Origin of the sequence: Neobacillus kokaensis (genome assembly GCF_014656545.1) — a bacterium.
GTDB classification, from domain to species: Bacteria; Bacillota; Bacilli; order Bacillales; family Cytobacillaceae; genus Neobacillus; species Neobacillus kokaensis.
Genome location: NZ_BNDS01000003.1, coordinates 328,611 through 386,281, shown reverse-complemented (window position 1 = coordinate 386,281; position 57,671 = coordinate 328,611). Strand labels below are relative to the sequence as shown.

54 protein-coding genes and 1 riboswitch (2 of these 55 cut by a window edge) are annotated in these 57,671 nt (G+C 39.0%); of the genes, 12 read left to right on the top strand and 42 right to left on the bottom strand.

Annotated elements, in window-relative coordinates:
- The 13 genes from IE222_RS06400 to IE222_RS06340 all read right to left on the bottom strand — a co-directional run.
- Positions 1-936 carry the 5' portion of an HAD family hydrolase gene (locus IE222_RS06400; RefSeq protein WP_191270844.1) on the bottom strand. The gene continues 189 nt to the left of window position 1, outside the view, so 936 of the gene's 1,125 nt are visible here — the first part of the coding sequence; its start codon is at positions 934-936; its stop codon lies off the left edge, out of view.
- Positions 937-973: 37 nt separating this feature from the next.
- Positions 974-1,216, bottom strand: a complete 243-nt coding sequence (locus tag IE222_RS06395) for a hypothetical protein (RefSeq protein ID WP_191270842.1) — start codon at positions 1,214-1,216, stop codon at positions 974-976.
- A gap of 55 nt (positions 1,217-1,271) precedes the next feature.
- Positions 1,272-2,690, bottom strand: a complete 1,419-nt coding sequence (locus IE222_RS06390; RefSeq protein WP_191270900.1) for an NAD-dependent succinate-semialdehyde dehydrogenase — start codon at positions 2,688-2,690, stop codon at positions 1,272-1,274.
- 40 nt (positions 2,691-2,730) lie between these two features.
- Complete coding sequence (gene gabT, locus IE222_RS06385; RefSeq protein WP_191270840.1) at positions 2,731-4,101, bottom strand: 4-aminobutyrate--2-oxoglutarate transaminase; 1,371 nt, start codon at positions 4,099-4,101, stop codon at positions 2,731-2,733.
- 100 nt (positions 4,102-4,201) lie between these two features.
- Positions 4,202-5,578, bottom strand: coding sequence for a putrescine aminotransferase (locus tag IE222_RS06380; protein ID WP_191270838.1), 1,377 nt, complete (start codon positions 5,576-5,578; stop codon positions 4,202-4,204).
- Positions 5,579-5,794: 216 nt separating this feature from the next.
- A complete protein-coding gene (locus IE222_RS06375) occupies positions 5,795-7,267 on the bottom strand; it encodes an aldehyde dehydrogenase family protein (RefSeq protein ID WP_191270899.1) in 1,473 nt (490 codons plus the stop codon).
- 272 nt (positions 7,268-7,539) lie between these two features.
- Positions 7,540-9,666 carry a sigma 54-interacting transcriptional regulator gene (locus IE222_RS06370; protein ID WP_191270836.1) on the bottom strand — a complete coding sequence of 709 codons (2,127 nt, stop codon included), beginning with the start codon at positions 9,664-9,666 and terminating at the stop codon, positions 7,540-7,542.
- Positions 9,667-9,788: 122 nt separating this feature from the next.
- Entirely contained in the window at positions 9,789-10,037 is a 249-nt protein-coding gene (locus IE222_RS06365; RefSeq protein ID WP_191270897.1) for a biotin/lipoyl attachment domain-containing protein, read from the bottom strand.
- Positions 10,038-10,059: 22 nt separating this feature from the next.
- The gene (locus IE222_RS06360; RefSeq protein WP_191270834.1) at positions 10,060-10,350 is read right to left on the bottom strand and encodes an SAV0927 family protein; all 291 of its coding nucleotides are present in this window, start codon (positions 10,348-10,350) and stop codon (positions 10,060-10,062) included.
- Positions 10,351-10,373: 23 nt separating this feature from the next.
- Positions 10,374-11,663 carry a Glu/Leu/Phe/Val family dehydrogenase gene (locus IE222_RS06355; RefSeq protein ID WP_191270833.1) on the bottom strand — a complete coding sequence of 430 codons (1,290 nt, stop codon included), beginning with the start codon at positions 11,661-11,663 and terminating at the stop codon, positions 10,374-10,376.
- A gap of 223 nt (positions 11,664-11,886) precedes the next feature.
- A complete protein-coding gene (locus IE222_RS06350; RefSeq protein ID WP_191270831.1) occupies positions 11,887-13,224 on the bottom strand; it encodes an APC family permease in 1,338 nt (445 codons plus the stop codon).
- Positions 13,225-13,350: 126 nt separating this feature from the next.
- Positions 13,351-14,703 carry an APC family permease gene (locus IE222_RS06345; RefSeq protein ID WP_191270829.1) on the bottom strand — a complete coding sequence of 451 codons (1,353 nt, stop codon included), beginning with the start codon at positions 14,701-14,703 and terminating at the stop codon, positions 13,351-13,353.
- Between the two features lie 335 nt (positions 14,704-15,038).
- Positions 15,039-15,641, bottom strand: coding sequence for a cell wall hydrolase (locus IE222_RS06340; RefSeq protein ID WP_191270895.1), 603 nt, complete (start codon positions 15,639-15,641; stop codon positions 15,039-15,041).
- Between the two features lie 354 nt (positions 15,642-15,995).
- Here IE222_RS06340 and IE222_RS06335 point away from each other — a divergent pair, with 354 nt between their 5' ends.
- Together IE222_RS06335 and IE222_RS06330 are read left to right on the top strand one after the other, a co-directional pair.
- Positions 15,996-16,442, top strand: a complete 447-nt coding sequence (locus IE222_RS06335; protein ID WP_191270827.1) for a Dps family protein — start codon at positions 15,996-15,998, stop codon at positions 16,440-16,442.
- 145 nt (positions 16,443-16,587) lie between these two features.
- Positions 16,588-17,853, top strand: a complete 1,266-nt coding sequence (locus tag IE222_RS06330; RefSeq protein ID WP_191270825.1) for an FAD-dependent oxidoreductase — start codon at positions 16,588-16,590, stop codon at positions 17,851-17,853.
- 120 nt (positions 17,854-17,973) lie between these two features.
- Here the strand turns inward: IE222_RS06330 and IE222_RS06325 are convergent, their stop codons facing one another.
- From IE222_RS06325 to IE222_RS06315, 3 genes are all read right to left on the bottom strand, one after another.
- Positions 17,974-19,299 (bottom strand): uracil/xanthine transporter, encoded by a 1,326-nt coding sequence (locus tag IE222_RS06325; RefSeq protein ID WP_191270823.1) that lies wholly within the window; start codon positions 19,297-19,299, stop codon positions 17,974-17,976.
- A gap of 147 nt (positions 19,300-19,446) precedes the next feature.
- On the bottom strand, positions 19,447-19,854 hold the full coding sequence (locus IE222_RS06320) for a disulfide oxidoreductase (RefSeq protein ID WP_191270821.1): 408 nt from the start codon (positions 19,852-19,854) through the stop codon (positions 19,447-19,449).
- Between the two features lies 1 nt (position 19,855).
- Positions 19,856-20,566, bottom strand: a complete 711-nt coding sequence (locus IE222_RS06315; RefSeq protein ID WP_191270819.1) for a DsbA family protein — start codon at positions 20,564-20,566, stop codon at positions 19,856-19,858.
- A gap of 194 nt (positions 20,567-20,760) precedes the next feature.
- Here IE222_RS06315 and IE222_RS06310 point away from each other — a divergent pair, with 194 nt between their 5' ends.
- Positions 20,761-21,819 carry a lactonase family protein gene (locus IE222_RS06310; protein ID WP_191270817.1) on the top strand — a complete coding sequence of 353 codons (1,059 nt, stop codon included), beginning with the start codon at positions 20,761-20,763 and terminating at the stop codon, positions 21,817-21,819.
- A gap of 112 nt (positions 21,820-21,931) precedes the next feature.
- Here IE222_RS06310 and IE222_RS06305 read toward each other — a convergent pair whose 3' ends face one another.
- From IE222_RS06305 to IE222_RS06245, 13 genes are all read right to left on the bottom strand, one after another.
- Positions 21,932-22,900, bottom strand: coding sequence for an ATP-grasp domain-containing protein (locus tag IE222_RS06305; RefSeq protein WP_191270816.1), 969 nt, complete (start codon positions 22,898-22,900; stop codon positions 21,932-21,934).
- 64 nt (positions 22,901-22,964) lie between these two features.
- Positions 22,965-23,570: a sugar transferase gene (locus IE222_RS06300; protein WP_275671441.1), complete on the bottom strand. Its 606-nt coding sequence runs from the start codon at positions 23,568-23,570 to the stop codon at positions 22,965-22,967.
- A 145-nt stretch (positions 23,571-23,715) separates the two neighbouring features.
- Positions 23,716-25,227, bottom strand: a complete 1,512-nt coding sequence (locus tag IE222_RS06295) for a lipopolysaccharide biosynthesis protein (RefSeq protein WP_223282592.1) — start codon at positions 25,225-25,227, stop codon at positions 23,716-23,718.
- A 1-nt stretch (position 25,228) separates the two neighbouring features.
- Positions 25,229-26,434: a glycosyltransferase family 4 protein gene (locus IE222_RS06290; protein ID WP_191270814.1), complete on the bottom strand. Its 1,206-nt coding sequence runs from the start codon at positions 26,432-26,434 to the stop codon at positions 25,229-25,231.
- Positions 26,431-27,768: an O-antigen ligase family protein gene (locus IE222_RS06285; RefSeq protein ID WP_191270812.1), complete on the bottom strand. Its 1,338-nt coding sequence runs from the start codon at positions 27,766-27,768 to the stop codon at positions 26,431-26,433. Before IE222_RS06285 ends, IE222_RS06290 begins: the two co-directional genes overlap by 4 nt.
- Complete coding sequence (locus IE222_RS06280; protein WP_223282591.1) at positions 27,755-28,957, bottom strand: glycosyltransferase; 1,203 nt, start codon at positions 28,955-28,957, stop codon at positions 27,755-27,757. Before IE222_RS06280 ends, IE222_RS06285 begins: the two co-directional genes overlap by 14 nt.
- Before the next feature lie 19 nt (positions 28,958-28,976).
- Positions 28,977-29,762, bottom strand: a complete 786-nt coding sequence (locus IE222_RS06275; RefSeq protein ID WP_191270808.1) for a glycosyltransferase family 2 protein — start codon at positions 29,760-29,762, stop codon at positions 28,977-28,979.
- Between the two features lie 78 nt (positions 29,763-29,840).
- On the bottom strand, positions 29,841-30,611 hold the full coding sequence (locus tag IE222_RS06270; protein WP_191270806.1) for a tyrosine-protein phosphatase: 771 nt from the start codon (positions 30,609-30,611) through the stop codon (positions 29,841-29,843).
- 27 nt (positions 30,612-30,638) lie between these two features.
- Positions 30,639-31,328, bottom strand: a complete 690-nt coding sequence (locus tag IE222_RS06265; protein ID WP_191270804.1) for a CpsD/CapB family tyrosine-protein kinase — start codon at positions 31,326-31,328, stop codon at positions 30,639-30,641.
- The gene (locus tag IE222_RS06260) at positions 31,306-32,055 is read right to left on the bottom strand and encodes a YveK family protein (RefSeq protein ID WP_191270803.1); all 750 of its coding nucleotides are present in this window, start codon (positions 32,053-32,055) and stop codon (positions 31,306-31,308) included. The genes IE222_RS06265 and IE222_RS06260 overlap by 23 nt, the downstream gene beginning before the upstream one ends.
- Positions 32,056-32,094: 39 nt before the next feature.
- Positions 32,095-32,445 carry a helix-turn-helix domain-containing protein gene (locus IE222_RS06255; protein WP_191270801.1) on the bottom strand — a complete coding sequence of 117 codons (351 nt, stop codon included), beginning with the start codon at positions 32,443-32,445 and terminating at the stop codon, positions 32,095-32,097.
- A gap of 35 nt (positions 32,446-32,480) precedes the next feature.
- Positions 32,481-33,644 (bottom strand): aminotransferase class I/II-fold pyridoxal phosphate-dependent enzyme, encoded by a 1,164-nt coding sequence (locus IE222_RS06250; protein WP_275671440.1) that lies wholly within the window; start codon positions 33,642-33,644, stop codon positions 32,481-32,483.
- Positions 33,645-33,681: 37 nt separating this feature from the next.
- Positions 33,682-35,508 (bottom strand): polysaccharide biosynthesis protein, encoded by a 1,827-nt coding sequence (locus IE222_RS06245; protein ID WP_191270799.1) that lies wholly within the window; start codon positions 35,506-35,508, stop codon positions 33,682-33,684.
- A gap of 527 nt (positions 35,509-36,035) precedes the next feature.
- Positions 36,036-36,146, top strand: a riboswitch (SAM riboswitch).
- A gap of 79 nt (positions 36,147-36,225) precedes the next feature.
- On the opposite strand from IE222_RS06245, the gene IE222_RS06240 reads away from it, so the two are divergent.
- The 4 genes from IE222_RS06240 to metH are packed head-to-tail and all read left to right on the top strand — an operon-like array spanning position 36,226 to position 43,817.
- Positions 36,226-37,338, top strand: a complete 1,113-nt coding sequence (locus IE222_RS06240) for a methionine biosynthesis PLP-dependent protein (RefSeq protein ID WP_191270797.1) — start codon at positions 36,226-36,228, stop codon at positions 37,336-37,338.
- Positions 37,338-38,525, top strand: coding sequence for a cystathionine beta-lyase (gene metC, locus IE222_RS06235; RefSeq protein ID WP_191270795.1), 1,188 nt, complete (start codon positions 37,338-37,340; stop codon positions 38,523-38,525). The genes IE222_RS06240 and metC overlap by 1 nt, the downstream gene beginning before the upstream one ends.
- A gap of 2 nt (positions 38,526-38,527) precedes the next feature.
- Positions 38,528-40,390: a bifunctional homocysteine S-methyltransferase/methylenetetrahydrofolate reductase gene (locus IE222_RS06230; protein ID WP_191270793.1), complete on the top strand. Its 1,863-nt coding sequence runs from the start codon at positions 38,528-38,530 to the stop codon at positions 40,388-40,390.
- Complete coding sequence (metH, locus tag IE222_RS06225) at positions 40,368-43,817, top strand: methionine synthase (RefSeq protein WP_191270792.1); 3,450 nt, start codon at positions 40,368-40,370, stop codon at positions 43,815-43,817. The genes IE222_RS06230 and metH overlap by 23 nt, the downstream gene beginning before the upstream one ends.
- A gap of 22 nt (positions 43,818-43,839) precedes the next feature.
- On the opposite strand, the gene IE222_RS06220 is transcribed toward metH, so the two are convergent.
- Both IE222_RS06220 and IE222_RS06215 read right to left on the bottom strand, forming a co-directional pair.
- On the bottom strand, positions 43,840-44,157 hold the full coding sequence (locus IE222_RS06220) for a hypothetical protein (protein WP_191270790.1): 318 nt from the start codon (positions 44,155-44,157) through the stop codon (positions 43,840-43,842).
- Positions 44,158-44,168: 11 nt separating this feature from the next.
- Positions 44,169-44,456 (bottom strand): hypothetical protein, encoded by a 288-nt coding sequence (locus tag IE222_RS06215; RefSeq protein ID WP_191270788.1) that lies wholly within the window; start codon positions 44,454-44,456, stop codon positions 44,169-44,171.
- Between IE222_RS06215 and IE222_RS06210 the strand changes: the two genes are divergently transcribed.
- The gene (locus tag IE222_RS06210; protein WP_191270786.1) at positions 44,455-44,880 is read left to right on the top strand and encodes a MarR family winged helix-turn-helix transcriptional regulator; all 426 of its coding nucleotides are present in this window, start codon (positions 44,455-44,457) and stop codon (positions 44,878-44,880) included. The genes IE222_RS06215 and IE222_RS06210 overlap by 2 nt on opposite strands.
- Positions 44,881-46,104 carry an MFS transporter gene (locus IE222_RS06205; RefSeq protein ID WP_191270784.1) on the top strand — a complete coding sequence of 408 codons (1,224 nt, stop codon included), beginning with the start codon at positions 44,881-44,883 and terminating at the stop codon, positions 46,102-46,104.
- A 33-nt stretch (positions 46,105-46,137) separates the two neighbouring features.
- Here the strand turns inward: IE222_RS06205 and IE222_RS06200 are convergent, their stop codons facing one another.
- From IE222_RS06200 to pxpB, 3 genes are read right to left on the bottom strand one after another with little or no spacing between them, the layout of a single operon-like run.
- A complete protein-coding gene (locus tag IE222_RS06200) occupies positions 46,138-47,106 on the bottom strand; it encodes a 5-oxoprolinase subunit C family protein (RefSeq protein ID WP_191270782.1) in 969 nt (322 codons plus the stop codon).
- Positions 47,103-47,864, bottom strand: coding sequence for a LamB/YcsF family protein (locus IE222_RS06195; protein ID WP_191270780.1), 762 nt, complete (start codon positions 47,862-47,864; stop codon positions 47,103-47,105). The genes IE222_RS06200 and IE222_RS06195 overlap by 4 nt, the downstream gene beginning before the upstream one ends.
- Positions 47,861-48,589, bottom strand: a complete 729-nt coding sequence (pxpB, locus tag IE222_RS06190) for a 5-oxoprolinase subunit PxpB (RefSeq protein WP_191270778.1) — start codon at positions 48,587-48,589, stop codon at positions 47,861-47,863. The genes IE222_RS06195 and pxpB overlap by 4 nt, the downstream gene beginning before the upstream one ends.
- Before the next feature lie 165 nt (positions 48,590-48,754).
- On the opposite strand from pxpB, the gene IE222_RS06185 reads away from it, so the two are divergent.
- Entirely contained in the window at positions 48,755-49,318 is a 564-nt protein-coding gene (locus IE222_RS06185; protein WP_191270771.1) for an FAD-dependent oxidoreductase, read from the top strand.
- 121 nt (positions 49,319-49,439) lie between these two features.
- Positions 49,440-50,957 (top strand): MDR family MFS transporter, encoded by a 1,518-nt coding sequence (locus tag IE222_RS06180; protein ID WP_191270769.1) that lies wholly within the window; start codon positions 49,440-49,442, stop codon positions 50,955-50,957.
- 44 nt (positions 50,958-51,001) lie between these two features.
- On the opposite strand, the gene IE222_RS06175 is transcribed toward IE222_RS06180, so the two are convergent.
- The 7 genes from IE222_RS06175 to IE222_RS06145 form a co-directional block, all read right to left on the bottom strand.
- Complete coding sequence (locus IE222_RS06175) at positions 51,002-51,400, bottom strand: cytosolic protein (RefSeq protein WP_191270768.1); 399 nt, start codon at positions 51,398-51,400, stop codon at positions 51,002-51,004.
- 119 nt (positions 51,401-51,519) lie between these two features.
- Complete coding sequence (locus IE222_RS06170) at positions 51,520-51,663, bottom strand: hypothetical protein (RefSeq protein WP_191270766.1); 144 nt, start codon at positions 51,661-51,663, stop codon at positions 51,520-51,522.
- Between the two features lie 18 nt (positions 51,664-51,681).
- Positions 51,682-52,905, bottom strand: a complete 1,224-nt coding sequence (locus IE222_RS06165) for a tetratricopeptide repeat protein (protein ID WP_191270764.1) — start codon at positions 52,903-52,905, stop codon at positions 51,682-51,684.
- Positions 52,906-53,037: 132 nt separating this feature from the next.
- Positions 53,038-54,294: a S8 family peptidase gene (locus IE222_RS06160; RefSeq protein WP_191270762.1), complete on the bottom strand. Its 1,257-nt coding sequence runs from the start codon at positions 54,292-54,294 to the stop codon at positions 53,038-53,040.
- A 183-nt stretch (positions 54,295-54,477) separates the two neighbouring features.
- A complete protein-coding gene (locus IE222_RS06155; protein ID WP_191270760.1) occupies positions 54,478-55,416 on the bottom strand; it encodes a magnesium transporter CorA family protein in 939 nt (312 codons plus the stop codon).
- A gap of 392 nt (positions 55,417-55,808) precedes the next feature.
- Complete coding sequence (locus IE222_RS06150; protein WP_191270758.1) at positions 55,809-56,705, bottom strand: cation diffusion facilitator family transporter; 897 nt, start codon at positions 56,703-56,705, stop codon at positions 55,809-55,811.
- 174 nt (positions 56,706-56,879) lie between these two features.
- A complete protein-coding gene (locus IE222_RS06145; protein WP_191270756.1) occupies positions 56,880-57,026 on the bottom strand; it encodes a hypothetical protein in 147 nt (48 codons plus the stop codon).
- 88 nt (positions 57,027-57,114) lie between these two features.
- Between IE222_RS06145 and IE222_RS06140 the strand changes: the two genes are divergently transcribed.
- On the top strand, positions 57,115-57,327 hold the full coding sequence (locus tag IE222_RS06140; protein ID WP_191270754.1) for a YozQ family protein: 213 nt from the start codon (positions 57,115-57,117) through the stop codon (positions 57,325-57,327).
- A gap of 46 nt (positions 57,328-57,373) precedes the next feature.
- On the opposite strand, the gene IE222_RS06135 is transcribed toward IE222_RS06140, so the two are convergent.
- Positions 57,374-57,671: the end of a TraR/DksA C4-type zinc finger protein gene (locus IE222_RS06135; protein ID WP_191270752.1), read on the bottom strand. The gene runs 458 nt beyond the window's last position; only the last 298 of its 756 coding nucleotides appear in the window; its start codon lies beyond the right edge, outside the window; it ends in the stop codon at positions 57,374-57,376.

Below are 57,671 nucleotides of genomic sequence, written 5' to 3'. Positions count from 1 at the left end.
CGGCAAAGCTGTTTCCAAACATTCCTTTACAGAGGTGCCCTTTCCTTTAAGTCCCATGATATATGTAAATGGATGCGGTTTAGACAACGAAGACTGATCAGTGTTTTCTTTTTCCGCCTTCAAAACATCATCAGCCGTAACAATTCGTTTGGCATCGAAATACTGCAGCCAATGTAAATGTTGAAATGGCTGGATTGTTTCTAGTTCAGGCCGGCCTGTTCCGATTCCGATTGTAAATCCCGAAGAAGCTAGAAACTGAAACAGCTCGGCAATTTTCTCTTTTGGAGCTAAGGTCGTTTCGTTTGCCAAAAAGCCCTGTTTACCGGTTTGTACCGATGGCCGTCCGGTTGAGGCTAGAACGTGCTCGTCGCCAACATACCATTCCTGGGAAACATGCTCGCAGACGAACCAAAGCTCACCCTTTTCAAAAATCGAAGTCTCCACCCCAAGCTTTTCCTTCGCAAGAACATTGAGATGCTGAAGCAGTTCATCCTTCATCGCTGTCGAATTTTCAAAATCTGCCACAAATGAGCAAAAATCAAGCTCAAATTCATATTGGGACAGCACCTTTCCGATTTCTACTAATACACTTCGGTCAATTGGTGCCTGACACCATGTGAAGATTTTCTCAAACTCCTTATCCTTAATTTGAGCCAACAGGTGGATTAATTGATGGCTGAAGGATAGATAGATCATGTCCCAGTTGGCGTTTAGGCCACGGGATTTTTGAAATTTAAGAATTTTATCGTGCTGGAATACTGTTTCCCTGATTTTCTTTACTTCCTCTTCACTAGGGTTCGTATTAAATTTCTCAGGGGAAATTCCCAAGTAGTTGGGACTCATCAGCATTTCCCAAACAGTTAATGCGGAAGCATCAAAATACCGCTCTTCACTCAATAAAACCCCGTCAACATCAAACAAAAGCGTTTTAATCAAAGCCCTGCCCCCATTTCAAAAGCATTTCTTTTTCACTTTATCGTAACACAGTAATTGGTGTGGTATAAAGTATAATCTTATGAATAGCATCAACCTTAATTTGTATACTCCTCCCTGAACTGAGCCCCTGCAGGATTCCGCCGATTTGCTTCGGAATTCCGCGGGTTTCCAAAATAATTCTGCCGAACTTTTGATTTATTCCGCCAGCTTTCTCCAGGATTCCGCGGAATTTCTCATTTATTCCGCCAAACAACTTTAAAGTTACCCCTTTTTTGTACAACAAAAGCCGCTGCTGTACCTCTTTACCAGCCGCGGCTTTGTTATTAATGAATAGATTAATCTAAACCAATCGAAATATATTTCACTTCTAAAAATTCCTCAATTCCAAAGTGTCCGCCTTCTCGGCCAAGTCCACTCTCCTTGTAGCCGCCAAATGGCGCCTGCACGACTGATGGCAATGCATCATTCAGACCGACAATGCCATATTCCAGCTGCTCGGTAATTCTAAAGGAGCGGCTTAGATTTTCGGTATAGACATAGGCTGCTAAACCAAAGCGAGAATTATTTGCTCGTCCAATAACCTCCTCTTCTGATTTAAAGGTTGAAATTGGGGCAAGCGGTCCAAAGATTTCATCCTTCATACATTCCATTTCATCATTTATTTCGGTTAAAATCGTTGGTGCATAGAAAAAGCCATTTGCTTCCTCAGGCTTCGAGCCTGTATAGGCAACCTTTCCGCCATGTTTAACCGCATCATTGACTAGCGCTTCAACTTTTTTGTAAGCTGATTTATCAATTAAAGGACCGATATCTACTCCTTCATCAAGCCCGTTGCCAACCTTCAGCTTTTCTAATTCCGCTTTGAAAAGTTTAATAAATTCATCTGCCACGCTCTCTTGGACATAGACTCGATTTGTACAAATACAGGTTTGCCCTGCGTTACGGAATTTAGATTGCACTAGTCCGGCTGCAGCTTTTGCTAAATTGGCATCATCCATGACAATAAATGGAGCATTGCCGCCAAGCTCGAGCGATACCTTTTTAACATTTTCAGCAGCCCCGCGCATTAACGTTTTACCAACCTCGGTTGAGCCTGTGAAGGTAATTTTCGTCACGCGTGGATCGTTCAGCCAAACATCCCCGATTTCAGATGACTTACCAGTAATAATATTTATAACTCCACTAGGAATCCCAGCTTCATGAGCAAGCTCGGCCATTTTCAAGGCAGTGAGCGGCGTTTGGTTCGCCGGTTTGACTACACAAGTACATCCTGCAGCAAGCGCAGGTCCTACCTTTCTAGTAATCATAGCTGCAGGAAAGTTCCACGGCGTAATCGCAGCTACTACTCCCACAGGTTCCTTGCGGACAAGGATCCGCTTATTCGGATGGGATGCTGGAATAGTTTCTCCATATACGCGTTTTGCCTCTTCCGCATACCAAGAAATGAAGCCATTGGCATAAAGAACCTCGCCAAGTGCCTCCTTCAACGGCTTGCCTTGCTCAATCGTCATTATTCTAGCAATCTCATGTTTATTTTCATCTATCAATTGATGCCATTTCATAAGAAGACGGCTGCGTTCTTCAGCGGTTTTTTTCGACCATGTTTTAAAAGCGCGATGCGCCGCGTCAACAGCCTGTTCTGCTTCCAAAGCCCCTCCAGTTGGAATGGCCCCTACTACTTCTTTCGTTGCTGGATTGATCACTTCGGTGAAAATTTCATAATCATTGCCGACCCATTTTCCATCAATATACATTGGATAAATTTGATACCCTTGGTTCACGACACCCATTTCCTTACCTCCCAGCCAAAAAAATAGTTTCACTTTTATGATAAACGACAGCAAAGGCTTCTTCAAGTATTTGGAATCCTTCTTCAAATTGTTTTTCTGAGATGGTAATCGGCATCAAAAGACGGACCACATTACCATATAGCCCGGCACTTAATAATAACAGCCCGCGTTCACCGGCTGCTTTTACTATTTTTGCTACCCCTTCTTTGTCAGGAGTTTTCGTCTGTTTATCTTTAACGATTTCCATCGCACACATGGCTCCAAGACCGCGAATATCCCCAATGCAGTCAAAGCGCATGCTCAGCTGTTTCATTTTTTCTATGACTCTACTACCCAGCATTTGTGCCCGTTCATTAAGTTTTTCGCTTTCGATAATATCCAACACCGCCAGTGCAGCCTGACAGCCAAGCGGACTGCCTGAATAGGTTCCGCCGATTTCACCTGTCTCCGCCGCATCCATTATGTCGGTTCGGCCAATAACACCGCTGATTGGCACCCCTGCTCCCATTGATTTAGAAATTGTAATTAAGTCAGGGACAACGCCAAAATGATCAATGGCAAAATACTTTCCTGTTCGTGCGAACCCTGTTTGAATTTCATCTGCAACAAAGAGAATTCCGTATTTTGTACAGATTTCTTTTACCTTTCTTACAAAAGCGATATCAGGTACGATAAAACCGCCTTCCCCTTGAACAGGCTCCATTACCACTGCAGCAATTGTTTCCGGAGCAGCTTCAGCTAGAAGAAATTGCTCAAATTGCTCAATGATCATTTGACTATATTGCTCTTCACTCATCCCATCAAGACGGCGGTAAACATACGGATACGGTGCCTTGTACACTTCAGGCGCGAAAGGACCAAAGCCGAATTTATAAGGCTTAACCTTGCTTGTCATCGTCATTGTCATCAACGTTCTGCCATGAAATCCCCGTGTAAAAGATATAATCCCTTGTCGTTTCGTATATTTTCGGGCAATTTTCACGGCATTTTCAACCGCTTCTGCTCCACTGTTAAAAAAGGCTGCTTTTTTTGCAAAATTACCGGGTGCAAGCTCACATAATTTTTCTGCAAGATCAATATAGGATTCATACATCATGACATTAAATCCCGTATGTATGAACTGACTTGCCTGTTCTTGAACAGCATCGACCACTTTGGGGTGAGAATGACCGACATTTATCGTTCCAATAGCACCAGCAAAATCAATATAGAAATTACCGTCAACATCCTCAACTACCGCCCCCTGTGCTTTTTTTACAAAGGAATGGCAATTATTGCTGATTCCCCTTGGGACATACTTATTTCTCCGCTCTAATATCGCTAAAGACCTCGGCCCTGGAATTGCCGTTTCCTGTTTAACAAATCGATCGTCCATTTTTGAACTCCCCCTGTAAATATATATATTTTCCATTTTTGATTTTAGTAGGAAGGAAAGCAATCGGCAGAGTCCCGATTGCTTCCAAAAAATTGTTAAATTATGCTTCCTTTACAAGTTCTAATACTTGTTTGAAGGTGCCTACCACTTTGTCTACCTCGTCATAGCTGATCGTTAGTGCCGGCTCAATCCGAATGGTTTTGGAATTGATTAGAGTCCCTGCAACAAGGATACCTCGGTCAAACATTCCTTTGGACACTTCATAGCCGATTTCATCCTTATGGAATTCGACCCCTATCATTAAGCCTTGGCCGCGGATTTCCTGCACCTTGTCCTCATGCCCTTTGGATGCTTTTTTCAATTCTTCAAGGAAGTATTCCCCGACAACAGCCGCTCTTTCTGGCAGGTTTTCTTCAATTAAGACACCAATTGTGGCAATTGCTGCGGCACATGCTAATGGATTACCACCAAAGGTTGTCGTATGCATGAATGGATTTGGGAACCAGCTTTTGAACACTTTCTCCCTTGCCACAATAGCCCCCGCTGGCATCACACCGCCGCCAAACGCTTTGGCAAGACAGATAATGTCCGGCACCACATCATATAATTCTGCAGCAAACATTTTTCCGGTCCGTCCCATCCCTGTTTGCACTTCGTCAAATATCAAAAGCGCTCCGTATTGGTCACAAAGCTCACGTACCTGTTTTAAATATCCCTCCGGCGGCAGAATAATTCCACCTTCGCCTTGAATGGGCTCTAATATAACGGCAGCTACATCTTCACCGACAAGCGAGCACGTTTCAAATGTCTTTCGCATCATATCCATATCGCCAAACGGAACATGACGAAAGCCTGGAATTAGTGGCAGGAATGGCTTACGGAACATTCCCTTTGCTGTACCCGATAAGGACCCTAGGCTCTTTCCGTGGAAGGCTCGGGTTGTCGAAATAAACGTCGTCCTCTCGCTGTACATTTTGGCAAGCTTCAATGCTGCTTCAACGCTCTCCGTACCACTATTAGTGAAAAAAGCATATTTCAGATCACCTGGGGTAATGTCTGCTAAAATTTTCGCCAGCATCGCCCTTAACGGGTCGAGCAGATCTTGGCTGTGGAGCGCCTGACGCTTCAATTGATCCGTTACGGCCTTCACGACCTTTGGATTGCGGTGGCCAACATTGTAAATCCCAAATCCACCAAGACAGTCGATGTATTCTTTTCCGTTTACATCTTTAAAGCAGGCTCCATTATCAGACCATTCAACGGCTGCAAATTGGCCTCCTTCGGTAACGGTTTTTCGGTATTCAAGGAAGCCTGGATTGACATGCTCACGGAAGCCGTCAACCGTTTCCTTTGTAATCCATGCTGCATCTTCCTTCGTGATTTGCTCTTTTTCTACTAAACTTAAAACCTTGTTAATATATTCGGTCACATTTTGCATTTGTTCACTTTTTGTCTCTCGTGATAAATCGATACTCATATTATCGCTCCTCTTTTTAAATTAGTTTTAATCGTGTTTTAGGGTTTGCGTTTGGTTTTTCTACACAAATTCTGGGGATATCCCCACTTTTTCTGCTAATATCTACACAAATTGTGAAAATATCTACAGTTTTTAAAATATATCTACACGATTTAAAACGATATCTACAATTCAGTTAAAACCGGGAAAGGTCCGCTTAAAACAGCACAACAATGGTTAGTTTTCAAACCAGCCAACTGGTTCAACCTGTAAATTAATATTAATCTGCTTAATTTCTTGAAATTCCTCGAGACCGAATGTGCCAAGACTGCGGCCGATACCGCTTTGTTTGTATCCTCCCCATGGTGCTTCATTATAAGTAGGATGGTAGGAATTGACCCAAGTAATTCCAGCTCGCAGCTTTTTAATCACCCGCAGCGCCTTGGCGCCATCATTAGAAAAAACTGCTCCCGCCAAGCCGTAAACAGTGCCATTGGCAAGCTTCACTGCCTCCGATTCATCCTTAAATTTTTGGATGATTACAACTGGACCAAAAATTTCTTCCTGCACGATTCGCATATCTTGCTTAACATCTACAAATACGGTCGGTTCAACAAAATATCCATTTTCCAAACCATTATGAATAATGCGACTGCCGCCGCAGGCAACTTTAGCTCCTTCCTGTTTTCCAAGCTCGATATAATCAAGTACTTTTTCTAAATGCTGTGCACTTACAAGCGGTCCCATTTCTGTAGCCGCATCATTGCCAGGACCAACCTTAATTTGTTTCGCTCTTTCTACAAAGCGGGCAACAAATTGGTCATAAATGCTTTCTTCAACAAGAATTCTTGACCCAGCTGAGCATACCTGGCCTGCACCTGCATAGATGCCAAATAAGGCATAATCGACAGCCGTTTCAAAATCAGCATCAGCAAAAATGATATTTGGCGATTTGCCGCCCAATTCCAATGAAACCTTCTTCATTGTGTCAGCCGCAGTCTTCATGATATGCTTTCCTGTTTTTGTCCCGCCGGTGAAGGAAACCATATCTACTTCTGGGTGGGAAGCGATTTCATTTCCAACTACTGGTCCGGCACCCATTACCATATTGGCAGCACCTTTTGGCAGGCCGACCTCTTCAAAGATTTCAAACAGCTTTTTCGGTGTTATTGGAGTCACTTCTGATGGCTTAAAGACGATGGTATTACCGGCAGCAAGTGCAGGAGCAATTTTCCAAACACTCATCAATAGCGGATAGTTCCAGGGAACAATAAGACCGCATACACCAACTGGCTCACGGACAACCATGGCCTGCATTGGATCGCCTACATGATAAGTCTGACCATCCGGCGCTTTAATCAATCCTGCATAATAACGGAAACATGCGGCTGCATCAGCGACGTCAAAGCCGGCTTCCCTTAATGGCTTTCCATTATCCATCGTTTCAAGTTCTGTCAGCTCGTCAGCATATTCATCAATTTTGTCAGCAATTTTTAATAAATAGGAGGCTCTTTCTTGTGCTGATAATCCTGACCATACACCGTCTTCAAAGGCTTTTCGTGCTGCATAGATGGCTGCACGGGCATCTTCGACTGTTCCTTCAGGAGCATAGGCAATCACTTCTCCAGTTGCCGGATTAATGACAGGCCGGGTTTCCTGTTTTGCAGCATCCTTCCATTCACCATCAATATACATCTTAAGATTGATCACTTTTGCTTTTACTTCGACCATTATCGATTCCCCCTTTTAAATACCTCACTACTAAACAATGCAAGAACTGTGCCAACTTAGAAAAGCGGAAGTGCCTGGTCAGCGGCGTATGGCCTGGAGTGCTCCAACTGAGATAAAGGAAACACGAAGAGCTATTAAATCTATTCATTTTTGCATAACGTTATTTCTTTCTGCATAACAATAGAAGGTGTCAGGCACCATGTAAAATTACATGGTGCCTGACACCTTCTCATGAAATAGCTTTCATTTTTTTATATTTCAATAGTCATATTTTTATCGTTTAAGATTTTTTGATATTTACGACTTACTGAAGATTGGCTGATCCCCAATGCTTTAGCAGCTTTTGTCGTCGTTTTGTATTGTTTCATTGCCAGCATAATCAGCTGTTCCTCGACGTGATCTATGGCCTCCTGGAGAGGAATCACTCTGGTAATTACAGGCTTCATTTTCTTATTTTCATAGCCTAATGATAAAAATTGACTGACAAACTCAGCATCGATCGCAGCATGGTCAGCGGTTACTACTAATCTTTCAATAATATTTTGCAGCTCCCGTACATTCCCAGGCCATGAATAGAATTCAAGGACATTAACAGCGTCTGGTGTTAAATGATAATTGCGGTTATACTTTTCATTCAGCTGCTGCAAAAAGTGAAATGCCAATAAGGAAATGTCCTCTGTCCGTTCTCGAAGCGGCGGAATTTGTATGGGAATGACATTTAAGCGATAGAATAAGTCCTCCCGAAAGGTGCCTTCCTCGACCATTTTGGATAACTTTTTATTGGTTGCGGCAACGATTTGCACATTCACTTTAATCGGTGTTGTACTTCCGACAGGAATGACTTCTTGCTCCTGCAGCACACGCAGTAATTTTACCTGCAAATGCATAGGCATCTCTCCGATTTCATCGAGGAACAAAATCCCTCCATCTGCCTGTTTGAAATAGCCGTCTTTGCCGTTTTTATCGGCACCTGTAAAAGCCCCCTTGGCATAGCCAAACAATTCGCTCTCTAATAAATTTTCCGGAATCGCGCCACAATTTAATTTAAGAAACGGCTTATGCGAGCGGCTGCCCAAATGGTGAATCGCTTGGGCTATGACCTCCTTCCCAACTCCTGATTCCCCATTTAGCAGCACCGTAGAGGAAAACTCCGCAATCTTTTGAACCTGATTCATGATTTTTTCCATTTTCGGGCTGCAATAAATCAGCTTCTTTAAAAATCGATCCTTACTTTTAAAATTATCTAATTCCTTCTTATATTGCTCGGAAATCTTTTTCATTTCCTGCAATTCGCTTTTTAACCTAGTAGTTTCAGTAATGTCCCGTGATGCCACAATAATCCGGTCCAATTCATTTTTCTCATTAAAAACCGGATTACCTACAGCAAGAATTTTCCTGCCGCTTTTTGTTTCCTGAACAACAGACACCTTTTTCTTCTTTTCAATCACTAATCTCGTAACGGATGGTGTAAACAGCCCCTGATCCTCGAGTTCAAGTACATTTTTTCCAATTAGCTCCTGTAAATCCACCTGCCAAAAGTCTTGGATAATGTTTTCACTATAGCGGATCAGCTCTCCTTTAGCATTCACCACCAGAATTTCATCATAAATACTAGAAAGAATGGCATTTAAATCTTTATTCAAATCCTTAATATATTCAATTTCCATAGCCATTTCTTCGACCATCGGCAAGTCCTGAACAACAATTACTGCCCCTTCCACTCTAAGGTCATAACCTACAATCGGGCTATAATCAACAAGCACACCAACACCGTTCGTAAATTCAAGGTGATTCAGCAGTGTTTTCCCTGTAGAAAAAACATTGTTCAAGTGTTCTCCGCTAAAAATTTTTTCCGCCGGAGAGTTTAAAACCTTGTCAGCAGTCGATTTAATCATTTTTAAACCGGATTCATTACAATTAATAATATGCCTTTCTTTGTCTAAGACAAAAATCCCCATTGGAATAGATGTAAGGAGAATTTTGAGCAGGTCAACGCTTTTATTTTCTTGTTTAAAAAGTTCTGCCAGAACATCTTCGCGGCTTATGTAACCTTGTGGGCTGCCATCCTCCGATCTTATAATGGCAAAAGGTTCTCCAATAATTTGGAATAAATCTGTAAATGAGATGTGCTCGCTAAGACAGCAAATGCTATCGATTGGTTTTGTGTATTCATTCAGCAGTTCTTGCGAAAAGTCTTCCTTTTCAAGCTTCATCTGCAATTGTTTATTCAATGCGGCATAAGCAAATAATTGATCTTGTTTTTTTAAGAAAATAAACGGTTCTCTAAGGTTCCTTAAGGTCGAGCGAAAAACTTCTTTACTTTCATCGACAGCAACTGAAATAATCGGCTTTATCTTTTCCTTTTCGACGGAAAACATGTTTTACTTCCCCCCTGTAACCTTATCATTCTTATACTACCATTTAATTCTAAATCTTTAAAATAGTATTCTAAAAAAAAGAAGATATGGTCCCATATGCACCACATCTTCCCTTGTGCCAATTAGTCACTGCCTGTAACAAATAAATCCTCTTTTACGTAAGCGAGGACCATTCCTGGAATGACATAATCACCTTCCTGCACCTCAATCGATTCAATTTTTCCGCTCAACGATGTTTGAACCATTTCGAACATGCCATCCTCTTTTCTAATCGTGAACAATGGTTCCCATTCATAAATTCTAGCAGAATGTTTGATTGGAATCTTTTCTACTCTTCCAAAGCAAGGGCTAAGCAGGACTCCAAAATACATGTAATCACCTTCTATCCTCATTTTAATATTGCTCCTGAAAAGGACGTGATTGTAATACCAGTCTAAAGAATTCTTGAAATTCAGGAATATCCTCTTCCTGTATTCCCAGCCTGTCTGCCCAATGGTGAACTTCATAGGTATCGTCTTGACAGAGCAAGACCATTTTCCCTGTCTGAATCGAGGTCACCATTGCTTTTCCAAAAAAGTTTTCTGAATAACCAATCGCTAAATCATAGCGGTGATTATTTGAAATAAGGCAAAAGTAATGTAACAGCTGACGCTCTTTTTGCTCAGATAAAATTTCCAGTTTCATTCATTAATTCCCCCTTGAATGGATTAATATTTCAGCCATCCTCTCAATCTAGAAGCTTCGGCTAATTTTTGAATTCCTTCAATATAGGCGGCAATTTTCATATTGACGTTGTATTTTTTCGCCGTGTTATAGACATTTCCAAAGCTCATATTCATTTTTTCTTTCAGACGGGCATCCACTTCCTGCTCCGTCCAATAAAAGCCTTGATTATTCTGGCACCACTCGAAATAAGAAACAACAACTCCGCCTGAATTTGCTAATATATCAGGGACAACAAGAATATTGCGTTTATCCAATATCTTTAAAGCATCCTTTGTCGTTGGACCATTGGCTGCTTCTATAATGATCTGACATTTTATTTTCTCGGCATTATGCTTATGAATTACCCCGCAAATCGCTGCAGGAATTAAAACATCACATTCTCTTTCTAATAACTCTTGATTCGTAATGGAGTTGTCAAAACGGTTGGATACGATGCCAAAGGAGTCTCTATTTTCCAACAGGTATGGAATATCCAGACCATTTTCATCATATAAACCACCCAATACATCGCCAATGCCAATGACCTTAGCCCCTAAATCATATAAATATTTAGCAAGATAGCTGCCGACATTACCAAAGCCTTGGATGATAATCCGGGTATCTTTTAAAGACATTTTTCGTAAATCACAAACTCGCTGTAATGTATACAATACGCCTTTAGAGGTGGCTGTCTCCCTGCCTTTAGAGCCGCCAAGGGCTATCGGCTTGCCAGTAATGAACCCAGGTGAATCAAATTCACGAATGTGATCATATTCGTCAAGCATCCAAGCCATAATTTGCGAATTCGTATACATATCTGGAGCAGGAATATCCTTAGTAGGTCCGACAATTTGACTGACCGCCCGGACATATCCACGGCTCAACCTTTCAAGCTCATCCTGACTCATTTTCCGGGGATCGCAGATAATCCCGCCTTTGGCACCACCATAAGGAAGATCGGTAATACCACATTTTAGGCTCATCCAGCCAGCCAAAGCCTTTACCTCATTCGCTGTCACATCGGGATGAAAGCGAATTCCTCCTTTTGTTGGCCCGGCAGCATCATTATGTTGGGCACGGTATCCTTGAAAAACCTCGGTTTGTCCGTTATCCATTCGGACCGGAATGCTTACCTCCAAAAATCTCATCGGCTTCTTAAGAACTTCAAATACCTGCTTCGGATAATTCATAATTTCAACCGCTTCCTTGAGCGTTTCCTGAAATTCAAGAAGCGCATTATCCTTTTCTGTTAAAATCTTATCCTTTTTGACATCAAGTGATTTGATAGCCATGATTAACACCTCATTTTTTATTGTTATTAACATAATTAGCAATTTCCGTGCCAACATAAAAAGGTGTTAATTAACTACAATTTTTAGGACCTTCCAATCAAATATTGCAAAAATGACTAGAAACCTTATGAAAAAATGATTATATTATGCAATTTTGAATAAATAATCTGATACTAAAAAAACGCATTCCTTTGAATGCGCTTTCTACTTTATTGACGATGTTCTATCCAACTTCTTCAAAATGATAATCTGTTATTTTTGTTTTAAGAATTTTAGTTTGAAATACCATATATAGAATACCGATCACAATCCAGGCGACCCCGCCAATCAGGGCATCAATATGTAAATTTGTCCACAAAACCCCTGTTAATACCGTACCAATCAGCGGCATAATTAAGTAAGAAAAGATTTCCCTAGCCGTTTTATATTTTTTTAAACGGAATACGAAATGTGCAATTACAGACAAATTAACAAAAGAAAAAGCAATCAGTGCTCCAAAATTGATAATTGAAGTAACGAGTTCTAAACTTGGAGTAATTGCCAGCAATGAAATAATCCCAACAAGGACCACGTTAAAGGCAGGGGTTCGAAATTTTGGATGAACGTATCCAAACAGCTTTCGAGGAAGCACTCCATTCCTCCCCATTACATATAGAAGTCTGGATACACTTGAATGGGATGCCAGTCCTGATGCAGCGGTTGCAGCAAAAGCGCCTGCAATTAGAAACAGCTTAAATAGCGTTCCGCCGACATATAACCCAATTTCAGGAAGTGTATCGTCCGTTACTTTGAAATTTGAAACATCGGGAAAGAGAGCTTGTGCGAAATAACCTGTAATAAAAAAGATTGCCCCGCCAATAAACACCGTAAGCAGGATGGCTTTGGGCATTATTTTTTGATCTACTGCTTCCTCTGCATACATTGTAACAGCATCAAAGCCGATAAAGGAAAAACAAACCACCGTCGCCCCTGTTAATACAGCCCCTAATTGGACATTTGCATGAAAAAGCGGCTCAGTTGTAAAAATAGTTCCTTGCCCCATACCCTGTGATAGCTTAATAAAGGCTAGGGCAATGAAGACTACAATCAAAATTATGGAAAACAAAACAAGCAGTGAGTTTAAATTAGATGTTTTTCCTATCCCCCAAATATTGACTAAAGTTACAATCGCAACATAACTAATGACCCACAGCCAGGCAGGAACACCCGGAAATATCGACTCCATATATAGCCGAATAATTAACGCATTAACCATTGGGAGCAGGATATAGTCAAGCAATGCAGCCCAGCCGACGATAAAGCCCAGGTGCGGACTCATCGTCTCTCTTGTATAAGTATAAGCCGAACCGGCGCTTGGAAAAACTTGTACCATTTTCCCGTAACTAAACGCGGTAAAAAGCATAACGGTTAACGCTGTAATATACGCCAGCGGAACAACACCATTGGTTTCTTTGGATACGATTCCAAAAGTATCAAACGCAATGGTCGGTGTCATATAACCTAATCCAAGGCCAACAATTGCCCATAAGCCAAGTGAACGTTTAAGGGTAACATTCTCCAAATAGTATCAACTCTCCTTTTTTAAAAATTCAATTTATTTACCTGCAAGTTTTATGCCATACTTTTTTCTAGAGGCTCCCCTTTTCAATAAAAAACGGAGGAGCAGGTTACAGCTCCTCCGCTATTTTTAAAGCGATGTATTGCGATCAGCATCTTCGAAAGCAAAATCACCCATTTTGATTTTAAAAAATTTAGTTTGAAAAAGAAGGTAGACAAACCCAACAATAATCCAAATGATTCCTCCGATAAGGGCATCAGCCTGAAGATTAGCCCACAGAATCCCTGTTAAGCCAGCCCCAAGGAGTGGCATTACTAAAAAGGAGAAGATATCTTTCCCTGTTTTATACCTTTTATGGCGGAAGACAAAATAGGAAATAACGGACAAGTTTACGAATGTAAAGGCAATCAATGCACCAAAGTTAATAAACGAAGATATTAATTCTAAGCTCGGAGCGATCGCTAGAAGTGAAACAAAGCCTACGAGTATAACGTTAAAAGCTGGGGTCCGATATTTCGGATGAACATAACCGAAAATCCGTTTTGGGAGGACTCCATTTCGTCCCATTACATAAAGAAGACGGGATACACTGGCATGGGAAGCAAGACCGGATGCAACCGTTGCTGCAAAGGCTCCAGCTAGGAATATAAGCTGGAAAAACTGTCCCCCTACATACAGACCAATTTCCGGGAGCGTATCGTCCGTCACTTTGAAGCCAGAAATATCAGGAAATAATGCTTGGGCAAAATATCCTGCAACGAAAAAGATAGCTCCACCGATAAAGACCGTTAACATAATAGCCCTCGGCAATGTTTTTTGATCAACAGCTTCTTCCGCATACATAGTTACGGCGTCAAAGCCAATAAAAGAGAAGCAAACTACAGTTGCTCCTGTTAGAACTGCACTAAGCTGTACGTTTGAATGAAAAAGCGGTTCCGTCGTAAAAATAGTACCTTGCCCCATGCCTTGGGAAAGCTTTAAAATAGCTAGGACGATAAATGCAGCGATTAACACAAGTTCAAACACAACAAGCAGTGAATTTAAATTCGATGTTTTACCCATGCTCCAAACATTAATAGCAGTAACTGCCGCAACATAGGTCACCACCCAAATCCATGCTGGTACATCAGGAAATACAGAAACCATATAAATCCGAATAATCAGAGCATTGACCATTGGCAGAAGAATATAATCAAGCAATGCTGCCCATCCTACTAAAAAGCCGAGATGCGGACTCATCGTTTCCCTTGTATACGTGTATGCCGAACCAGCGCTTGGAAAAACCTGCACCATTTTCCCATAACTGATTGCCGTAAACAGCATAACAAGCAGTGCAGTAAGATAAGCAAGCGGGACGACTCCATTTGTTTCTTCTGAGACAATTCCAAAAGTATCAAACACGATGGTGGGTGTCATATAGCCTAACCCAAGACCAACAATTGCCCATAACCCTAATGAACGTTTAAGCGTAGTATTGCCCAAATTTATCAGCCCCCTACTTTTCGTTCTTCCACTTGTAAGCCCTTACATTAGATTTGTATATCATCTTTAATTTGCTAATATTATTAGGCTCCTCCTTTCGTTACAAAAAAGTTGACTAACTATTTTAAATAATTGCAATTTCCATGCCAACCAATATAATCTAATTTCATAAAAAATGCCGTTAAAGATTATGTATTTTTGCATAACTTACTCTCATTTGCATAAAAAATGCACCAACAATTTATATACAAAAAAGCAGCGAACATCAAAATCAATGGATTCGCTGCTTTTTTGTATAGAATCTGCGTTTTTTAGCATCCTATAAAATAGATGCATTATTTTGCAAAAACATGGTTCCCAATTTTTACAGTAACCTGACGTGTTGCTACCCACTTGCTTACCGCTGTCTTAGGGTTATAGAAAAATAGGGATCCATTGCCTTGGCCTCTAAATGCAAGTGCTTCATTTACAGCTCTCTTAGAAGCTGCATCTGCTGGTTGATTAATAGCACCATTCATAACTGGTGTAAATGCAAAGTGACCACCAGATTTTTCATAGATTACACCGCGGACTGTGTTTGGGAAATCAGCGCTAGCAACGCGGTTTAGAACAACTGTTGCTACCGCTACTTTTCCGGCATAAGGTTCACCTTTGGCTTCTGCATGAACTAGGCGAGCCATTAAGTCTCTCTCCGCTGCAGTAACTGAAGAATTTGGGATTACTAGAGTTTTACCTGCATAAAGATATGAACTTGTTGCATTGTTGGCTTGCATTAATGATTTTACAGGTACACCAAACTTTACCGCGAGTTTCCAGTATGTTTCACCATATTGAACTTTATGAGTAGTAGTTGCTGCTTCTGTCGTCCCGTTTAATGTGAATGCGGACATTGATAAAATTAATCCGGCTGAAATTAATAGTTTTTTAAATTTATTCATTTGATAACCTCCTAGTTTCGTTCGTCTCTCTACATTCAAGGCTATCAGTTGTAACATACTTAATCATTAGCCAAAAAGTGGTAAGTATAAAAATGAAAGATTCATAGTTAATATGATAACGTTTATCTTGCATTTGGAATTTTTATCCTCGACCATTTTAATTTTAGTATTTTTCCATTAGAGGATAATTAAGGATACTTTATTACAATTTGTTTCAACGCTGTAACATACAGTTTGGAATATAAATGGAAGCGACCTTCACTAATTTGTCATGGATTTCATTGAATCGAGGAAGGATATCCATCGATGATTAGGTAATTATAAAAGAGAAAACAAAAAAGGAGGTTTTTTAAGATGAGCAATCAGTTAGTTGATGTTCTAAATAAACAAATCGCCAATTGGTCTGTCCTGTATATGAAATTACATAACTACCACTGGTATGTGAAAGGTGAACAATTCTTTACATTGCACGCTAAATTTGAGGAATTTTACAATGAGGCTGGAACCCATGTGGATGAATTAGCTGAACGCTTGCTGGCAATCGGTGGAAGCCCAGTAGCCACCATGAAAGAGTGTCTTGAAATTTCTTCTATTCAAGAAGCTACTGGAAATGAAGCAGCAAGTGAAATGGTTCAGTCTGTCATCAATGATTTCTCAATCATTATTGGCGAATTAAAGGAAGGCATGAGCTTTTCTGCAGAACAAAATGATGAAACGACAGGCGACATGCTTCTTGCCATTCATTCAGGATTAGAAAAACATGTATGGATGCTGACAGCGTTTCTTGGAAAAGCAATATAATAGAAGAAAATCATTAAGGAGCCCAACTATACCCAGTTGGGCTTTTTATATCGAATTAAATTAGAATTATTATTAAAAAGGTTTGACTTTTATATAGTAATTATATTACTATTAATAATAAGAAGAGGATTAGGAGGTTTTAAAAATGACCCAACCCGAAATTATTGTATATAGCAGTACAGGCTGCCCCTATTGTGAAAAGGTTAAGACATACTTGAAAGAAAACGGCTTTGAATATGAAGAGCGTAACGCTTCTATACATAAGGAATATTTTGACCAATTGAAAGAACGTAAAATTTACGGAACTCCTGCTACATTGATTAACGGAAAACTCGTGCTAGGCTTCCAGGAGAAAAAATTCATCAAGCTTCTTGGCCTTTCAGAGGAAGCTAAGCCAGCTGCTGCCTCCCAGCCGACAAACAACGAAGAAACTGCCGATTCTATTTTTAAACCAGTAACCGACGGAGTCCTTGAAGAAGTTTATGATTTTGTTGCAATTGGAGGTGGTCCCGCTGGTGCATCTGCTGCTGTTTATGCAGCCCGCGGCAAGATGAAAACTCTTGTTATTGATAAAGCACCTAAAGCAGGCACTCTCGCCATTACTCATAAAATCGCCAACTATCCAGGTGTTCGTGAAGAGTTGACCGGACTTGAACTGTTAATGAGAATGCAAGCGCAAGCAAAGGATTTCGGTGCAGAATTTGTTCGCTCAAACGTTCTATCAGTTGATTTTTCCGAGGAAATTAAAAAGATTGAGGTTGCGGAAGGAACAATTAAAGCCAAAAGCGTCTTTATTGCAGTGGGCGCCAAAGCTCCATCAAGCAAAATTAAGGGCGAAGAAGAATACACCGGCCGCGGCGTAAGCTATTGTTCTACCTGTGATGCTGCTTTCTATCAAGATCAAGTTGTAGCCGTAATGGGTGATAACGAGGAGGCGGTTCATGAGGCTGAAACACTTGCAAAGTATTGTAAAACAGTAAAATTGTTAATACCAACTGTAGAACTAAAAGGCGAAGTTGACCTTTCTATATTAGAAGCTAAATCAAATGTTGAAATCTATAAACGCCACCGCATCAGAGATATTCAAGGAACTGATAGTGTTGAAAAAATTGTAGTGCTTAATGATAAAAAAGAAGAAGAAATTTGGTCGGTCGACGGCGTATTCCTATACCTTGGCGGCCTGAAACCAGGAACAGAATTTTTAAAAGGCGCTGTAATGCGAGATGAGGAAGGCTATGTCATGGTGGATGAAAATCTTCGGACAAGCGTTGACGGTGTGTATGCCGGCGGTGATGCCCGTAGAACATTGGTTAAACAAGCAGTCATTTCTGCCGCTGATGGCGCAATCGCCGCTCTTGGAGCAGAGCAGCATGTTAATAAACGAAAAACATTAAGACCGCAATATAGCTAAACATTAAGAGCTTCCCTTAGTTAAAGAGGGAAGCTCTTTTTAGTTGCGACAATTGGAGAGCGATTCGACAGTTAGTGCTCGTTATTCGATAATTAACACCTAATCGACAGTAATCGCATGCTATCCAATATTTCTGCTTTTTACTTTTTTTGCGGTTTCTATTTGCTCCACCTTAGACCAGTTAATCGTATTTTCCAGCACAATTGCTAGAATGATCCCCATTAATAATCCACTGCTTATCAGCGGCCTGACAAGCATAGGAATAGAACTGAACATTTCAGCCGGAATGTTCATTATGGCAATTCCTAATAAGACAGGACCAGCAATTCGATAGATTGTTTTTGGTGAAAAACGAATCCCTTCTAAGTTGTTAAGTGCCCCGCTAAATAATTGTAAATATGCAACAAATAACACTGCATCCCCCACACTGATAGGCAAAGTGGAAAACAGATGGCTGAAGGAAGGCACTAAGCCTAGAATCATAAACATGACAGCGCCAATAATCAACGGCAGCCGCTCAAATATTAGAGTTGATTGTAAAAAGCCCAGCGACGATATATACGGCGCATAAGGAACCATCCCAAATAGACCAGAAAAAACGGAATTAATTCCAGTCAATACAAATGACTTGCGATACTGCTTATCAGACGTTGTTGTTTGAAGCAGCGGCTCAACCCCTTTAACCGCTGCGATGGTATTCGTTGTGTTCACTAATCCTGTAATAACAGCCATAATGATAAGACCAAGGCTAAATGTCGGTGTCCCCCATGGAAAAAGATTAAATAATTTTACTGTAACTTGTTCATCTGCCGCAGCAGACGGAAAAAATAGTACGTAAATAATCCAGCCTATAACGATTCCAATCAGTATGGAAAAATTTCGAATTGCCTTTGGCCCCTTTATATTAATCCAGATTGTTAAAAGGATTAAAAATATTGATAAACTGGAGGTAGGAATATGTATTTTATTTTCTGTAGCAAGTCCCAGCATTCCTTTTGTAAAAATAATGATTAATTGGGATGCGAGTAAAAACAACACGGTACTCATGACAACCGGAGTAAATAAACGCTTCAAGAAATTCCCCATTCCAAGTGCCCCCAGAATTGTGACTAACACCCCTGAACAGATTATCCCGACTGCGAGCCCTCCGCCAAGTTCATTTACACTGATTCCAGCTGAAGCTGCAGACGCACTAAGGCTAAGAATCGCTCCCCACCATAAACCTGACTGTCCTTCCATCAGCGGATACCGGTGTCCGAAAACAGCTTGCAAAATACAAGCAGCACCTGTATAAATAAATGACCTTTGCAGTGCACTGACAACTTCGACGGAAGATAAATCAAATGCATCCCCGATTGTCAAGGGAATAACCACAGTATTTGCAAACATAAAAAACAGCCACTGCAGCCCTGCTAAGAACTGGGTGGTCTTAGATAATGAATTCATGGCCTCTCCTCTAGTTTTATGGTTGTTTTTGATTTCTACGTTACACTATTTGTTCACTGTTTTAAAGGGGAATATTGACTCTTCTTTATTCCGAAAATAAAAAACACCACAGCGTCTTTTAGACTGTGGTATTTTTCAAGAAAGGTGCTATTCTTTATTTTTCCGAGCTAAAATTACCATACAAATTGTGATAATTGCAAATGCAACAAACGCTAACAATGGAATGGTAATAAAACCAAACCAGTTAATATAATCTTTTGAGCAAGGCACGCCTGTTGTACACATCTCAAACTGCTTTAATGCAGGAACCTTTTGCAGCAATATATGATATCCACTAATCAACAGGCCAATGATTGAAATGGGGAGAACATACATATTAATACTAGTATCATTGCGGTAAACAGCCATCCCTAAAATAATCGCCAGCGGATACATAAGGATTCGCTGATACCAGCAAAGTGTACATGGGATAAAATGCATGACCTCGCTAAAATACAGGCTTCCGAGTGTTGCGATAATAGCGGCAATCCAAGATAGCAGCAGGGATTTGTTCATATTACTTCTCCTTTGCCGCTTTTTTTACCATTTCTTTCAAGTCATCCATCGTTTTTCCTGTAAACATCTTTCCATTTACAAACATCGTCGGTGTTCCGGTTACCCCAAGTTGTTTAACATAATCCATATCCTTTTGCCAAGCTGCCATCGATTTTTCTCCTTGGAAGTTTTTCACTACCTTGTCTACTTCTTGATCGCTGGCAACTTCTTTTAATGTATCGGTCAAGAATTTTTCTGTGAAAAGATCAATTTTCTCATATTTCGTATCTTCTGGCTGTTTTTGATATAAAAGTTCGTGGAATTTCCAAAACATATCATTTCCAAGCTCTTGATAAACGGCTTCAGCAAATTGAGCGGAACGTACTGAATCAATGTTAATAAACGAATAATTCATAAAGTAAAATTTTGCTTTTCCCGTATCCACTAGCTCTTTTTGAATATATGGTACGGCATTATGGGTGAACTCCTTACAAATTGGGCATTTGTAATCACCAAATTCAATAATAGAAACCGGTGCATCTTTATCCCCAATAAACGGCTGATTCGAATAATCGATTTCATTTGTTTTCGTCGTTGCTTCATCCTTCTTGTCGGTTTGATTGCTTAAAAAAATAAACGCCAATAAGCAGACAGCCACTAACCCAATCATCCAAAAAACAAATTTTGATGAAGAATTAGCTGCTTGCTTTGAATTTTTCTTCTTATTTGCCATATCCAAGCTCCTTTTAAAAGATCTAATATGTACTACAAAATTTTGTCTCAGATAGTTTAAATATTACCTATCTCCGAAAATATTGCAAATAAAAGGTTCTTACTTTCAAAATTGAATATTGCAAGGCTATTTTTTTATAAAATCCCGCAGGTTTGATAAAATATAACAAACAATATCTTGAGGAGAATGAAATCATGCCAGAAAACAACAAATTCAAAGGCTTTATCGGAACCTACACAAAAGGAGAAAGCCAAGGGATTTATTCCTTTACTTTAAGTACCGAAGAGGAGAAAATCGAAGATATCCACGTTGCAGCCGAGTTAGGAAACCCTACTTATTTAGCGATCAGCCAAGACAACCGCTATCTATATTCGGTTGTAAAAGATGGGAAAAATGGAGGTTTAGCCTCATTTTCCATTGGACAAACCGGTGAATTACTAAAAATGAATCAGCAAATGTCGCCAGGTGCATCTCCGTGCTATGTAAGTGTAGACAGTCAGAATAGATATGTATTCAGCGCCAATTACCACAAAGGATTAGTAGAATCACATCTTCTTAACCCTAAAGACGGATCTGTCCTGCCGGCAGCTTCTACGATGAAGCATGAAGGCCGTGGTCCAGACCCTAGGCAGGACCAACCGCGGTCCCATTATGCCGAACTAACCCCAGATGAAAAATATCTTGCGGTTGTTGAACTGGGAATTGATGCATTAATTACATATAAGGTAGCTGAGGATGCTACATTGACCAAGGTTAAGCTGTTACCGTTAAAAGCCGGCAGCGGTCCGCGTCATTTAGTCTTTCATCCAAATAAGAGATTTGCGTATATTATGACCGAATTCAGTTCAGAAGTAATCGCGCTGGACTACAACGAAGAAAATGGTCATTTTATTGAGAAACAATATATTTCTACTCTTCCCGAAGACTTTAAGGATAACAGCCAAGGCAGTGCTATTCATATTTCTTCGGATGGCCGGTTTATTTATGCCGGAAACCGCGGCCATAACAGCATTGCCGTTTTCAGTGTGAATCAAACGACAGGAGAACTTAACCTAGTTGAAATCGTTTCTTCAGAAGGGGACTGGCCGAGGGATTTTCAATTGGATCCAACTGAAAAGTTTATGGTCGGTTCTAACCAGGAATCAGGGAATCTTGTGTTATATAGAAGGGATGAGGAGTCGGGAAGGCTTACATTGATTGATTCTAATATTGCGGTTCCTTATCCGGTTTGTATAAAATTTCTTCATGTATAAGGATTTTGATTGGTTTTTACAAGTGAATAAAAGCAACAGGATAAGCTTAAGCTTATCCTGTTGGGTTAGTCATTTTACTTCCTTTTCCATTTTTCCAAGTAGTTCTGAGAGATCATAGAACTAAATAACAATCGTACCTAACCATTATTTTATCTTCTGTATATTCCCCCAAATATTTCTCATTCGGTGGATTAGAGATTCCTTTTAAGTTATTAATAATACTTTTTATGAAATTTTGCCCCATTTGATGTGCATATGGATATCCCCCTCCGAACCTTGGGTTAATTTCGGAAATAATATATCCATCTTTAGTCCTAAAAAAGTCAATATCTACTGGCCCGCTAGGTTGTAAAGCGTTGATTAACTTATATGTTAGTTCATTTAATTTAGGATCTTTAATTGCAATTGATTTATCTGTTTCCCCATAACGCATATTGATCTTTCGTTTACTAGATAGATTCGTAATTTCGTTGTTTATCAAGTCAATATAGCATTCTACGCAAAACTCAGTTCCATCGATATAAGGCTGAGCTATAAAGTTATTATGTTTCTCCCAAATCATTTGAAGTTCGTAAAAGTTTGTTATCTTTTGTATACCTACACTACCGCTTCCATTTTTCGGTTTTATAATTAAAGGAAAACTTAGTTTACCATCTTTTAAATCTTGCTTAATTTTATCGAAATTTATATATGTGGGCACCGAAGGTAAATTATTCTCTTGTAAAAACTTATATGTCAAATATTTGTCGTAGGCTATTTCTACAATATGTTTATCGGAGACAATGATGTGAATATTTTCCTTTCCAAATTCACCCTTTAATCCTGCTAATAATACTAATTCAGGATCTATTAGTGACAAAACGCCATTAATTTTATATTTTTTACATAAACTTTTAATTATTGAAAAATATTCTGGGTGTTCAATCCGTGGAACGATTTCATAGCCATCCGCATGATACAGCGCTGATGCAGTTGGATCACAATCTACCGCAATTACTTTACCGCCAATTTTATTAAACTCCTCCCTAAAATAATTTATCAATTGAACCCTTCTGCCAACGCTGCAAATAAGTATATTCACTTATTACTCCCCCTTGTAACGAATTAGTTTGTATATACTCACATTTATACAAAAAAATTTTAGTCTAGCATTCTCTTCCTTTGTTGGTTCCCGTAAAATTTGGCATCGAAGCATGGCCTTCTTGATTTATTCCTTCAGATTTTATAACCTTTTTAAAAGTCATTACTAATATTTTAAAATCTAAAAGGACTGACCTATTCTCAACATACCATACATCTAACTCAAACCTTTTTTCCCAACTTATCATATTTCTTCCATTTACTTGTGCCCATCCCGTTATACCCGGTTTAACATCATGTCGCTTTGCTTGAAATGGAGTATATAATGAAAGATATTCCATTTTTAATGGTCTTGGGCCTACTAGACTAATGTCTCCCCTTATAACATTTATTAGCTGAGGTAGTTCATCTAAACTATATTTACGAAGATAACTGCCAAAGGAAGTTAGCCTTAAATGTTCCGGTAATAATTCACCATAGCTATCTCGCTCATCCGTCATTGTCCGAAATTTATAAATTACGAAAGGTTTTCCATGTAATCCTGGACGAACTTGTTTAAAAAGAACTGGAGACCCCAATCTTCTCCTAATAAGAATTGCGATCAAGAAAATAATCGGTCCAAAGATAATCAAAGCACAGAAGGCTATTATAAAATCAATAAATCTTTTAATTGGTATTCACCTACCGTTCTTATGTCAAACGTTATGCTGTCTGCTTATAATTAATATGTGCTAATTTTTTATGACATTACAAAGACAATAGAATTTTTAATTAATATCGATTTTTGTTCGCATTCAGTATCATAAATTAATACATTTAATAATTTAAATCCTTATCATTAAATCTTTTAGTCTTGATTCTTTTTAATATCGGTGCAATTAACTCCCAGATTATATATATCTCTTGAACCTTGGCAATCATACAAATCCCTAAATAAACTACAAATCCAATGATTATTTGAAAAATAAGTGTAAAAAAATTACCTATAGGTGCATAGATCCCAAATAGGTAAACGATTACTCCCATAAAAATAGAAATTATATAAAAAAACAAAAGATCTTTAATCTGTTCAATTAAAGAATAAGAAACCTCTTTACCGGAAAAAAAACTAGTTATTAAAAACCCTATATAGGAATCTATTACACATACCCCAATTAAACCCAAAATGCCGAAATCTAAATAAACTGCAACTGTAATTAATATAGTCAAAATTACTCTCTTTACAATATTTAACTTTAAATATAAATCCGATTTCCCTTTTACTTGAAAAATATTTAAATTAATTGCGTTTAAAGGGTATAACATACCCGCAAAACATAAAAGTTGAAAATAAACTACCATAGGCTTCCACCGTTCCCCAAATATTAAAAGAATGAGTGGCTGGGCAATAGCAGCTAATCCGACCATAAAAGGAAAATTTATAAAATTTGTAGTCTTAATGATTCTTTTAAAGCCGTATTTAAGCCTTTCTTCATTATCTTGAATGCTGCTAAGAACAGGATAAGTAACGCGCAGGATTGCTGATGCTATAGAATCGGAGACTACCTCGTTCAATTTAACAGCATTTGTGTAATACCCCAGTTGTACAGCAGTATGCATTCTACCTATTAAAATAAAATAAATATTAGAATAGATAGTAGAAATCAACCCAGAGAACATTATTTTCCATCCGAATCCAAATAATCTTTTAAACGATTCGTATTTAAATACAATTGATGGCTTCCACTTTCTATACTTCCATGTTAGTCCTGATTGCATTATTTGTAAGGACAAAATTTTCACAACAAGACTCCAAACCCCGAAACCAAGTATTGCGAAAATGATTGCAGCTGTGCCTGAAAAAAGCCCAGCTATAATATTTATTTTAGTCTGAGTCTTAAAATCAAATTCTTTTATAAGTTGAGTTTTTTGAATTATGCTTATTGAACTAATAACAAGCGTTAGAGAAAGAATTCTTAATATCCAGATAATCCTTGGCTCATTAAAAAAAGCCCCAATCATGGGAGCAGAAACAAAGAGTAAACCGTACATTACTAATGAAATAATTAAATTAAAAAAAAATGCAGTGGAATAATCAGATTGACACACATCTTGTTCACGAATTAAAGCTTGAGTTATCCCTCCATCAATAATGCAATAAGAGATTGAAATAAGTACCAAAATCATACCCAATACCCCAAAGTATTCAGGAAGCAATAATCGTGCTAAAATAATTTGGATTGAAAATTGAATGCCTTGGTTTGCTATTAAATCTCCAAAAGTCCAGAATAAACCTTTAATAGTTTTTTGCTTTAGTGAGGTATCTTTTGAATTTATTATACCTCTCACCTCATTTATCAATAGATATTAAATCGAGTATCCTTTGGTAAGTTATATGTCTATCAAATTTTTCCTCTGCCAATTTTCTATTGTTTCTCCCCATTTCCTTCCTAATTTCAACTTCATTGTATAAAAATTGGATTTTCTCCGATAAATCTTTCGAATTGTTATTTCTGCAATTTATTCCAGCGTAATACTTGTCTATTAAATTCTGATACTCTTGACATTCTTGAGTATTAATTACAGCTAAACCGGCTGCCGCATAATCACTTACTTTATTAATTATGCTTGCAGCAGCCCCTCTGGTAATAGGATTAACAGCTATGTCACACTTAACTAAAATCTCGACCATTTTTGAATAATCTAACATTCCTGTGAATTCACAGGGAATTCCCTTCTGCATTGCATACATTTGAAAATCTTTTTTAAGGGGCCCATCTCCCATTACAATAAATTTTAAATTTCTATAACCCTTTGACCTTAAAATACTAAATGCATCAATTACGCTTGTTAAATCATAACTATGTCCTAAAGTCCCGATATAAGCAATCCATATTTCGTTTTTAGGCTTAACAACTTTGCTCTCTTCAGCAAACTTATCAAAATTGGAAAGTTCCGTTCCTAGGAATACACTTAACCCTTTTTTACACTTTTTATTAACATCTAACGCTCTTTTAACATATGTTTCAGAAACAGCTACTATATGATTAGCTGCACTATAAATAAAGTTTGCTTTCCTATTCATCGGTAAAAAAATTATTTTGCTAATAATCGGAGTGTTAAATACCATATTAAATGCCTCTGGCCAAATATCTTGAATATCAATTACAAATTTCACCTTATTCCGAATTGCATACTTTGCTGCAATATACGAAGCGTCTAAAGAAGGAACAGCACAGTAAATAATATCGGGTTTTTTCCTTTCGTTCAAATAGACACCCAGGTTCCTACCAAATAGATAATGACTAAAAAGGCGCCGAAGTGATACATTTTTACAATAACCAATTTCATCCAGTAGTGTGAATTTATATTTATTTTGTTTTAAATGTTCCTCGTTATATTTCCTATGCTTTTTTGTAGCATGAGAAAAGCTTGTCGTTACAATTTCTACTTTGTATCCATTATTTTCTAACATTTCTGCAAGATATACAAAACGTCCGTTCCCTTTTTCTCCAGGCATTTGACTGAAGTGTGCAACAATTAATATATCTTTCATATCACTCGTCCCCCATTTGGTATTCCAGCTAAATAATTTCTTGCCAGTAGTACCAAGACAGTTAGATAGAAAAACTCATCAAAAAATAGCATTTCTAATGATAACCATGGTAGAAAAAAAGAAAATACTAAAATTAATAAGTAGTATTTTTCAAAAATCCCAAGCTTGATTTTGTTAGAAATTATTGAATAAACCATTCCACACCATAAAATACCTATAATTGTTCCAAGTATACCCACCTGATATAATATTTGGACAAAAGTGTTATGTGAACTGCTTCCATTTAAGTATTCAGGTGTAAGCCCTATCCCCCAAAATAAGCCTTTAATGCTCGAAAAAAGATACTCTAAATACATAACCACTAAATCGATTCTTCCAGTAGTCAATGTCTGGGTATCGGAAACCATTCCGAATCTAATAAAATATAAATTTAATTGTTTAGAAAATAAATTATTTGCAGAAATTACTACCAGAACTAAAAAAAAAGTCAAAATCGTTCTGAGTTTATTGAAAATATCTCCTTTTTCAATAAGAAAACAAAGCACCCACACTAAAGCCATTAAAACAATACAGAATATAAACATCTTTGATACTGATAACATACCAAAATACAATAACGCCATAATCATAACAATTTGTAATGAAGCCCATTTCTTTTGAGAGGTCTTTCTAAGAGTAATGATAAGAGAAGCAATTGACACAAGAATGTGTACTGAATAAAAATTTGCATCGCCATAAAAGCCGCTCAATCTAATTAAACCTACTCTTTTCCACTCATATATATTTATATATTCAAGCATATGTGGAAAATTTGTCAGTATTTTTGCCGAAATGGCAGCACCTAAAACGCCTGTAGTTAAAAACAAAATACACGTTTCAAAGTCTATTTCGTCCTTATATTTTCTAAAGTAAATTGGAATGAAGAAAATCATCATAATAAAAAACAAATATGTCGGTTCATAAGAAGCTCCGTTTAACAATTTCACAAAAAGAGTATAAACAGTTAATAATAGTGGAAAAAAGATGTTTGAAATCTCAAATTTTGTTTTTTTAATACAACCATTTAATAAAATTTGTATAAAGACTACGGGAACAATAAGTGTAAAAAGGGTATGACTCCCCGGATTCATTTTTAAAATTGGAGACCAAGGAAGATAAAATAACATTATTGGTAAAAAATATTTTTTTTTTGAAAACAGAGTTATTCCCGAAAATAATAGCAAGCTTCCCAATAACAAAAATTGATGATTGAATGCGTGACCAATTGAAAGGAACAATGCATTTATTAAATTTATAGCTAATAACGGTATATTGAATTTCTTAACTAAAATCATTTTTAAATGGCTCCTCGGAAATCAACTTAAAAAATTGATCAACAGCTATTTCATTTGAGTATATTTGTTTATTTAGGTAATCTTTGCATCTCAAAATAAAAAAAGAGTCTTCAAGGACTCTTTTTAATGCGTTATATATTTCTTCTTCACTATTTCCACATACGATCCCTTCATAATTATCTTTAACCATTTCATTTGCTGAAGTTGTATTCGTAGTAATTATTGGGACACCTAATGACTTTGCCTCATTAAATACCATTGGCGCAGCTTCATGATTTGAAGGCAAAAGGAAAATGTCAGCATTTTTAATATAGCGATATGGATTTTCCTGATTTCCATATAAAATAACATTTTCCGAAATCTTAGCCATTTGAATATGTTTTTCAATTTCACTTCTTTGCGCACCATCTCCTATTATATGCCAGCATATATTATATTTTTCATCTACAAGTCTCTTGATGACATTAATTGCTCTTAAAATGCCTTTTTCCTCAGATAACCGTGCAACAGTTACAATGTTTAAACCTCCCTTAGAATATTCAACAGGATTTATATCAGCCTTAACCTTATATTCAGAAAACTCGTTACAGTTATAAACACAATAGGTTTTAGATTCTAATTCAGGAATTGCTTTAATAAAACTTTCTCGGCAACCTTCCGAAACCGCTGCTATTCGATCAAAATGATTATACACTTCTCTATTTCGGGCTGTATTTCCTCCGTAATTTAAAAAATCACAATGTACAAAGGTAATTTTTTGTTTTGCATTTACTCTTTTAAGGACGAACTCATTACATCCACCATAAAATGTTTTTTCATGAGCATTGTGTAAAAAAGAAATAGCAATATCAAACCCGTGAATCCTGCGCTGAGTGGAACAAAGAATCGTTAATGGAAATTGATTCCCAAAAAATTTCGTATAAACAACCAATACAGCCCTAATAAAAAAGTATATTAACCCCAAAGATTTGGTTTGCTTTTGGGACAAACCTAGTAACATTATTAAGGGCGGTCCGGTCATTACTTTTACTGCTGGTGGTATATACTTCCTATATTCTCCGCAATCACTAAATAGATATAGAGTAATATCATAATCATCTTTTATTTGATTAATCAAATTCACCAGTGAACGTTGAACTCCTCCTACAGAAAGATTATTATTTACAATTAGAATCCTTTTCCTTACCATATTAAGCCCCTTCTTCAAATTACATAAAATAATTATTCCGTCCATCATTCATATACTTTATTGCTTTTATTAATCCCATTTCATGTTTGAACATTTTATACCTTCTTATAGCAAATTGTAAAATTAATAAACGAGACATTTTTTTTGAAAGAGTTGCAAAAAAAATACCTTTATCAAAAAAATACTTTTTATTGTACCCCTTAAACCAAGTGGAACTTTCTTGACTCACAGTCCCTATAACAGCAGGATTAGTAAAAACTTTGAGTCCCTTTCTAAGACATTCAAAAAGAAATAATGTATCCTCGCCAGAACTATACTTTGCCCCTCCGCCAAATAATAAAGAGAAAAAAATATTAGCTTTTATTATACTTTCTCTTTTAAATGCAATATTAACTGCTCCATATCGCATAAAATTAAAGTAATTAACCGAAGTACATTTTTTAATTTCAACAGGACCACTTCTATCGGTATTTAAGCTGCGAACATTAAAAATAATTAAATCAGCATTAGGATTTTGTTCGAACGCATTTAAAATAATATTTATATAATCTTTGTGGTAAACTACATCATCATCAGCTAAAATACAAATATCTGCCATCGCTCTCATTAATGCAGTATTTCTACTTAACCCAATACCTCTCTCATTAAATGAGTACATTTTGACATGTTTTTTGTTATCATTTATTTCAATATAATCATTAAAATTACTTTGGTTTATGATAATTGCATCTCCAAAAATATTCATTTTTTCCACAATTGACATATCCCTTTGATTCATGGTAGATACTAAAACCTCAATTTTCATTTTAATCTCCTTTATTAGCAACTTAAAAGATATAATCCCCCTAAATAACTATAGAAGATATTGATGATCAACTATTTTTTACAACCAATAAAAACCTAATATTTTTTTCACCATAGAAGAAGGTACCTCTCTAATAACAGTTTGCCCGCTTAACAGCAATTCTGCATTTTCCCTGAAATAATAAGTGCAATTAATTCCAAATTTCTTGGTAATAGCCTCATATGCTCTATGCAATGTGAAGCCGCGTGAACTAGTGTTGTGGGCATCTGTGGCGATAAAATGTGCTAAATTATGTTCAATTATTTTTTCGGAAAAGGCTTTAATTTTTTTGCCGAAATGACCAATAATACTACCCGAAGTAATCTGGATTAATGCCCCTCCCTGAACCATTTCAAAAAGGAGATTGTGATCCTCAAGCAATCTCTTATTTCTTTCTGGGTGGACAATAATCGGTGTGATTCCTTTAAGCAGCAGCTCATATATAACATCATGGGTGTAATTTGGGACTTCACTCGAAGGAAGTTCTAGTAATAAAAACTTACCTTTATTATCAAGTGTCACGACCTCTTCAATTTCAATAGAATGAAATATTTCTCGATGCAGTCTTAATTCCTGGCCCGGATGTATTGTTAAGGGGATTTTCTCATTCGATAAATACTGGTTAAGCTCGTTTACCCTTTCTAAAATAACAATCTTTGAATTTTCAAATTGTCCATTCATATGATGAGGCGTAGCAAATAAATCGGTAATACCTGCGTCAACTGCTGCAACAGCCATTTTTAAACAATCATCCATTTTTTTAGGGCCATCATCAAGATTCGGAAGGATATGACAATGGATATCAATCATATGTACGCCCCCTCCCCTTTTTACAATTTAGCCATAGTGGCCATAATAATCCTTCTGTTTATAGTCCACACCATTTACGACTACACCAAGCAGCAAAGAGTTTGCTTTTTCTAGAAAATCCTTTGCTTTCATTGCCCGATCCTTCTTCGTTTTCCCGCTGGCTATGACCATGACTACGCCATCACACTTACTTGCCATTACTTGCGAATCCGTCACAACAAGAATTGGAGGGGTGTCAAAAATAACGTAGTCATACAATCCTTTTAGGTCCTCTATTATTAATTCCATAGCATTTGAATTTAATAGTTCGGAAGGATTTGGTGGTAAGGGACCACTTGTTAATAGATCTAAATTGGCAACATACGTTTTGGTAATGGCCTGTTCTAGATTGATATCCTTTGTTAGGATATTGGTCAACCCATAGATATTGCTCACCTTAAAGGCGAAATGTACAGTTGGCTTTCTTAAATCAGTATCCACCAGTAATACTTTTTTCCCTTGCTGTGCCAGAATGATAGACAAATTAGCAGATGTTGTTGATTTCCCTTCTGATGGATCTGGTGAGGTAATAACAATTGTTTTGATATCTTTATCCACTGAAGAAAAGTGTAAATTATTCCTGATCAGCCGATATTGTTCAGTAATTGGTGATCTTGTATTAAAATTTGTAATTAAACTTACTGCTTTTTTATTTTTATTTCTCAACCGACGAGACATACGTTTCCCCCCCCATTGTTTGTGCTAAGGTATCACTTCTATCCTTTTTATTAGCTTTTGACATTTTTTGAACTGATCCTAGTATAGGAAGACCAAGGAATGCTGTCGCATCCTGTTCATTCTTTAATGTACTATCCATAAGTTCTAGCAAGAGCGCCAGGCCCATACCGCTCATAAATCCAATTACAATAGCAATTAAAATATTTAATAACGGATTAGGCTTAACTGGAATTGGATTCTCCTTTAATTCAGCCCTCGCAAGTATACTTACATTATCAACATTCATGATCCCTTTAATTTCTTGTTGAAAAGTTTCCGAAAGAGCATTAACAATTTTTACTACCTTTTCAGCATCATGATTTTCAACTACTAAGGTAAAAACCTGTGAATTTTCTTTATTGGTAACCATAATACTTTTAGTCAGTTCATCTACATTTTCAGTCAGATCAAGTCTGTTTATTACCTTTTCTAAAATAACAGGACTATTAATAATGTCAGTATATGTGCTGATTAAATCTACATTACTTTGCAGCATAGTAAGATCCAATTGGTTTTCCGTATTTTTTTGACTAACAAGGATTTGCGTCTTAGCCTGGTAAACAGGTTTCAATAAATAAAAGGTAATTGCCGCACTGATTAACCCGGCACCAATAATGAAGAGACTAATTAATTTCCAGCGTTTCATAAGAATCTTAAATATATCTATTAAACTGACCGTACTCTCCATAATTTCCTCCAAATTTTATTTCCTGATAAAATGGGGCCGTTATCTTCCCTGCTCCTCATTCTGGTTCTTCCACTTAATAAACTCAATCAAGGTTTTATATTGCTTTAATTGCTCCTTCTCCACCCCTATGTCTTTTAATTCATAGATAAACTGAGCCCATTCCTCATCGATATAAAGATGTGAATTTTGATCTGTTCCTTTCTTTAACAATGTCATCAAATCGACATCCAGCACTTTGGCAATTCGTTTCATAATGGCGAGAGAAGGATTCTTGTTCAAACTACGCTCCATATTGCTAAGATATGATTTAGATATATTTGTCTTCTCTGCTAATTCAGATAAGGTGTAACCCTTTTGTTTTCGTATTTCTGCTATTCTTTCTCCAATCATCTGAGTCCCTCTTTAAATTCAGACATTTTTTCGTTTTATCCAGTTCCTAGTGAATTTCTTATACATTGAATCACTCTCATTTGATCATCCCTTGTCATATTGGATCCTGATGGTAAACAAATCCCTGTTTGAAAAAGCTTTTCAGAGATGTTTTCGTTACCGTTATGCAGGTAGTACTTACACTGTTCAAACAGCGGCTGAAGATGAAGCGGTTTCCACACATGCCTAGCTTCAATATTCTCTGATTCTAGTACCTCGAGTACTTTAGCCGCAGTTAAACCGGCGGTCTCTTCATGGATGGTTAAGGCGGTCAGCCATCTGTTTGAAAACGTTTGTGGCATCTCCGGCATAAAAGAAATAGCAGAAATATCGGCTAATTCTTCTTGATATCTGTTGAAGATCGTCCTTCTAGCCATCACTCTCTCATCCAAAACCTTAAGCTGTCCTCTGCCGATTCCAGCTAAAATATTACTCATACGATAGTTAAATCCAAGCTTGCTATGCTGATAATAGGGTGCTAAATCCTTAGCTTGAGTTGCTAAGAAACGGGCCTTGTTCAATGCTTCAACATTATTGGAAATAAGCATCCCACCGCCAGAAGTTGTGATGATTTTGTTGCCGTTAAACGAATAGATGCCAAACTCCCCAAAAGTCCCGCTTGCCTTTCCCTTATACAATGCACCGAGGGATTCCGCGGCATCTTCAATAATCGGCACATTATACTGATTACAAATGGAAACTAATTCTTCCATTCTGGCTGATTGGCCATAGAGGTTAACAATAATGACGGCTTTAGGCAGCCTGCCTGCAGCAGATGCATCCAGAAAGGCACATTCCAGTGCGGAAGGTGACATATTCCAAGTTTCAGGCTCAGAGTCAATGAAAACAGGCTCCGCTCCTTGATAAAGAATAGGATTTGCGGAGGCCACAAAGGTTAGACTTGAACAAAAAACAAGATCTCCTTTTTTTACCCCTAATAATAAAAGTGCCAAATGAATCGCAGCTGTTCCCGAACTGACCGCAACTGCTCCATTGATGCCCGTCAACTCGGCTAAATCACTTTCAAAAGCATCTACATTAGGACCTAATGGGGCAATCCAATTTGTTTCGATTGCTTCATTAATATAGTGCATTTCCCTTCCGCTCATATGGGGAGGGGAAAGAAGAATCCTCTTTTCCACGGTTGTTTGTGGCAACATCTTCACCTCCAGGATTTTTGCTTTTGGGCTGATAGGATTAAATAGAAACGGATAAGGCTATCTTTGAATGAATATTCCTATTAGTAATCATTAACAGCATTTCCCTTAGCTTTTCTTTCTCAAGATTTTCAAAATTTAATAGTAAATAATTGATTTCTTGCATAAAAAGCTCTGATGCTTTGCCTACATAAATTTTCGGATAGATTTGTTCCTCATTTACTTCATTCTCATTAAGCAATTCTTCGTAAAGCTTCTCTCCTGGTCTCATGCCGGTAAATTCGATTCCAATCTCCTCAACGGTGTTACCTGATAAACGAATTAAATTTTTGGCAAGATCAACGATTTTTACAGGTTCCCCCATATCGAGAACAAAGATTTCCCCGCCTTTTGCCAGAGCACCTGCCTGTATGACAAGTCTTGATGCCTCAGGGATGGTCATAAAATAACGAACCATATCTGGATGGGTGACGGTAATGGGACCTCCCTTTTCAATTTGTCTTTTAAACAGTGGAATGACACTGCCTCTGCTTCCTAGAACATTACCAAAGCGAACGGCAACAAATTTCGTTTTGCTTTCTTTGTCCATTGACTGAATAATCATTTCTGCAAGTCTTTTGGTTGCTCCCATAACACTAGTCGGATTAACTGCTTTATCCGTAGAAATCATGACAAAGGTTTTAACCCCGTGCCAATTTGCGGCATTCGCTACATTCATTGTCCCAATGACATTATTTTTCACAGCTTCATCAGGATTTCGTTCCATTAAAGGTACATGCTTATGTGCAGCAGCATGGTAGATCACATCTGGAAGATAGTTTCTTATAATACAATTCATCTTTTCGGCATCCTGCGTATCGGCAATTTCAGTAAAAATCTTAACCGAGCTTTCTTTTAACTCTTCCTTTAGTTCCATTTCAATTGAATAAATGCTGTTTTCACCATGTCCTAATAAAACTAAAGTGTCTGGATTAAATTTAACAATCTGACGGCAAATCTCCGAACCTATAGAGCCCCCTGCCCCTGTCACCAAAACCGTTTTTCCGGTTACAGATTTAGAAATAGTGGCAATATCTAACTCGATTGGTTCTCTGCCTAAAAGATCCTCCACTTGTACATCGCGAAATTGATTAACGGATACTTTTCCTGTTACCAGATCCTCCAGCATTGGCAAAATTTGCGTTTTAGCTGAAGTTTTTGTACATTCTTCAAAAATAATTTTTAGCTCTTTTTTACTTAATGAAGGAATAGCGATTATAATATTTTCAATTTCAAGCTGTTTAACAACTTGTTTAATAGAATTGACACTTCCTACAACTGGAACACTTAAAATATGAAGTTTTTGTTTGTGAATATCATCATCAATAAACCCAACTGGAAATAAATCTGCATCACGATTATTTAATAGCTGTCTAGCAACCATAGTCCCCGCAGATCCAGCTCCAATAATCAATGTTCTTTTTTTATTAAAGTTCTCGTTTTTAATAGAATCGCTATACATGCGCCAACAAAACCTAAAGCTGCCAATTAACAAAATATGAAGTGCCCCGGTGACCGCCAGAAGTCTAAAATAAATATCAGCAAAAATTACCTTCTGCAAAAGAGCAGCAATAATAATTGAAAAAGTGACAACCTTGAAAATGATGATTAATTCTCCAACACTGGCATATTCCCATGCCTTTTTGTAAAGTTTGAAGAAAAATGAAAAAATATGATGACATAAAAGGATCGATAAGGAAGTGACGATAATCGGTATAGTTACAACATTAGTTGTGGCGTCAACTAAAAATCTGCTAAAAAAAATGGCTGTTAGGACAATGCATGAATCAGCAAGAAAAAATAATGACAGCCTTTGTAGATAGCTCATAATCTCCCCCCTTTAAAAAGTACTGCTCCATATATGCATAATTAAAGATTTTGATTATCAGGCTTCTTTAAGCCCAGCTAATCAAAATCCTTAATAATAAGAGGGCATCTAACCCTTCCTCACATCACACTCTTGACGACTTGCATCTAAGGTATATTTCAACCCACAGCGTGACCGAGTGCCTCCTTAGATATTGGCAAGGAGACATCACCATAAATAACACTTTAAAAGACAATTTGTTCATTATATGAAACAATTAGACTAAAAAAAAACAACCAATTATTTCATATTTCTAATTTCCTTACAGCTAATTTCTTTATTAAGAACATTATAACTCTTTTGAACAAGAAAAAAAATCCTATTTCTATCTAATTTATTCGACTAAAAAAGAAAAAAATGTAGAAATTTATTCTTTAAAAGGAACAAAAATCGGTTAAAAAAGCAATAACGCAAAACAGAATGTAGGAGAATTAATTTGACACCACAGCTTTACTGTAGTAAATTTAATAAATAATCTAAATATTAAATTCTTATCAAGAGAGGTAGAGGGAAGGGCCCGATGAAACCTCAGCAACCTTCAATGGTTTTTCATTGAAAAGGTGCTAAGTCCTGCAAATGACTAATTTGCAAGATAAGAAGAATGACAATTGGTTCATACATACAAAAGTCTTCTTCTTATAGAAGACTTTTTTTTATTTATTTAAAGGAGTGTGCGTCATGTACAAAATTGATACGAAACTAGCTCAAATAGGAAACCGCAGTGAAACAGCAACGGGTACGGTAAATCCCCCTGTTTATTTTTCAACAGCTTATCGCCATGCAGGAATCGGCCAATCAACAGGGTTTGATTATTCACGCACAGGGAACCCGACGCGCCAACTTCTTGAAAAAACTATTGCCGATCTTGAAGGCGGTGACCAAGGCTTCGCCTGCAGTTCTGGGATGGCTGCTATTTTTACCATTCTTTCCTTATTCCAATCTGGTGATGAATGGTTAGTCAGTGAGGATTTATATGGCGGAACCTACCGTTTATTGGAGCAGGGGTTCAAAAAATGGGGGTTGAACTGTCATTATGTCGATACATGCAGCCCGGAAGCAGTTGAGAGTAGAATCACGCCACAAACAAAGGCCATTTTCCTTGAGACGCCGACAAATCCACTTATGCAGCAGGCAGATATTTCTGCAATCGCTGATGTTGCCAAACGTCACGGAATTTTATTAATTGTTGACAATACTTTCTATACACCGCTTCTACAACAGCCAATCAAGCTGGGTGCCGATATCGTGATCCATAGTGCGACGAAATATTTAGGCGGCCATAATGATGTGCTTGCCGGACTGATTGTTGCTAAAGGTGAAGAGCTATGTACATCACTTGCATTTCATCATAATGGAGCCGGCGGAGTTCTAAGCCCGTTTGATTCCTGGCTATTAATGCGCGGGATGAAGACTTTATCACTAAGAATGGAACGACATGAGAAAAATGCGAAAGCTATTGTTGAGTTTCTATCAAACCATGATGGTATAACGGATGTCCTTTATCCTGGGCGCGGCGGCATGCTTTCCTTCAGAATCAAGGACGAAGCCGGGGTAAATCCGTTTTTACAAAATTTACAGCTGATTACCTTTGCGGAAAGTTTAGGCGGTACGGAGAGCTTTATCACCTATCCTGCGACACAAACCCATGCTGATATACCGGAAGAAATCCGTATCCAGCAAGGTGTTTGCAATCGATTATTACGTTTTTCTGTAGGAATTGAAGATGCGGAAGATTTAATGAACGACCTAAGCCATGCATTGGCCAAAGTTAGTGAAGGAGTGACATTATAATGACAAAGGAAGAATTTTGTTTTGAAACAAGGCTGCTTCATAACCAGCATAAAATGGATCCTGTAACAGGTGCAGTAAGTGTGCCAATCCAGCATGCCTCTACATTTCACCAGTTTGATGTTGACCAGTTCGGCAAATATGACTATGCACGCAGCTTAAATCCAACTAGGGAAGCGCTTGAAGATGTTATTGCAGAACTCGAAGGCGGTGTGAAGGGTTTTGCTTTTGCTTCAGGGATGGCTGCCATTTCAACAGCCTTTCTCCTGCTGTCAGCCGGAGATCATGTAGTTATTACCGATGATGTGTACGGCGGAACATTCCGCATGGTCACAGAGGTCCTAACACGTTTTGGAGTTGAACACACTTTCGTTGATATGACCGATTTAGAACAAGTGAAACAGGCCATTAAGCCGAATACGAAAGCATTTTATGTGGAAACCCCATCAAATCCTTTATTAAAAGTTACGGATATCAAAGCTATTAGCAGCATGGCTAAGGAAATCGGCGCTTTGACCTTTGTCGATAATACCTTTCTGACACCAGCTTTGCAACGGCCGTTAGAACTTGGAGCTGATATTGTGCTCCATAGTGCAACGAAATTTTTATCAGGACATAGTGATGTTGTGGCCGGCCTTGCGGTTGTAAAGGATGAAGATTTAGCAAAACGGCTTGGATTTTTACAAAATTCTTTTGGGGCAATCCTTGGCGTTCAAGATGCATGGCTTGTTCTTAGAGGATTAAAAACGTTAAGTGTCCGGCTGGAGCATTCACAAAAATCAACTCTAAAAATAGCAGAATTTTTACAATCACATCCGCTCATTGAGCGAGTCTATTATCCTGGACTTGATGACCACCCGCATTATCAATTGCAGCAAGATCAAGCACAAGGCGCCGGAGCGGTATTATCATTTGAACTAAAAAGTGAAGCGGCATTAAGGACATTTGTTTCGGGCGTTAAGATTCCTGTCTTTGCAGTCAGCCTTGGAGCGGTTGAATCAATTTTATCCTATCCGGCAAAAATGTCTCATGCTGCCATGCCACAGGCGGAAAGAGAAAAACGCGGCATCAAAAACAGTCTGCTTAGGTTATCTGTCGGGCTTGAAAACCCGGATGACTTAATCAAAGATTTTTCTCAAAGCTTGGAACAGCTTGGTCAGAATGAATTGGTACTGCAGCAAGGAGAATGATGATGAATTTATTAGATAAATTAAAAAATGAAATTCTGATCGCTGACGGTGCGATGGGAACTCTGCTCTATTCATATGGAACAGATTGCTGTTTTGAGGAACTTAACCTTTCCGAGCCTGAGCAAATTCAATCGATTCATCGTGCTTACATCGATGCCGGTGCAGATGTGATTCAGACGAATACGTACGCCGCAAATTACTTAAAGCTGCAGCGCTATGGCTTAGAAGATTCGGTAAAAGAAATTAACAGTGCGGCAGTTCGCCATGCTAAAGCCGCAGCGCAAACGAATGCTTTCGTGCTTGGAACACTTGGAGGTAACCGCGGGGTCAAACCTGACTCCATTACAATAGAAGAAATCAAACGCAGTTTTCGTGAGCAGCTGTATTGTCTTTTACTAGAGGGTGTTGATGGCTTGCTGCTGGAAACCTTCTATGATTTGGATGAGCTTGAAACGGTCTTGACGATAGCCCGGAAGGAAACAAAACTGCCGATTATTGCTCAAGTTTCGATGCAGGAGCCGGGTGTGCTCCAAAATCGCACTCCAGCCAATGATGCTTTAAAAAGGCTTGAAGAGCTTGGTGCCGATGTAGTCGGACTCAATTGCCGCCTGGGACCTCATCATATGTTATTAGCCCTGGAACAAATTGAACTGCCGAAGCGTGCCTATCTTTCTGCTTATCCAAATGCCAGCCTTCCTGCCTACACGGACGGAAAATTTCATTATGAAGGCGACGCCGATTACTTTAGAAAGTCTGCACAAAGCTTCCGTAATCAAGGAGTTCGGCTGCTCGGCGGCTGCTGCGGAACAACGCCGGAGCATATTAGAGCTTTCGCCGCCGGATTAAAGGACCGCACACCAGTTGTCGAAAAAGTGGTAAAATTAGAACGGAAGCAAATATCCATTGAAGAACATGCACCAAAAAGGGATTATGAGCCGCTTCAGGACATTGTTAAAAAGCGCCCGTCTGTTATTGTAGAATTAGATCCGCCTAGAAAGCTGAATACGGATAAATTTTTCGAGGGGGCAAGGGCGTTTAAAGAAGCCGGGATTGATGCGTTAACACTTGCAGATAATTCTCTTGCAACCGTTAGAATTTCAAATGAATCGTTAGGCTATTTAGTAAAACAAGAGCTGGGAATGCGGCCTCTCATTCATATTGCCTGCCGTGACCGAAATATTATTGGGCTGCAATCTCACTTAATGGGACTTCACACGCTTGGTATGAATGACGTTTTAGCCATTACCGGCGACCCTGCAAGAGTAGGAGATTTCCCGGGGGCGTCTTCTGTTTACGATGTCTCATCATTTGAATTAATACAAATGATTAAGCAGCTAAACGAGGGCCTATCTTTTTCCGGAAAGGATTTAGGAGAGAAAACAGCGTTCAGTGTCGCTGCTGCCTTTAATCCTAATGTCCGCTCAGTTGAGAAAGCGGTAAAGCGTCTGGAGAAGAAAATCAGCTATGGAGCTGACTACTTTATTTCCCAGCCTGTTTTTTCTGAAGAAAAGCTGCTTGAAGTCTATGAAGCTACTAAACATTTGGCAGCACCAATCTATATTGGCTTAATGCCATTAACAAGCAGTAAGAATGCAGAGTTCCTTCATAATGAAGTGCCGGGAATCAAAATTGCTGATTCCATTCGCGAGCGGATGTTTGCACTCAACGATAACCCGCTTCAAGCAGCGCGTGAAGGAGTTGAAATTACGAAGCAATTAATTGACACTGCCCTGGATTTATTCAATGGAATCTATTTAATCACACCATTTTTACGATACGAATTGACGCTTGAACTGGCCCTTTATACTAAAGAGCGAGCACGTGAACAGAGGGGGAACAGCTATGTCGAAACGACCATTTACTGACCAATTGAAAAAACACATCCTTGTTATGGACGGGGCAATGGGAACGATGCTCCAGCAGGCTGATCTTACCGCAGAAGACTTTGGCGGAGAACAATATGACGGCTGTAACGAAAACTTAAACCTAACAGCTCCAGAGGTGATTGCGAGGATTCACCGCGAATATTTGGAGGCAGGCGCTGATATTATCGAAACCAATACCTTTGGTGCAACCAGCATTGTCCTTGATGAATACGAGCTTGGCTTTAAAGCCTATGAAATCAACAAAAAAGCAGCTCAAATTGCCGTTGCGGAAGCAGACCAGATATCTACGGCTGATTGGCCGCGCTATGTTGCCGGTTCAATGGGGCCGACGACCAAAACGCTGAGTGTCACTGGTGGAACTACCTTTGATGCACTATCTGCGTCTTACGAAGAACAAGCAATTGGACTAATTGATGGCGGCGTTGACCTGCTGCTGCTCGAAACAAGCCAGGATATGCTGAATGTTAAAGCTGGTTACGTCGGCATTCAAAATGCCTTTGCAAAGACAGGAAAAACACTGCCCTTGTTTATTTCCGGAACGATTGAACCTATGGGTACAACGCTTGCGGGGCAATCGATCGAGTCCTTCTATATTTCCGTTGAGCATATGAATCCTGTTGCTGTCGGACTTAACTGCGCCACCGGTCCTGAATTCATGCAGGACCATATCCGTTCGTTGGCAGGCTTAGCGGGAACAGCAGTCAGCTGTTATCCAAATGCCGGTCTGCCGGATGAAGAAGGACATTACCACGAAACACCAGAAACATTAGCGAAAAAATTATCTGATTTTGCGGCTCATGGCTGGCTTAATATTGTCGGCGGCTGCTGTGGTACAACACCGGATCATATCCGGGCAATGGTTGAAGCAGTGAAGGATTTTGCACCGAGAGAATTTGGGGAATCTAATACTCACATGGTTTCTGGGATTGAGCCATTCATTTATGATGATCCGACTTTAAGACCAATCTTTGTTGGCGAACGGACGAATGTTATCGGCTCACGGAAGTTCAAACGCTTAATTGTAGAAGGGAAATTTGAAGAGGCAGCAGAAATTGCCCGCGCCCAGGTAAAAGGCGGCGCTCATGTAATCGACCTTTGCCTAGCAAACCCTGACCGCGATGAGCTTGAAGATATGGAAAACTTTATAAAAGAAGTTGTGAAAAAAGTAAAAGTTCCGCTTGTCATTGACTCCACTGATGAGAAAGTCATTGAAAAAGCACTTAAATATTCACAAGGGAAAGCCATTATTAATTCGATTAACCTTGAGGATGGCGAAGAACGTTTTGAAGCGGTTGTCCCATTGATTCACCGCTACGGTGCTGCTGTCGTCGTCGGAACCATTGACGAAAAAGGCATGGGAGTAACGGCTGAAAAGAAGCTTGAAATCGCCAAACGCTCTTATGACATATTGGTCAACAAATACAAATTAAAGCCACAGGATTTAATTTTTGACCCATTGGTATTCCCTGTTGGTACCGGTGACGAACAATATATCGGCTCTGCTAACGCAACGGTAGAAGGAATCAGGCTTATCAAAGAACAGCTGCCTGGCGTGCAAACCATCCTTGGTGTTAGTAATGTTTCCTTCGGGCTGCCACCGGTTGGCAGAGAGATTTTGAATTCCGTATACTTGTACCACTGTACCCAGGCCGGTCTTGATTATGCCATCGTCAATACTGAGAAGCTTGAAAGATTCGCTTCCATTGCACCAGAGGAAGTTAAATTAGCGGAAGATCTGTTATTCCAAACCACCGATGAAACACTAGCGTTATTTACTGACTTTTATCGAGGTAAAAAGAAAGAAGCAAAGACGACTGTTCTCAATCTAAGCCTTGAAGAGCGTCTTGCCTATTATGTTGTCGAAGGGACAAAAGAAGGTTTGATACCAGATTTGGAATTGGCCCTTGCCGAATATCCGGCTCCACTTGACATTATCAACGGTCCATTAATGAACGGAATGAAAGAAGTTGGCCGCTTGTTTAATGACAACCAGCTGATTGTTGCTGAAGTTTTACAAAGTGCCGAGGTCATGAAGGCATCCGTTTCTTATTTAGAGCCATATATGGAAAAGGGTGATGTTTCTGCATCTAAAGGTAAAGTTCTATTAGCAACGGTTAAAGGTGATGTCCATGATATCGGAAAAAACCTTGTAGACATTATTTTGAGCAATAACGGCTATGATGTCCGCGACCTAGGGATTAAGGTTGCCCCAGCCGATTTGATTAAAGCGATTCGTGAGGAAAAACCAGATATGATCGGTCTTTCCGGTCTGTTGGTAAAATCAGCACAGCAAATGGTGTTAACTGCGCAGGATATGAAAGAAGCGGGAATTTCTCTGCCAATTCTTGTCGGCGGTGCTGCCCTGTCACGGAAATTTACTGATACAAAAATTTCAAAGGAATATGACGGACTTGTTCTTTATGCAAAGGATGCGATGAATGGCTTATCACTTGCTAATCAACTTCAAACGCCAGGTGAACAGGAAAAGCTATTCGCAGAAAAAGAGGAAAAATTGGCTAAGGCAAGTGTACCTATTGACCTGCCTGTACGTTCTTCCGGTTCTGTAGCTGTAAAAACTAAACCTTCCGTATCAACGGATGTTCAGGTGTTTGTTCCAAAGGATACAAAGCGACATGTAATAAAATCATATTCCTTATCCCATATTGAACCATATATTAATATGCAAATGCTGCTTGGACATCATCTTGGCGTAAAAGGGAAAATCTCTAGATTACTTGCCGAGAAGGATGAAAAGGCATGGAAGGTACAGAATATGGTGGACCAGCTAATCGCCGATTCCATTGCGAACAATTGGATTACACCGCGTGCCTTGTATCAATTTTTCCCTGCACAGTCTGATGGGAATAAAATTTATATCTATGACCCAGAAAACCATAGTAAAGTAATTGAAACCTTTGATTTCCCACGTCAAGATTCAGCACCGCACCTTTGTTTAGCTGATTTCTTAAAATCAGTTGACAGCGGTGTGATGGATTATGTTGGTTTCTTTAACGTTACTTGCGGAAGTGGCATTCGTGAAGTGGCAGATCAGTTAAAAGCGGAAGGCCGCTTCCTTGAATCCCACGCCCTAATGTCATTAGCGCTTGAGAGTGCGGAAGGCCTTGCTGAGTTTATCCACCGCCAGATGCGCGACCGCTGGGGCTTCCCAGATCCGCTTGAGTTTACAATGCAGGAACGGTTTGCAGCAAAATATCAAGGGCAGCGTTTCTCCTTCGGTTATCCTGCCTGCCCTGAACTAGAAGATCAAAAGAAACTGTTTGGCTTGATTCATCCAGAGGAAATTGGTGTTCAGTTAACTGATGGCTGTATGATGGAACCAGAAGCTTCGGTATCGGCGATTGTATTTGCCCATCCGGAAGCTAGGTATTTTAATGTATTGAGATAGATTTGGGTGCATCCCGCGGAATCTAGATTGGATTCCGTGGGATTTTTATTTTTATTTTTTTTCTATTTCGCGGGATTTGAATAGAATTTCGCCGATTTTCCAATTTATTTCGCCGATTTCGAACGGAATTTCGCGGACTTTCCGATTTATTTCGCCGATTTTGAACTGTATTTCGCCGATGTCCATTTATTTCGCCGACTTCGAACGGAATTTCGCCGATTTTCAAATTTATTTCGCCGATTTCGAACGGAATTTCGCGGACTTTCCGATTTATTTCGCCGACTTCGAACGGAATTTCGCCGATTTTCCAATTTATGAACGGAATTTCGCTGATTTTCAAATTTATACCGCCTATATTCGAACGGAATTTCGCGGACTTTCCGATTTATTTCGCCGATTTCGAACTGTATTTCGCCGATGTCCATTTATTTCGCCGACTTCGAACGGGATTTCGCCGATTTTCAAATTTATTTCGCCGATTTCGAACGGAATTTCGCGGACTTTCCGATTTATTTCGCCAATTCCAAACAGAATTTCGCGAACCGTTTCCAGGCTTACATTTGTGAACATTTCTTGACAATTTCTTGTATCACCTATATAATTACCTAGGTAACTAAATTTCGGATTGGAGCGTATCATGATTAACCATCAACTATTCCATACACTTCATCAGCTTTCACGACACCTTACCAACAAACTCAATGAAGCACTAAAACCAATGGGATTATACGGTTCACAATGGGCCGTTATTTTTGTTTTAAAACAGAAAGGCTCATTAACACAAAAAGAACTTTGCGATTACCTATTTGTAGAAGCCCCGCCAATGACGAGGACGATTCAGCGCCTTGTGAAACAAGGTTATGTCCGGCAGGTTCCGGGTCAGGACAAACGGGAAAGACATATTCAATTAACAGATGAAGCATTACAGGAGTACTCGAATTGGGAAAATGCAGTAAATGAAATGAACCAGGAACTGCTTAAATCTCTCCCGCAATCCGCACAGGAGGAACTTGTTACACTACAATACAACTGGTTACAACAGCTATTAAAAGGGGTGGATTGAATGAGTCAAAGTCAACCAAAATTATGGACGAAAAATTTTATTAGTATTTCTTTAAGTAACTTTTTTGTTTTCTTTTCTTTTTATATTCTGTTAGTCACACTGCCAACCTTTGCGTTGGATGAGTTACATACAAGTGCATCTCAGGCAGGATTAATGACGACGATATTTTTGCTTTCGGCTATTGTAACCCGCCCGCTTGCCGGTCAATGGCTTGAACGGGCCGGGAATAAAAAAGTGCTGCTTACTGCAGTCATTCTTTTTGCCGGCGTTTCGGTTTTTTACTTTTTTCCAACAACCATTTCTGGCTTTTTAATCATCCGTCTTTTACATGGTATCGGATTTGGAATGGCAACCACCGCAATGGGGGGAATTGTTGCTGATATCATTCCGGCGTCACGCCGTGGTGAGGGAATGGGTTACTTCGTTTTATCGACAAACATGGCCATGGTACTAGGGCCCTTTATTGGCTTAATGACAATTCAACAATGGGGATCACAAACTTTATTCACTTTGGCAGGAATTGTTTCCTTAGGTTCATTGCTTGCAGCACTTAGTGTCAAAATCAAAAAGCCGAAAAAAAATAACGAGATTGAAGTACTATCCTCATTTTCAATCAAAGGCTTATTTGAGGCTTCAGCAGTTCCAATCTCCATTGTCGGAAGCTTTCTAGCCATTGTCTATTCTGCACTGCTTTCGTTTATATCGATTTACGCAACGGAAATTCATGTAGCAAATGTAGCCAGTCTCTTCTTTGTGGTTTACGCGATAGTTCTTCTGCTTTCAAGGCCATTTACTGGAAAATGGCTAGATGCCTATGGTCCAAATGTGATTACCTATCCATGTCTTGTTTTGTTCGCCATTGGAATGTTTATTTTAAGCAAAAGCGGCGGTGCATTCACGTTTCTACTATCCGCCGGAATCATTGGACTAGGCTGGGGGACACTTTTCCCTACCTTCCAAACGATTGCGATACAAGATGCCGAGCCGCGAAAAAGAGGATTGGCTACCGCCACCTTCTTATCCATTTATGATACAGGGATGGCTCTGGGGTCATTTGTGGTCGGCTTAATCGCAGCAAAAATGGATTACAGCTCATTGTATTTCTTATTTTCTTTCTACGTATTAATCGGAATAGTTCTCTATTACTTCCTTCATACGAAGAAAAGAAAAGCTTCGATTAAGGTTGAGAACGATCTACAGCAATCAAAAGTACAGGAAATTTAAAATTACAAACTAAAAAACCAAGAATCATCAACTTCACTTTGAAAATGATGGTTCTTGGTTTTTTGCTGCTATAGCCAAATGCTTCAACAGCATGCGTCTCTCCAAATATAGACGCTGTGCTTCTTCTATAGATACCATGGAGAACGTAATATTGGTGTCAGGCACCGCTTGAGCAATCAGCGGAAGATCAGCTGAAATCACGGTGCCAATTCTTGTGTAGCCGCCGGTTGTTTGGCGGTCTGCCATGAGGATAATTGGCTGGCCGCTTGCTGGAACTTGGATGCCGCCAAATGGCACTGGGTCTGAGATAATATCCGGGCCTGTAATATGTTCTACCTTTGGTCCTTTTAGCTGATATCCCATTCGATTGGATTGTGGGGTAACCAAATATTTTTCTGTAAAAAATCGCTTGATGCTTTCCTCATCGAATCTTTCCTCGTGTGGTCCCAGAATAACTCTGACATTCAGCTGCTTTGTATACTGTGGAATTAGACTAAGAGGCAGCCTTTTAAACGGCTTTTGAACAAAGGGAAAACCAGATAGCATATCCCCTTTTTTCAGCGCACGTCCATCATATCCCCCAAACCTGCTGCTTAAAAAAGTCGACTTACTCCCTAATACTAACGGAACATCATATCCCCCTGCTGCTGCAATATAGGTTCTTGCCCCACTTCCGCATGGACCAATAGATAAAAGCTGGCCTTTTTTCAAAAGAAAACTCTTCCACATTGGAACTTTCCAACCATCAACTATAGGCGAAAATTCCCCGCCGCAAATGGCCACTGTCATATCGCATAGTGCCTCTAATTCCGGGCCGACAAACGCAGCCTCCAGCACCGCCTCTCCTAGCCTGTTTCCAACTAAAATATTAGCGATTTGCATCGAAAAATGGTCCATGGCTCCAGAAGGACTGATTCCGTATTGCTGATAGCCCTCCCTGCCTAAGTCTTGCACAGTCGTTTGCAGCCCCGATTTCACCACTTTAAAAATTGCGGTTTTCATTTATTCCCCCAGCTTTTTCTAATCGGTATATTTTCATTTTTTAGCGCTGTTTGTAAGGCTGCGACAAATTCAAGCGCCTGTGGTTCGTCACCATGGACACAAATTGTATCGGCTTTTATTGCGATATCCATTCCGTCCACTGCTTCGACTTTACTTTCCTTCACCATTCGAACAACTCTTTTAATCGCCAGTAAAGGATCATGAATCATAGCATTTTTCTCCTGCCTTGATGTCAATGTTCCGTCAGGCTGGTACGTGCGGTCAGCAAATACTTCCTCGGCAGCCATAAGTCCCTTTTCTCTTGCGGCAACCACCAATTTACTGCTGGCAAGACCATACAATACTAAGGAAGAATCAAAATCTGCCACCGCTTCGGCAATGGCTGCTGCTATTATATGATCCTTTGCAGCCATGTTATACAATGCTCCATGCGGTTTCACATGGGAAAGTGACACATCGCAAGCCTTACATACTGAATTCAATGCCCCAATTTGATAGACAGTTAGATGGTAAATCTCCCTTGGAGTTAACTTCATTTCTCTTCTGCCGAATCCCGCTAGGTCCGGAAAGCCAGGATGAGCACCGATTCTTACCCCGTGCTTTTTCGCTAGTCTCACGGTTTCAAACATGACATTATGATCGCCGGCATGGTAGCCGCAGGCGATATTGGCTGATGAAATATATTTTAAAACCTCATGATCATTTCCAACTTTAAACGCACCATAGCTTTCACCAAGGTCACTATTTAAATCAATCATTCTCCTAACCCCTTTCTATAAGTTTTTACGGTATACTTTCTTTCATTTACTAATTGCTTAATTCTAGTAAATTCATCCCCATCAATAGGATCAAATTTAATATAATTCCCCGTCGAAAAAAGACTTGGCGGAGTTTTCTTAATATCAAAAAGCGTCACAGGTGTAACCCCTAGAATTCTCCACCCAGACGGAACAACAGATGGATAAATACCTGTCTGATTCCCGCCGATTCCAACAGAGCCGGCAGCAACACTTGGCCGAGGGTGTTCCAGCCTAGGAACTGCAAGCTTCTTGGGAAGTCCTCCAAGGTACGGAAATCCCGGGACAAACCCTAGCATATAAATGAGATATTCTTGGCTGGAATGGAGCTCTATGACGTCTTCTTTACTCATTTTGTGATAGTCTGCTATGTAAGATAGATCAGGTCCTGTTGCCCCGCCGTAATAAACCGGAATCTCATAAACAATTGATTGAACAGGAGCCTCTATGCCAAAAGTTTTATATATTTTTTTAATTCGATTCACTAACACGTTGAAAGAAATGAATTCCGGTTGATAATAAATCGCAACGCTGTTATACGCAGGCACCAATTCAATAATCCCTATGATGTTAGCGGCTTCCAACTGAGTAATGAACTGTTTAATCTTTTGATGAATCATTTCACTAATTTCTTTGCCAAAAGAAACTTTGATAGCCTTATCACCAAGTGGTTTTATTTCAATCATGATATCACCTAATTCCCTTTATTTTACCGTAAATGGAAGTTAGGGAAAATTCAAGTATAACTTACTTCGCTTTTCTAAAGTTTTGAAATAAGCAGTTTATTTTACTTTTAATATTCGATGGACGATAATATTGGTGTTAAAATATTCTAATTGGAGGTTCATAATATGTTTGATGTTTTAGTAATTGGTGCTGGCCCTGCTGGTGCAAGTGCTGCTCTTTTTACCGCAAAAGCTGGCAAGAAGACACTTGTAGTTGACAATGACAAAAGCGTAACTAAAAGAGCTTGGATTGAAAATCATTATGGTGTAAAAGAAATCACCGGTCCAGACCTTGTTGAAATCGGCAAAAAACAAGCACGGAAATTTGGTGCAGAAATTATCCAAGCTACCGTAACGAATATTAGTAAAACTAATGACGGTTTTAAAGTTGAAACTGATAGTGATCAATATGAAGTAAAACACGTCATTGTGGCGACAGGAATGCTTGCTGACCTTGCAGAAAAAGCAGGCCTTAACACAAAACCTGGAACCGAGCCAAGAGTCAAAACCATTCTTGATGTAGATGCTAGTGGAAAAACCAATGTTGACGGCATTTGGGCCGCGGGAACTATTGCGGGCGTAAGCATGCATACCATTATTACCGCAGGTGACGGTGCAAAGGTTGCCATTAACATCATTAGCGAAATCAATGGCGAACGCTATGTTGACCATGACATTTTAAAATCATAAGCATTAAAAGCAATGGTGCCTGACACGTTCTCCCACAACAATTATATTGACAGTTCTCCTCCTTCCCTTTAAAATTTCTTTATGTTTTTCAAAAAACTTCCTCTTATCAAGGAGACTGTTCATGATCAATAAAGATAGTAATATTAAGCCCGTGGTTGCTGGATTGTTACTGGCTATTCTCATGTCAGCAATGGATAACACGATAGTGGCTACGGCAATGGGTACGATTGTTTCTGACCTTGGCGGTCTCGACAAATTTGTCTGGGTTACATCCGCCTATATGGTAGCCGTGATGGCAGGTATGCCGATTTTCGGCAAACTGTCCGATATGTATGGCCGGAAACGCTTTTTTATTTTTGGATTAATTGTTTTTCTAATTGGCTCCGCCTTATGCGGTATTGCACAGACGATTGTACAATTAAGTATTTTTCGGGCGATTCAAGGGATTGGCGGCGGTGCGCTGATGCCGATTGCCTTTACGATTGTGTTTGATATTTTCCCGCCAGAAAAACGCGGCAAGATGACAGGACTGCTAGGTGCCGTGTTCGGTACATCCAGCGTGTTAGGTCCGCTTTTAGGTGCCTATATTACGGACACCATTAGCTGGCACTGGATTTTTTATGTTAATATCCCGCTGGGGTTAGTTTCTATTATTTTAATTACCCGCTATTACCATGAATCATTGCAGCATTCTAAGCAAAAAATTGATTGGCTTGGTGCAATTACATTGGTTGTTTCCGTCGTCAGCCTTATGTTTGCTTTAGAATTGGGCGGTAAGGAATACGCGTGGGATTCTACACCTATCATTAGCTTAATTACAAGCTTTCTAATTCTTTTTGTTGTGTTTTTCATTGCAGAGGTAAAAGCAGAAGAACCGATTTTGCCGCTATGGCTGTTTAAACGGAGATTGTTTGCCACCTCGCAAATCCTTGCCTTTTTATATGGCGGAACGTTTATAATTTTGACGGTGTTTATTCCGATTTACGTGCAAGCTGTTTATGGCGGCACCGCAAAAAATGCGGGTTTCATTTTAACGCCAATGATGCTCGGATCCGTTGCTGGAAGTGCAATTGGGGGTATTTTTTCTACGAAAACCTCTTATCGAAATTTGATGGTTATTTCCATCATTTCCTATGTAATTGGTATGTACTTACTCGGAACAATGACCGTTGATACCGCAAGATCGTTACTAACTGTATATATGATTCTAGTAGGCTTTGGGGTTGGCTTTTCCTTCTCCTTGCTGCCAACAGCTTCCATTCATAATCTTGAACCGCAATTCAGGGGTACAGCTAATTCAACTAACTCCTTTCTGCGCTCATTTGGCATGACGCTTGGAGTTACAATTTTTGGCACAATCCAGAACAATGTCTTTACAAATCAGTTAAAAGAAGCCTTTAAGGGCATGAGCGGGGCAGGAGGACAAACATTTAAAATGGGAGATCCGCGTGAGATATTTCAAGCTAGCGAAAGGGCGAAAATTCCCCCTGTTATCTTGGATAAAATTATTCATGCAATGTCAGCTTCGATTACGCAAACTTTCTTGCTGGCTTTAATTCCTATTGCTCTCGCGGCAATCACCATCCTTTTCATGGGTAAAGCCCGCATTGTAGTCAAAAAACAAACAGCAAAAGAATAATAAAAAGCACTGGAACCCTTATAAATAGGGCCAGTGCTTGTTTTTTATACTTCAAGATCTCTGCCTTCTTCAACAATGTGGAACAATAAATGAGCAAGGTGATGAATCGGACCATATTCCTCGTCTTCCTCTTCCTCTATCTCCTCATTAAATTCCAAATCATTCAAATACAAGGCCATAAACTCATAAAAATCGCTTAATTGGAAGGCATAGCAGGCAGATGGTTCTTCATTGTCCTCCTCATATTGCAGCACCATGTAGGAAATATCGCCATCCTTGTCGGCACCATCGAAAAAGACGAAAAAGCCGATGTTCGTATCAAGCTCAAATAAATGCCTTGTCCCACCTTCAGTTGCTCTAGTAAAATCCTCTTGATTTAATTTTTGAACCTGCATTGTATCCACATTATCTTCTTGATGAAAACTAACCACAAATGATTTCATTGAACATCCTCCTGATTCTACAGCTATTTTAGCAAACACATGATTAAAGTATACCCTATTTCATTGTGAAACATTTCTAAATTAAAATAAAAAACCCCTGACGAACAGGGATTCTTTTATCAACCTACCGGTGGTTGGATTGGGTATGCTTGTGTGCTGTTTAAAGCAAATACATCAGAAGACTTTTGTACTTCTACCCCCTTATTAGTTGTAAAAAGAAAAACTAGTGATAATGAAAATAATAATACTGCAAACTTCCTCATGAATTTTTGCCCCCTTAATTATTCTGTAAGTTTATTTAAATATTTAACTGCCTCCACAACCAAGCCTTTCTGGTTGTAATAATCGGCAAGCATTTTATAAAAAAGTGTGATATCATCTGCGTGCTCATTTGCCCCTTCCAAAAAAGGAATTACCTTTGATTCTAAGTACTTAAATCCTTTATCCGCCGAGAGCATTTTGAGTAAATAAAACTCTGCTAAAAGAGAGAACTTTTTATTTCCCAAATCTTTTGCTAAAGTACTAACTTGTTCAAAGCAAGCCTTAGCTTTTTCAAACGAATTTAAAGAATATTGAAGTTCTCCAACTACATATAAAGTTACTAAATAGTCGTGATTATGGTTTGGTTGTAACATTAAGCTTTTTTTAAAATAATAAAGTGCTTGCATAAAATTCTTCATCTTTTGTTGTAAATAGCCCATATTATGGAAAACCTGCGGCAATAGTTTTTTATCCCTTATTATTTCGGCATTCCGTATTAAATGGCGAAAGCATGCTTCTGCTTCTTCAAAAATATTGGAATGAGTGTAATTAATTCCTAATAACATAAGGGTGTAAAGAATCCTAAGAAAGTTATGTTCATTCATAAAGATTTGCAGTGCCAGCTTTCCAAAATGGATTGCGTGTCCTGATTGTTCCATCGAACTCTTAGCAAGTGCTCGATGATAAAGAAACTCTCCACTGGATGTATCATGTTCTTTTTCAGTATAAAGGGTTTCAAGGATCTCATCGGCTTGTTTAAACTGACCCTTCAATATTAAAAATACCGCATTATAGTAACGAAATAAATAGTTTTCATGTTGGGAAAAATTTTTCTTTTGCTTATGTAAAAGTTCACGTTGTGCCTCTGCTTCTTCAAGTAAACCTTTAAATAATAGGTATCTATATTTATAAAGTTCCCAAATATAGATATACTTAGAGAAGGGTATGAAGTGTTCTATGTCTTTTAATTTTTGAAAAGTATCTTCAACTTGATCTTTTAAATAAAAGTTAATCTGGCTGCTGAATTCTCTTAAAAGGAATTTAATTTGCTCTTCGTTCTCTTCCATTTCCTTCATATTAATATTTAATCGTTCAAGCAGGAGGGAGACCGTTTCCTGGTTTGCTTCTTTTGAATTGTTTTCTATCTTACTTAAATGAGGAACTGAGCAAATCCCCTTCGCAAGCTCTCCTTGGGTCATTCCTCTTTGAGTCCGATAGAATTTAATAAGGGCTCCAAATTCCATTATTTTATCACCCGGCTTGTCTGTCATTTCTTTCTATTTTACACTAAAAGACACGCTCCTGTCAGACTTTTTAGATTCCTTTCTATTTTTTTGGGTCATCTGGGCAAATGGCCCAGATGACCTTTCTGAGTATTACTTCACCCTTGGGAAGCCATAGCCTGAGGCTATATCATCACCAGCGGCTGCGCTAATACCGCCTTTAATATCATTGGTTTTCGCTCTGTTTTGCAGCTCTGTTCGAAGCTGGACATTTGACCATGATTTATTTTCCGCCCAAAGTTTGGCTGCCAGTCCGGAAACATGCGGTGTTGCCATTGATGTGCCGCTAATTGTATTATAAGCGCCGTTATACCAGGTTGATTCAACGGCTCTGCCTGGCGCCGACACTTCAACATCCCGCTCTTGAATCAGATAGTCCCCTGCTGTTGCGGCATTACCTCTCGATGAGAAATCAGCTACACGAAGCGTTCCGTTTTCCTGAACATTTTCTAACGCTGCAACCGCAACTACATTCTGAAGAGCCCCTGGATAATCGATTGTACCTGCATTAGGTCCATCATTTCCCGCCGCTGCTACTACAAGTACACCTTTGCTGTAGGCATAATCAACTGCGCTTGAAATGAGCGAATCCTTTGAGTTTGAACCAAGTGACATTGAAATAATGACGTGCGACCCAGTGAGAACACCTTCATCAGCAGCTTTCCGAATGGCTGCGGCAATATCATCTGAGTACCCGCTGCCACGGTTATTTAACACCTTATAAGCCCAAAGCTTAGCTTCTGGAGCAACCCCGTAAATCCCTTTGCCATTGCTGCCGCCATTAGCTAGCACAGTACCTGATACATGAGTTCCATGTCCGTTGCCATCAGAACAGCTGCCTTCAATTAAAGGTGATTTATTTTGTGAAAAGTCCTTACATTGCTCAATATTACCAGCTAAATCCACGTGATTGACAACACCCGTATCGAGGACAGCTACCTTTATACCGCTGCCGCCCGCGGTCTTTGCAATTACGGCATCATTATAGATGGCCTCAATTCCCCATGGTGTTTGATCACTTGGAACCGCCTTGGCATCTACGCCTGGTTTTGCCTTTTTATCTGGGTTGGCATTGAGCTGAAGTTCGGGCAATTTTTCAATCTTTAAGTTCTTATTTTTTAAAAGTGCTTGATATTGTTTAGCATTAACAGTGGTGGTGAACCCCTTATCCGAAAAATCCCAGCGCATGCCGTAATTTATTTTTGCTTTGGCCTTTTCTGCAGTTGGTCCCTGAATCAGAACACGATAAGATTCCTGTTTGGCAGTTTGCCCAAATGCCGCTGTAGCAAACATTGATACCCCTATTACCACACTCAGTACTGCAGAACCAAAAATTTTCCCCTTTTTCATTTCAAAACTCCCTCCACCTAAAATTCACAGCCGTACACTGCTGTACTAGTCTTATTCAAAATTCAATGGTGAAAGTACATAATTATCATTCTAAAAAGTTGGGAAAATTTTATTTTTTGCAGTAAAAACAATAGTTTTTTCATAAAAATAAGAAAAAAAGACCAGCCCAAATGGACTGGTATCTTAAAAATATTTCTTTTTCCAAAAAATAAAAGCTGTTAAAAAAGCAAAAAAGCCTGCAATGACAAGTGGGATTACATATGAATACGCAACATGCTGAAATGGAATATCCACGTTCATCCCGTAGAAACTTGCGACCATCGTCGGTAATGCAAGAATAATAGTTATGGAGGTTAAAAACTTCATCACAATATTCAAGTTATTTGAAATGATCGAAGCAAAAGCATTCATCATTCCCGTTAAAATGGTGTGATACGTTTCCGCCATTTCAATGGCCTGTGTTTTTTCAATAATCACGTCTTCTAATAAGTCCTTATCCTCTTCGTACATTTTTAAATAATTAAAACGTAATATTTTATCTAGAACAACCTTGTTTGATTTTAAAGAGGTCGTAAAATAAACCAAGCTTTTCTCTAATGCTAAAAATGCATAGAGTTCTTTATTTTTTAAAGATTGATGGACAACCTTTTCAATTTCATTTGTTTTCTTGTTAATTTGCTTTAAATAGCGAAGGTAATAGGATGATATGACAAACAATAGCTGTAAAGCAAAGCGTGTCTTTTTAAAGGTAAAGAATTCCTTTACGCGGTTTTTGCGAAATTCATCGATAATCGGGGAATCCTTCAAGGAAACGGTAATAATATTATCATTGGTCAGAATAATGCCAATTGGAATCGTTTCGTACACGGCCATGCCGGATTCATCATGAACGATATAAGGGAAATCGACGATGATATACACCCTGCCATCATCCCGTTCAATCCTTGGGCGCTCTTCATCGTCCAGTGCGTCTTTAATGATATCGACGTCAACCTGGGCAGCATTTGACACTTTATGAATCTCCTCTGCTGTTGGAGCAAACATATTGATCCAGCAGCCTTTAGAAATGGCATCAACCGTTTCTAACACTCTAGTTTCGGTGCTTTTAAAAATTTCTAACATGTTAAAACCTCCCCACTTACTTTAATGGAGGAAGCCAACAACCCTTCGAGAGCTGATATTCATGATTATCAACCCGAAAAGCGCAAGCGCCTTGTTCACCCCCGTCAAGCACAAGGTAAGCCTTTCAGAAAGGTGCTCTTTACCTTTCTGGGAGGATTGGCTTGTGACCTTGAGGGGGTAGGCGCTGGAGCTAGACAATTCAAAGAAAACATTGACTTCCCCGCGCCTACTGCTAGGGTCCGGATCTATGGGATAACTCAAAAATATCAACTCCTTTGCACGTTAATCTCGTTTAAATATGCAGCCGTATTAGCAAGCTGAAATAAAATACTATTTCCTATCTTATCATAAACCCAAATCCCTGAAAGCACAAACCCTGTTTTTTTAATGCCTTATTTTTCTTCAGGAAAATAAGGGTTTAAATGAATTAGTACTTCATGGATATTATCGTTCTGTTCCATTAGTTTTCCTTTGATTGCTTTCGCAAGGTCATGCCCCTGCTTTATTGTTTTAAAGTGATCAATTGATATTCTAAGATCCACTAAGACATAATGACCATGCTCTCTCGCCCTAATGCGATCAATTCGCTTTACTTCAGGAAATTCCTTAATGATAGTAATATATTCCGAAATCGTTTCGATGTTAATGTTCCGCTCAAGTAAAATATCAAATGCTTCAGTTAACATCTCTTTGGCAATCTTAAAAATTAAATAGGCAACAAAAATACTTGCAACCTTGTCACCATAAAGTAAGAAATAAACATCAAAGCGTTCGCCAATAATCGATAGCAGCACACCAATAGCGGCTGCAATGGAAGCCACAATATCTGCTTTATGATCATAGGCAATTGCCTCAATGGCTTTACTGCTATGCTGCTCGGCAACCCGTAAAGAACTGCGGTATAAAATCACCTTTGCCACAAATGAAATAAGCGCAACCCACATTGCTAAAATGCTTGGTGATTCGACTTTATGAAAGAAACCGGAAATGCCTTCATAAACCACATAAATGGATACGAGGAGGAGTAGAATTCCGACAATCTCGGAGACAATTACTTCTGCTTTTCCATGACCGTAAGGATGTTCCTTATCCGCAGGCTTATTGGCAATTTTTATTACCAGCAGGACGATGACTGATGCAAACACATCTGCTGCCGAATGGATCCCGTCTGCAAAAACGGCGTCGGATTTACCATACCAGCCAATAAAAATTTTTCCTAATGTGAGAATGATATTACTTATTACACTAATCCAAGCTATTTTCTTAGCCAGGGCTTCTCTCATGACCATAGTAAACCACCTTTAATAATCCTTTAGAACAATAGCAACTATATCGTAAATGGTGACTCAAAACAACCTTAACAGAAACACTTTATTTTGACCGGGGGACCCTTGGATTATTCGAACAATCTCAGCGCTTTATTTTGTCCAATAACACCCGCCCGTATCAACTTTTGAGCAAAATCACATAAGATTTTCGTCTTCCCCTTCTTTTTCCTTTTTCATCATTTCTATATCCTCGATAATAGAGATTTTGTTTATTTGGTCATGGAGGAAATGGAATGCCTCATCCAGTTGCTCGCGAGTTGGAAACTCATTTCTTTTATTCATATTGTCAGCTCCCTTTTATTTTTATGAGTAATACGCATGAAAAAAGACGAAAATACCGTTGAATCCATTTTTCAAAGGAGTGTTTACATTGGACAAACAAAAACAGAAAGCCAACCCTGAAAAAGAAGTTGCCGGTAGTTTCTTTCATCCAAGTTATTATCAGGAAAAGGATACTCTCTCCTCAGGACTTGCCGAAACGCATGAGCAAGTGAGTGACGTTTATGCTGAAGGTGAAATCGGCGCTGTTATTGAAACTGAAGATGGTCAGGAAATCCCGCTTAACAGCAGCGATCAAGGATAAAAACTAGAGAAAACAGCTTTTTACTCAAAAGCTGTTTTCTTTTTGATCACTTATCATCATCCACATAAGGGTCGTGTTCAAATGCCGGTAGATCCCCAAAGCTTGTCATGATGCCTTCTTCATCAAGTTCATCTTCATATCGTTCATGCTGCGGATTTGGATATACTTTTATATTATTACCATACATATCGTTGCCGACAAAGTTTTCGTAATCTTCCACATAACCGATATTTTCATCAGCTTCAATATAGATATCCTGAAAATCGTCCTGCGGGAAAGCAAGATCTGACGGAGTTTCGGATGTTCCCCATTGGGCGACAGTTTGCCAGGAGTCTTCTGCATCA

Excerpts from the sequence above, each read along its gene's own strand:
- IE222_RS06390 (WP_191270900.1), bottom strand. The coding sequence starts at position 2,690 with ATGTATATTGATGGAAAATGGGTCGGCAATGATTATGAAATTTTCACC.
- IE222_RS06250 (WP_275671440.1), bottom strand. The coding sequence starts at position 33,644 with ATGTTGCCACAAACAACCGTGGAAAAGAGGATTCTTCTTTCCCCTCCC.
- IE222_RS06360 (WP_191270834.1), bottom strand. The coding sequence starts at position 10,350 with ATGAAACTGGAAATTTTATCTGAGCAAAAAGAGCGTCAGCTGTTACAT.
- IE222_RS06320 (WP_191270821.1), bottom strand. The coding sequence starts at position 19,854 with ATGAACAAATCCCTGCTGCTATCTTGGATTGCCGCTATTATCGCAACA.
- IE222_RS06165 (WP_191270764.1), bottom strand. The coding sequence starts at position 52,905 with ATGGAATTTGGAGCCCTTATTAAATTCTATCGGACTCAAAGAGGAATG.
- IE222_RS06195 (WP_191270780.1), bottom strand. The coding sequence starts at position 47,864 with ATGATTGATTTAAATAGTGACCTTGGTGAAAGCTATGGTGCGTTTAAA.
- IE222_RS06240 (WP_191270797.1), top strand. The coding sequence starts at position 36,226 with ATGTACAAAATTGATACGAAACTAGCTCAAATAGGAAACCGCAGTGAA.
- IE222_RS06325 (WP_191270823.1), bottom strand. The coding sequence starts at position 19,299 with ATGAATTCATTATCTAAGACCACCCAGTTCTTAGCAGGGCTGCAGTGG.
- IE222_RS06175 (WP_191270768.1), bottom strand. The coding sequence starts at position 51,400 with ATGAAATCATTTGTGGTTAGTTTTCATCAAGAAGATAATGTGGATACA.
- IE222_RS06155 (WP_191270760.1), bottom strand. The coding sequence starts at position 55,416 with ATGTTAGAAATTTTTAAAAGCACCGAAACTAGAGTGTTAGAAACGGTT.
- metH (WP_191270792.1), top strand. The coding sequence starts at position 40,368 with ATGTCGAAACGACCATTTACTGACCAATTGAAAAAACACATCCTTGTT.
- IE222_RS06265 (WP_191270804.1), bottom strand. The coding sequence starts at position 31,328 with ATGTCTCGTCGGTTGAGAAATAAAAATAAAAAAGCAGTAAGTTTAATT.
- IE222_RS06315 (WP_191270819.1), bottom strand. The coding sequence starts at position 20,566 with ATGGCAAATAAGAAGAAAAATTCAAAGCAAGCAGCTAATTCTTCATCA.
- IE222_RS06255 (WP_191270801.1), bottom strand. The coding sequence starts at position 32,445 with ATGATTGGAGAAAGAATAGCAGAAATACGAAAACAAAAGGGTTACACC.
- IE222_RS06310 (WP_191270817.1), top strand. The coding sequence starts at position 20,761 with ATGCCAGAAAACAACAAATTCAAAGGCTTTATCGGAACCTACACAAAA.
- IE222_RS06285 (WP_191270812.1), bottom strand. The coding sequence starts at position 27,768 with ATGATTTTAGTTAAGAAATTCAATATACCGTTATTAGCTATAAATTTA.
- IE222_RS06205 (WP_191270784.1), top strand. The coding sequence starts at position 44,881 with ATGAGTCAAAGTCAACCAAAATTATGGACGAAAAATTTTATTAGTATT.
- IE222_RS06340 (WP_191270895.1), bottom strand. The coding sequence starts at position 15,641 with ATGAATAAATTTAAAAAACTATTAATTTCAGCCGGATTAATTTTATCA.
- IE222_RS06170 (WP_191270766.1), bottom strand. The coding sequence starts at position 51,663 with ATGAGGAAGTTTGCAGTATTATTATTTTCATTATCACTAGTTTTTCTT.
- pxpB (WP_191270778.1), bottom strand. The coding sequence starts at position 48,589 with ATGATTGAAATAAAACCACTTGGTGATAAGGCTATCAAAGTTTCTTTT.
- IE222_RS06290 (WP_191270814.1), bottom strand. The coding sequence starts at position 26,434 with ATGAAAGATATATTAATTGTTGCACACTTCAGTCAAATGCCTGGAGAA.
- IE222_RS06160 (WP_191270762.1), bottom strand. The coding sequence starts at position 54,294 with ATGAAAAAGGGGAAAATTTTTGGTTCTGCAGTACTGAGTGTGGTAATA.
- gabT (WP_191270840.1), bottom strand. The coding sequence starts at position 4,101 with ATGGACGATCGATTTGTTAAACAGGAAACGGCAATTCCAGGGCCGAGG.
- IE222_RS06230 (WP_191270793.1), top strand. The coding sequence starts at position 38,528 with ATGAATTTATTAGATAAATTAAAAAATGAAATTCTGATCGCTGACGGT.
- IE222_RS06335 (WP_191270827.1), top strand. The coding sequence starts at position 15,996 with ATGAGCAATCAGTTAGTTGATGTTCTAAATAAACAAATCGCCAATTGG.
- IE222_RS06370 (WP_191270836.1), bottom strand. The coding sequence starts at position 9,666 with ATGTTTTCCGTCGAAAAGGAAAAGATAAAGCCGATTATTTCAGTTGCT.
- metC (WP_191270795.1), top strand. The coding sequence starts at position 37,338 with ATGACAAAGGAAGAATTTTGTTTTGAAACAAGGCTGCTTCATAACCAG.
- IE222_RS06380 (WP_191270838.1), bottom strand. The coding sequence starts at position 5,578 with ATGAGTATCGATTTATCACGAGAGACAAAAAGTGAACAAATGCAAAAT.
- IE222_RS06330 (WP_191270825.1), top strand. The coding sequence starts at position 16,588 with ATGACCCAACCCGAAATTATTGTATATAGCAGTACAGGCTGCCCCTAT.
- IE222_RS06280 (WP_223282591.1), bottom strand. The coding sequence starts at position 28,957 with ATGGTAAGGAAAAGGATTCTAATTGTAAATAATAATCTTTCTGTAGGA.
- IE222_RS06245 (WP_191270799.1), bottom strand. The coding sequence starts at position 35,508 with ATGAGCTATCTACAAAGGCTGTCATTATTTTTTCTTGCTGATTCATGC.
- IE222_RS06210 (WP_191270786.1), top strand. The coding sequence starts at position 44,455 with ATGATTAACCATCAACTATTCCATACACTTCATCAGCTTTCACGACAC.
- IE222_RS06145 (WP_191270756.1), bottom strand. The coding sequence starts at position 57,026 with ATGAATAAAAGAAATGAGTTTCCAACTCGCGAGCAACTGGATGAGGCA.
- IE222_RS06200 (WP_191270782.1), bottom strand. The coding sequence starts at position 47,106 with ATGAAAACCGCAATTTTTAAAGTGGTGAAATCGGGGCTGCAAACGACT.
- IE222_RS06270 (WP_191270806.1), bottom strand. The coding sequence starts at position 30,611 with ATGATTGATATCCATTGTCATATCCTTCCGAATCTTGATGATGGCCCT.
- IE222_RS06275 (WP_191270808.1), bottom strand. The coding sequence starts at position 29,762 with ATGAAAATTGAGGTTTTAGTATCTACCATGAATCAAAGGGATATGTCA.
- IE222_RS06215 (WP_191270788.1), bottom strand. The coding sequence starts at position 44,456 with ATGATACGCTCCAATCCGAAATTTAGTTACCTAGGTAATTATATAGGT.
- IE222_RS06355 (WP_191270833.1), bottom strand. The coding sequence starts at position 11,663 with ATGGCTATCAAATCACTTGATGTCAAAAAGGATAAGATTTTAACAGAA.
- IE222_RS06150 (WP_191270758.1), bottom strand. The coding sequence starts at position 56,705 with ATGGTCATGAGAGAAGCCCTGGCTAAGAAAATAGCTTGGATTAGTGTA.
- IE222_RS06365 (WP_191270897.1), bottom strand. The coding sequence starts at position 10,037 with ATGTATTTTGGAGTCCTGCTTAGCCCTTGCTTTGGAAGAGTAGAAAAG.
- IE222_RS06260 (WP_191270803.1), bottom strand. The coding sequence starts at position 32,055 with ATGGAGAGTACGGTCAGTTTAATAGATATATTTAAGATTCTTATGAAA.
- IE222_RS06185 (WP_191270771.1), top strand. The coding sequence starts at position 48,755 with ATGTTTGATGTTTTAGTAATTGGTGCTGGCCCTGCTGGTGCAAGTGCT.
- IE222_RS06180 (WP_191270769.1), top strand. The coding sequence starts at position 49,440 with ATGATCAATAAAGATAGTAATATTAAGCCCGTGGTTGCTGGATTGTTA.